This is a genomic window from Streptomyces sp. NBC_00490 (genome assembly GCF_036013645.1).
GTDB classification, from domain to species: Bacteria; Actinomycetota; Actinomycetes; order Streptomycetales; family Streptomycetaceae; genus Streptomyces; species Streptomyces canus_F.
Window position 1 is genome coordinate 4,721,717 of sequence record NZ_CP107869.1, and the last position, 55,633, is coordinate 4,777,349.

The 55,633-nt window shown below is 70.5% G+C and carries 53 protein-coding genes and 1 tRNA gene (2 of these 54 cut by a window edge); 27 read left to right on the plus strand and 27 right to left on the minus strand.

All coding sequences use genetic code 11. From position 1 onward, the window contains the following. The 4 genes from OG381_RS21220 to OG381_RS21235 all read right to left on the minus strand — a co-directional run. Positions 1–370: the beginning of a PTS fructose transporter subunit IIABC gene (locus OG381_RS21220; protein ID WP_327717643.1), read on the minus strand. The gene continues 1,733 nt to the left of window position 1, outside the view; only the first 370 of its 2,103 coding nucleotides appear in the window; it begins with the start codon at positions 368–370; the stop codon falls past the left edge of the window. Positions 371–671: 301 nt separating this feature from the next. Then, complete coding sequence (pfkB, locus tag OG381_RS21225) at positions 672–1,619, minus strand: 1-phosphofructokinase (RefSeq protein ID WP_327717644.1); 948 nt, start codon at positions 1,617–1,619, stop codon at positions 672–674. Further along, positions 1,616–2,377 carry a DeoR/GlpR family DNA-binding transcription regulator gene (locus OG381_RS21230; protein ID WP_046262157.1) on the minus strand — a complete coding sequence of 254 codons (762 nt, stop codon included), beginning with the start codon at positions 2,375–2,377 and terminating at the stop codon, positions 1,616–1,618. Before OG381_RS21230 ends, pfkB begins: the two co-directional genes overlap by 4 nt. Before the next feature lie 251 nt (positions 2,378–2,628). Then, the gene (locus tag OG381_RS21235) at positions 2,629–4,170 is read right to left on the minus strand and encodes an MFS transporter (RefSeq protein ID WP_327717646.1); all 1,542 of its coding nucleotides are present in this window, start codon (positions 4,168–4,170) and stop codon (positions 2,629–2,631) included. Positions 4,171–4,232: 62 nt separating this feature from the next. On the opposite strand from OG381_RS21235, the gene OG381_RS21240 reads away from it, so the two are divergent. Further along, positions 4,233–5,198, plus strand: coding sequence for a helix-turn-helix transcriptional regulator (locus OG381_RS21240; RefSeq protein ID WP_307029482.1), 966 nt, complete (start codon positions 4,233–4,235; stop codon positions 5,196–5,198). 432 nt (positions 5,199–5,630) lie between these two features. On the opposite strand, the gene OG381_RS21245 is transcribed toward OG381_RS21240, so the two are convergent. After that, on the minus strand, positions 5,631–6,626 hold the full coding sequence (locus tag OG381_RS21245) for a sigma-70 family RNA polymerase sigma factor (protein ID WP_327717648.1): 996 nt from the start codon (positions 6,624–6,626) through the stop codon (positions 5,631–5,633). A gap of 185 nt (positions 6,627–6,811) precedes the next feature. Here OG381_RS21245 and OG381_RS21250 point away from each other — a divergent pair, with 185 nt between their 5' ends. Beyond that, entirely contained in the window at positions 6,812–7,327 is a 516-nt protein-coding gene (locus OG381_RS21250) for a GNAT family N-acetyltransferase (RefSeq protein WP_327717650.1), read from the plus strand. A gap of 7 nt (positions 7,328–7,334) precedes the next feature. On the opposite strand, the gene OG381_RS21255 is transcribed toward OG381_RS21250, so the two are convergent. Further along, the gene (locus OG381_RS21255) at positions 7,335–8,120 is read right to left on the minus strand and encodes a dioxygenase family protein (protein ID WP_327717651.1); all 786 of its coding nucleotides are present in this window, start codon (positions 8,118–8,120) and stop codon (positions 7,335–7,337) included. Between the two features lie 99 nt (positions 8,121–8,219). Here OG381_RS21255 and OG381_RS21260 point away from each other — a divergent pair, with 99 nt between their 5' ends. Next, the gene (locus OG381_RS21260; protein ID WP_443061919.1) at positions 8,220–8,744 is read left to right on the plus strand and encodes a MarR family winged helix-turn-helix transcriptional regulator; all 525 of its coding nucleotides are present in this window, start codon (positions 8,220–8,222) and stop codon (positions 8,742–8,744) included. Between the two features lie 115 nt (positions 8,745–8,859). On the opposite strand, the gene OG381_RS21265 is transcribed toward OG381_RS21260, so the two are convergent. Both OG381_RS21265 and OG381_RS21270 read right to left on the minus strand, forming a co-directional pair. Continuing rightward, a complete protein-coding gene (locus OG381_RS21265; protein WP_327717653.1) occupies positions 8,860–10,401 on the minus strand; it encodes an MFS transporter in 1,542 nt (513 codons plus the stop codon). A gap of 120 nt (positions 10,402–10,521) precedes the next feature. Further along, positions 10,522–11,163 carry a TetR/AcrR family transcriptional regulator gene (locus OG381_RS21270; protein ID WP_327717654.1) on the minus strand — a complete coding sequence of 214 codons (642 nt, stop codon included), beginning with the start codon at positions 11,161–11,163 and terminating at the stop codon, positions 10,522–10,524. A gap of 257 nt (positions 11,164–11,420) precedes the next feature. Between OG381_RS21270 and OG381_RS21275 the strand changes: the two genes are divergently transcribed. The 3 genes from OG381_RS21275 (at position 11,421) to OG381_RS21285 (ending at position 14,708) form a co-directional block, all read left to right on the plus strand. Continuing rightward, a complete protein-coding gene (locus OG381_RS21275) occupies positions 11,421–12,701 on the plus strand; it encodes a M6 family metalloprotease domain-containing protein (protein WP_327717655.1) in 1,281 nt (426 codons plus the stop codon). A gap of 55 nt (positions 12,702–12,756) precedes the next feature. After that, a complete protein-coding gene (locus OG381_RS21280; protein WP_327717656.1) occupies positions 12,757–14,523 on the plus strand; it encodes an IclR family transcriptional regulator domain-containing protein in 1,767 nt (588 codons plus the stop codon). A gap of 109 nt (positions 14,524–14,632) precedes the next feature. Next, positions 14,633–14,708 (plus strand) — tRNA-Arg (locus OG381_RS21285). A 56-nt stretch (positions 14,709–14,764) separates the two neighbouring features. Here the strand turns inward: OG381_RS21285 and chvE are convergent. Continuing rightward, positions 14,765–15,862, minus strand: coding sequence for a multiple monosaccharide ABC transporter substrate-binding protein (chvE, locus tag OG381_RS21290; protein ID WP_327717657.1), 1,098 nt, complete (start codon positions 15,860–15,862; stop codon positions 14,765–14,767). 305 nt (positions 15,863–16,167) lie between these two features. Here chvE and OG381_RS21295 point away from each other — a divergent pair, with 305 nt between their 5' ends. The 5 genes from OG381_RS21295 to OG381_RS21315 all read left to right on the plus strand — a co-directional run bounded on the left by OG381_RS21295 (position 16,168) and on the right by OG381_RS21315 (position 19,083). Beyond that, positions 16,168–16,389: a hypothetical protein gene (locus tag OG381_RS21295; protein WP_266891077.1), complete on the plus strand. Its 222-nt coding sequence runs from the start codon at positions 16,168–16,170 to the stop codon at positions 16,387–16,389. 72 nt (positions 16,390–16,461) lie between these two features. Then, a complete protein-coding gene (locus OG381_RS21300) occupies positions 16,462–16,605 on the plus strand; it encodes a hypothetical protein (protein ID WP_327717658.1) in 144 nt (47 codons plus the stop codon). 239 nt (positions 16,606–16,844) lie between these two features. Beyond that, positions 16,845–17,525 (plus strand): glycoside hydrolase family 11 protein, encoded by a 681-nt coding sequence (locus OG381_RS21305; RefSeq protein ID WP_327717659.1) that lies wholly within the window; start codon positions 16,845–16,847, stop codon positions 17,523–17,525. Beyond that, positions 17,525–18,199 carry a polysaccharide deacetylase family protein gene (locus OG381_RS21310; protein ID WP_327717660.1) on the plus strand — a complete coding sequence of 225 codons (675 nt, stop codon included), beginning with the start codon at positions 17,525–17,527 and terminating at the stop codon, positions 18,197–18,199. The genes OG381_RS21305 and OG381_RS21310 overlap by 1 nt, the downstream gene beginning before the upstream one ends. A gap of 119 nt (positions 18,200–18,318) precedes the next feature. Further along, positions 18,319–19,083: a hypothetical protein gene (locus OG381_RS21315; RefSeq protein WP_327717661.1), complete on the plus strand. Its 765-nt coding sequence runs from the start codon at positions 18,319–18,321 to the stop codon at positions 19,081–19,083. Positions 19,084–19,165: 82 nt separating this feature from the next. Here the strand turns inward: OG381_RS21315 and OG381_RS21320 are convergent, their stop codons facing one another. From OG381_RS21320 to OG381_RS21340, 5 genes are all read right to left on the minus strand, one after another. Further along, entirely contained in the window at positions 19,166–19,549 is a 384-nt protein-coding gene (locus OG381_RS21320; RefSeq protein WP_327717662.1) for a peptidase inhibitor family I36 protein, read from the minus strand. 50 nt (positions 19,550–19,599) lie between these two features. Then, entirely contained in the window at positions 19,600–20,055 is a 456-nt protein-coding gene (locus OG381_RS21325; RefSeq protein ID WP_327717663.1) for a hypothetical protein, read from the minus strand. Positions 20,056–20,057: 2 nt separating this feature from the next. Continuing rightward, a complete protein-coding gene (locus OG381_RS21330) occupies positions 20,058–20,423 on the minus strand; it encodes a hypothetical protein (protein ID WP_327717664.1) in 366 nt (121 codons plus the stop codon). 164 nt (positions 20,424–20,587) lie between these two features. Then, the gene (locus tag OG381_RS21335; protein ID WP_327717665.1) at positions 20,588–21,826 is read right to left on the minus strand and encodes a DegT/DnrJ/EryC1/StrS family aminotransferase; all 1,239 of its coding nucleotides are present in this window, start codon (positions 21,824–21,826) and stop codon (positions 20,588–20,590) included. A 112-nt stretch (positions 21,827–21,938) separates the two neighbouring features. Further along, positions 21,939–23,051 carry a GNAT family N-acetyltransferase gene (locus OG381_RS21340; RefSeq protein ID WP_327717666.1) on the minus strand — a complete coding sequence of 371 codons (1,113 nt, stop codon included), beginning with the start codon at positions 23,049–23,051 and terminating at the stop codon, positions 21,939–21,941. A 185-nt stretch (positions 23,052–23,236) separates the two neighbouring features. Here OG381_RS21340 and OG381_RS21345 point away from each other — a divergent pair, with 185 nt between their 5' ends. The 5 genes from OG381_RS21345 (at position 23,237) to OG381_RS21365 (ending at position 26,041) form a co-directional block, all read left to right on the plus strand. Further along, on the plus strand, positions 23,237–24,232 hold the full coding sequence (locus OG381_RS21345) for a toll/interleukin-1 receptor domain-containing protein (protein ID WP_327717667.1): 996 nt from the start codon (positions 23,237–23,239) through the stop codon (positions 24,230–24,232). A 1-nt stretch (position 24,233) separates the two neighbouring features. Next, the gene (locus tag OG381_RS21350) at positions 24,234–24,662 is read left to right on the plus strand and encodes a hypothetical protein (protein ID WP_327717668.1); all 429 of its coding nucleotides are present in this window, start codon (positions 24,234–24,236) and stop codon (positions 24,660–24,662) included. Positions 24,663–24,771: 109 nt separating this feature from the next. Next, on the plus strand, positions 24,772–25,605 hold the full coding sequence (locus OG381_RS21355; protein ID WP_327717669.1) for a helix-turn-helix domain-containing protein: 834 nt from the start codon (positions 24,772–24,774) through the stop codon (positions 25,603–25,605). Beyond that, complete coding sequence (locus OG381_RS21360; protein ID WP_327717670.1) at positions 25,602–25,778, plus strand: DUF397 domain-containing protein; 177 nt, start codon at positions 25,602–25,604, stop codon at positions 25,776–25,778. The genes OG381_RS21355 and OG381_RS21360 overlap by 4 nt, the downstream gene beginning before the upstream one ends. A gap of 20 nt (positions 25,779–25,798) precedes the next feature. Next, a complete protein-coding gene (locus OG381_RS21365) occupies positions 25,799–26,041 on the plus strand; it encodes a DUF397 domain-containing protein (protein WP_327717671.1) in 243 nt (80 codons plus the stop codon). On the opposite strand, the gene OG381_RS21370 is transcribed toward OG381_RS21365, so the two are convergent. Next, positions 25,934–27,172 (minus strand): MFS transporter, encoded by a 1,239-nt coding sequence (locus tag OG381_RS21370; protein WP_327717672.1) that lies wholly within the window; start codon positions 27,170–27,172, stop codon positions 25,934–25,936. The genes OG381_RS21365 and OG381_RS21370 overlap by 108 nt on opposite strands. 71 nt (positions 27,173–27,243) lie before the next feature. Here OG381_RS21370 and OG381_RS21375 point away from each other — a divergent pair, with 71 nt between their 5' ends. Genes OG381_RS21375 through OG381_RS21385 form a run of 3 tightly spaced genes read left to right on the plus strand, consistent with a single transcriptional unit; the run spans position 27,244 to position 29,666 of the window. Then, the gene (locus OG381_RS21375; protein WP_327717673.1) at positions 27,244–28,227 is read left to right on the plus strand and encodes a helix-turn-helix domain-containing protein; all 984 of its coding nucleotides are present in this window, start codon (positions 27,244–27,246) and stop codon (positions 28,225–28,227) included. Positions 28,228–28,236: 9 nt separating this feature from the next. Next, the gene (locus tag OG381_RS21380) at positions 28,237–28,743 is read left to right on the plus strand and encodes a glutathione peroxidase (protein ID WP_327717674.1); all 507 of its coding nucleotides are present in this window, start codon (positions 28,237–28,239) and stop codon (positions 28,741–28,743) included. A gap of 56 nt (positions 28,744–28,799) precedes the next feature. After that, positions 28,800–29,666 (plus strand): MerR family transcriptional regulator, encoded by an 867-nt coding sequence (locus OG381_RS21385; protein ID WP_327717675.1) that lies wholly within the window; start codon positions 28,800–28,802, stop codon positions 29,664–29,666. A gap of 7 nt (positions 29,667–29,673) precedes the next feature. Here OG381_RS21385 and OG381_RS21390 read toward each other — a convergent pair whose 3' ends face one another. Together OG381_RS21390 and OG381_RS21395 are read right to left on the minus strand one after the other, a co-directional pair. Beyond that, a complete protein-coding gene (locus OG381_RS21390; protein ID WP_327717676.1) occupies positions 29,674–31,545 on the minus strand; it encodes an MFS transporter in 1,872 nt (623 codons plus the stop codon). A gap of 205 nt (positions 31,546–31,750) precedes the next feature. Further along, positions 31,751–34,213, minus strand: a complete 2,463-nt coding sequence (locus tag OG381_RS21395) for a D-alanyl-D-alanine carboxypeptidase (RefSeq protein ID WP_443062035.1) — start codon at positions 34,211–34,213, stop codon at positions 31,751–31,753. Between the two features lie 1,060 nt (positions 34,214–35,273). Between OG381_RS21395 and OG381_RS21400 the strand changes: the two genes are divergently transcribed. The 3 genes from OG381_RS21400 (at position 35,274) to OG381_RS21410 (ending at position 37,657) form a co-directional block, all read left to right on the plus strand. Continuing rightward, positions 35,274–36,029, plus strand: coding sequence for a GOLPH3/VPS74 family protein (locus OG381_RS21400; protein WP_307029423.1), 756 nt, complete (start codon positions 35,274–35,276; stop codon positions 36,027–36,029). Between the two features lie 347 nt (positions 36,030–36,376). Further along, entirely contained in the window at positions 36,377–37,234 is an 858-nt protein-coding gene (locus OG381_RS21405; protein WP_307029421.1) for a helix-turn-helix domain-containing protein, read from the plus strand. A gap of 231 nt (positions 37,235–37,465) precedes the next feature. Next, a complete protein-coding gene (locus OG381_RS21410) occupies positions 37,466–37,657 on the plus strand; it encodes a DUF397 domain-containing protein (protein ID WP_327717679.1) in 192 nt (63 codons plus the stop codon). 108 nt (positions 37,658–37,765) lie between these two features. Here the strand turns inward: OG381_RS21410 and OG381_RS21415 are convergent, their stop codons facing one another. After that, on the minus strand, positions 37,766–38,605 hold the full coding sequence (locus OG381_RS21415) for a hypothetical protein (protein WP_327717680.1): 840 nt from the start codon (positions 38,603–38,605) through the stop codon (positions 37,766–37,768). Between the two features lie 77 nt (positions 38,606–38,682). On the opposite strand from OG381_RS21415, the gene OG381_RS21420 reads away from it, so the two are divergent. Continuing rightward, entirely contained in the window at positions 38,683–39,468 is a 786-nt protein-coding gene (locus tag OG381_RS21420; RefSeq protein WP_327717681.1) for an SDR family oxidoreductase, read from the plus strand. Positions 39,469–39,595: 127 nt separating this feature from the next. Beyond that, positions 39,596–41,164 carry a sodium:solute symporter family protein gene (locus OG381_RS21425; RefSeq protein WP_307029415.1) on the plus strand — a complete coding sequence of 523 codons (1,569 nt, stop codon included), beginning with the start codon at positions 39,596–39,598 and terminating at the stop codon, positions 41,162–41,164. 16 nt (positions 41,165–41,180) lie between these two features. Here OG381_RS21425 and OG381_RS21430 read toward each other — a convergent pair whose 3' ends face one another. Continuing rightward, positions 41,181–42,296 (minus strand): ADP-ribosylglycohydrolase family protein, encoded by a 1,116-nt coding sequence (locus tag OG381_RS21430; protein WP_327717682.1) that lies wholly within the window; start codon positions 42,294–42,296, stop codon positions 41,181–41,183. Positions 42,297–42,533: 237 nt separating this feature from the next. On the opposite strand from OG381_RS21430, the gene OG381_RS21435 reads away from it, so the two are divergent. Next, a complete protein-coding gene (locus tag OG381_RS21435; RefSeq protein ID WP_327717683.1) occupies positions 42,534–43,028 on the plus strand; it encodes a DUF2165 domain-containing protein in 495 nt (164 codons plus the stop codon). Here the strand turns inward: OG381_RS21435 and OG381_RS21440 are convergent. The 3 genes from OG381_RS21440 to OG381_RS21450 form a co-directional block, all read right to left on the minus strand. Continuing rightward, positions 43,025–43,582 carry a hypothetical protein gene (locus tag OG381_RS21440; protein WP_327717685.1) on the minus strand — a complete coding sequence of 186 codons (558 nt, stop codon included), beginning with the start codon at positions 43,580–43,582 and terminating at the stop codon, positions 43,025–43,027. The two genes, OG381_RS21435 and OG381_RS21440, sit on opposite strands and share 4 nt — an antisense overlap. Before the next feature lie 108 nt (positions 43,583–43,690). Beyond that, positions 43,691–46,276, minus strand: a complete 2,586-nt coding sequence (locus tag OG381_RS21445; protein ID WP_327717686.1) for a bifunctional FO biosynthesis protein CofGH — start codon at positions 46,274–46,276, stop codon at positions 43,691–43,693. A gap of 163 nt (positions 46,277–46,439) precedes the next feature. Continuing rightward, complete coding sequence (locus OG381_RS21450) at positions 46,440–47,285, minus strand: LLM class F420-dependent oxidoreductase (RefSeq protein ID WP_327717687.1); 846 nt, start codon at positions 47,283–47,285, stop codon at positions 46,440–46,442. 128 nt (positions 47,286–47,413) lie between these two features. On the opposite strand from OG381_RS21450, the gene OG381_RS21455 reads away from it, so the two are divergent. Then, positions 47,414–48,931 (plus strand): CehA/McbA family metallohydrolase, encoded by a 1,518-nt coding sequence (locus OG381_RS21455; RefSeq protein WP_327717688.1) that lies wholly within the window; start codon positions 47,414–47,416, stop codon positions 48,929–48,931. 11 nt (positions 48,932–48,942) lie between these two features. On the opposite strand, the gene OG381_RS21460 is transcribed toward OG381_RS21455, so the two are convergent. After that, entirely contained in the window at positions 48,943–49,776 is an 834-nt protein-coding gene (locus tag OG381_RS21460) for an endonuclease/exonuclease/phosphatase family protein (RefSeq protein ID WP_327717689.1), read from the minus strand. A gap of 36 nt (positions 49,777–49,812) precedes the next feature. On the opposite strand from OG381_RS21460, the gene OG381_RS21465 reads away from it, so the two are divergent. Further along, complete coding sequence (locus tag OG381_RS21465; protein ID WP_327717690.1) at positions 49,813–50,208, plus strand: nitroreductase/quinone reductase family protein; 396 nt, start codon at positions 49,813–49,815, stop codon at positions 50,206–50,208. Positions 50,209–50,465: 257 nt separating this feature from the next. Here OG381_RS21465 and OG381_RS21470 read toward each other — a convergent pair whose 3' ends face one another. From OG381_RS21470 to OG381_RS21485, 4 genes are all read right to left on the minus strand, one after another. After that, positions 50,466–51,917, minus strand: a complete 1,452-nt coding sequence (locus OG381_RS21470) for an aldehyde dehydrogenase family protein (RefSeq protein WP_327717691.1) — start codon at positions 51,915–51,917, stop codon at positions 50,466–50,468. Beyond that, complete coding sequence (locus OG381_RS21475) at positions 51,914–53,644, minus strand: N-acyl-D-amino-acid deacylase family protein (RefSeq protein WP_327717692.1); 1,731 nt, start codon at positions 53,642–53,644, stop codon at positions 51,914–51,916. Before OG381_RS21475 ends, OG381_RS21470 begins: the two co-directional genes overlap by 4 nt. A gap of 97 nt (positions 53,645–53,741) precedes the next feature. Continuing rightward, entirely contained in the window at positions 53,742–54,860 is a 1,119-nt protein-coding gene (locus OG381_RS21480) for an LLM class flavin-dependent oxidoreductase (protein WP_327717693.1), read from the minus strand. A 100-nt stretch (positions 54,861–54,960) separates the two neighbouring features. Next, positions 54,961–55,633, minus strand: the 3' portion of a protein-coding gene (locus OG381_RS21485) for an SDR family NAD(P)-dependent oxidoreductase (protein WP_327717694.1). Its footprint extends 98 nt past the window's final position; 673 of the gene's 771 nt are visible here — the last part of the coding sequence; its start codon lies off the right edge, out of view; its stop codon occupies positions 54,961–54,963.

Here is a 55,633-nt window from a genome sequence, read left to right on the forward strand (position 1 = left end):
AGTTCATCAACTGCCGCGCCAGCGAGGACAGGATCGTCAGATGGGCGTCGTCGGCACCGGCGGGCGCCGCGATCAGGAAGATCAGGTCGGCGGGACCGTCCGGCGCGCCGAAGTCGATCCCGGCCGCACTGCGCCCGAAGGCGAGCGTCGGCTCGGTGACGTGCTCGCTGCGGCAGTGCGGGATGCCGATGCCGCCGTCGAGACCGGTCGGCATCTGTGCCTCGCGGGCGGCCACGTCGGCGAGGAAGCCCTCCAGGTCGGTCACCCGGCCCAGGGTCACCATGCGCTGGGCGAGGGCGCGTGCCGCCGCTTCCTTGGTGTCGGCGGACAGGTCGAGATCGACCAGGTCCGCGGTGATCATGTCGCTCATCGCGGGCTCCTTCGCACGCGTGTCGCCCGGGGGGAGAGGTGGGCGAGGGCGGGGGTGGGGACGGGGGTACGGGTGGGGAAACAGGGGGTGGTGGGGGCGGAACCGGGGAAGCCCCGCCCCCACCGGGCGGCAGGGCGGCTCAGGTGGCCCCGCCTCCCACAGGCCGCGGCGAGTAACGGGGAGCCTCGCCGCTTCATGGCCGGTCCATCGGGGAGCGCGCCGCGCGCCATGGGCGCCGGCACCGTCGTACCTGTGCCGCGCGCCACCGGCGCCGACACCGTCGTGGAAGCCGTCAGGTCGTTCATGACACCGGCTCCTTCAGCACACGGTCCACGGGCACCTCGGATGTCACCGAGACCGCGGCCGGGTCCAGGTCGTCCGGCGTCGGCATCACGCTGCCCGGCAGCTGTACCGCCGCCGCGCCGTGCGCGACCGCCGAGGCCAGGGCCTTCGGGCCGCTGCCGCCGGCGATCAGGAAGCCGGCCAGGGAGGAGTCGCCGGCGCCCACGTTGCTGCGGACGACGTCCACCCGCGCGCTCGCGAACCAGGTGCCCGCGCCGTCCACGAGCAGCTGTCCGTCCGCGCCCAGGCTCGCGAGCACGGCACGTGCGCCCATCTCGCGCAGCTCCTCGGCCGCCTTCACCGCGTCGCCCACGGTCGACAGGGGGCGCCCGACGGCTTCCGCGAGCTCCTCCGCGTTCGGCTTCACCACGTCGGGCCGCTCACGCAGCGCCTCCAGCAGCGCCCGCCCCGAGGTGTCCAGCGCGATCCGCGCGCCCCCGGCGTGCGCCCGCGCGACCACCTCGGCATACCACGACGGCCCGAGCCCCCGCGGCAGGCTCCCGCAGCACGCGATCCAGTCCGCGTCGCGCGACTGCGTCCGCACCGTCTCCAGGAGCAGCTCCTGCTCCTGCGCCGACAGCTCGGGACCCGGCGCGTTGATCTTCGTGAGCACCCCGTCCGCCTCCGCGAGCGCGATGTTCGAGCGGGTGGCGCCCGCGACCGGGACCGGCGCGACCTCGATGCCCTGGGCGTCGAGCAGATCCGCCACGAGCGCCCCCGGCGCACCGCCCAGGGGCAGTACGGCGACCGTGCGCTGCCCGGCGGCCGCCACGGCGCGCGAGACGTTCACGCCCTTGCCGCCGGGGTCCATGCGCTCGCCGGTCGCGCGGATGACCTCGCCGCGCTCCAGTGACGGAACCTCGTACGTGCGGTCCAGGGACGGGTTCGGGGTGACGGTGAGGATCATGCGCGCACTACTTCCGTGCCGCCGCGTTCGATCGCGAGGGCGTCTTCGGGGCTCAGCCCGCTGTCGGTGATCAGCAGGTCCACGTCGCTCAGGTCGCCGAAGCGGGCGAAGTGCTCCTGGCCGTGCTTGGCGGAGTCGGCGAGCAGCACCACGCGGCGGGCGGCGGCCACGGCCGCCCGCTTCACCGCGGCCTCGGCGAGGTCGGGGGTGGTCAGACCGTGGTCGGCGGAGAAGCCGTTGGCCGCCACGAAGAGGACATCGGCCCGGATCTCGCCGTACGCGCGGAGCGCCCAGGCGTCAACGGCCGCGCGCGTACGGTGCCGCACGCGCCCCCCGACGAGGTGGAGCTGGATGCCGGGGTGGTCCGCGAGGCGGGCCGCGATCGGCAGGCTGTGGGTGACGACGGTGAGGGAGGCCTCCAGCGGGATGGCGGCGGCGAGGCGCGCCACCGTCGTGCCGGCGTCGAGGATCAGGGTGCCCTCGGTCGGCAGTTCCGCGAGGGCGGCCTTGGCGATGTGGTCCTTCTCGTCGGCCGCCGTCGTCTCGCGCTCGGCGAGGTCCGGCTCGAAGTCGAGGCGCCCGGCGGGGATGGCACCGCCGTGCACCCGGCGGAGCAGGCCCGCGCGGTCGAGGGCCTTGAGGTCCCGGCGGATCGTCTCCGCGGTGACCTGGAACTCCTCGGCCAGCGACACCACGTCCACCCGCCCGCCGTCACGCGCGAGCCGGAGGATCTCCTGCTGCCGTTCCGGTGCGTACATGTCCGTTCGCCTCCGCCTCACCGTCCGGTCGCTCCCGACCGATGCCCGAACTTGTGGTTCAGCACGGGAGGCTACGCCCGGATTTCCGGAAAGTAAACAGGTTCGGGCATCATCCGGACATGAACGGGCGCGAAGGTCGGGCATGAACGGACGTCCGGCCCGCCCCCGGACCATCCGTCGGGCCTGCTCACGGCAGACGGAAGGCCCGGCGCCCCGGGTGGAACCCAGGTGCCGGGCCTTTTCCCCCGCCTTCAGACGAGCTCCGGCTCCTTCTCCCCCACGGGACCCGCGGGACCCGCGGAGGTGCCCGCCGCCTCGGCCCCCTCCAGGTGCTGCACCGCCCGCTTCGGCAGCGCGAACATCAGCAGGAAGATCACGCCCATCACCGCGGCCACCCACCACAGCGCGTGCTGGAAGGCGTTCACGAAGGCCGGGCCCACGTCGACGGGCCGCAGATCGTCGTCGATCGTGCCGAAGAAGACCACCGAGACCAGGCCGAGTCCGAGCGCGTTGCCCATCTGCTGCACGGTGTTGATCAGCCCCGACGCCGAGCCGGCGTGCTCACGCGGGACGCCCGAGAGCACCATGTCGGTCAGCGGGGCGAAGATCAGGCCCATACCGACGCCCATCACGACCAGGGGCAGGGCCATCTGCCAGGGGGCGATGGACATGCCGTAGCGGTCGGCCTCCCAGAGGTAGAGCAGCACACCCGCCGCCAGGGTGAGCGCGCCCGCCTGGAGCACCTTGCGGCCGAAGCGCGGAACCAGCTTCTGCACGGACAGGCCGGCCGCCACGGAGACCGCGATCGAGAAGGGGACGCCGGTCAGACCCGCCTTCAGCGGACGCCAGCCCAGACCGGTCTGCATGTAGAGCGTCCACACCAGGAAGAAGATGCCGAGCGCGATCCCGAACACGGTCTGCACCGCGATGCCCGCCGCGAAGCTCTTCACCTTGAACAGCGACAGTTCGACCAGCGGGGAGCCGTCCCGCGCGCTCTTGCGCCGCTCGTACGCCACCAGCGCACCGAAGACGAGGACCGCACCGCCCATCGACAGATGTCCCCACAGCGGCCAGTCCAGCTCGCGGCCGCGGGTCAGCGGGTAGAGCAGCATGAGCAGGCCCAGCGTCACCAGGGCGACGCCCACCAGGTCCAGCTTCAGCGCGCGCGGCGCCCTGGACTCGGTGATGTAGCGGCTGCCGAGGATCAGACCCGCGATGCCGACCGGCAGGTTGATGAGGAAGATCGGGCGCCACTCCAGGCCGAACAGGTTCCACTCCGTCAGCAGCGCCCCGAGCAGCGGTCCGGACACCGCGCCCAGGCCCACGATCGCGCCGAAGAGCCCGAACACCTTGCCGCGCTCGTGGGCCGGGAACGTCGCGTGCACGATCGACAGCACCTGCGGCACCATCAGCGCCGCCATGCCGCCCTGCAGGATCCGCGCGGCGACCAGCATCTCCGGGTTCGCGGCGAAACCGCACAGCGCGGAGGCGACGGTGAAGCCGCCGATGCCGACGAGGAACAGCCGCTTGCGGCCGTGGATGTCGCCGAGCCGTCCGCCGGTGATGAGACCGGCGGCGAAGGCGAGCGCGTAGCCGGCGGTGATCCACTGGATCTGGCTGACGGACGCGCCCGCCTCGGCCTGGATGGACGGAATCGCGATGTTGACGATCGTGACGTCGACGAGGTCCATGAAGGCCGCGGTCATCACGATCGCGAGGGCGAACCAGCGACGGCGGTCGGGCTGCGACGGCTGGCTTGTCGGGCTGTCCACAAGGGGTTCGGTGGAGGTCATGGCTCGAAGCTACGACCGCATTAGGTCAGGTCGTGTCCTAGTTCTACGGCATCCTCGAACTCATGACGACGGACACCCCGGCACGGCTGCTCCAGCTCCTCTCCCTCCTCCAGACCCCGCGGGAATGGCCGGGAGGCGAGCTCTCCGATCGCCTCGGCGTCTCCCGCCGTACCGTGCGGCGCGACATCGACCGGCTGCGCGAGCTGGGCTATCCCGTGCAGGCGACGAAGGGGGCCGACGGCGGCTACCGGCTGGTCGCGGGGAAGGCGATGCCGCCCCTGGTCCTCGACGACGAGGAGGCGGTGGCGATCGCGGTGGGGCTGCGGGCCGGGGCCGGGCACGCGCTGGAGGGCGTCGACGAGGCGTCGGTGCGGGCGCTGGCGAAGCTGGAGCAGGTGCTGCCGTCCCGGCTGCGTCACCGGGTGTCGACCCTGCAGGCCGCGACCACACCGCTGACCAGCGGGGACGGGGCGAGCATCGCGCCGGAGACGCTGACCGTGATGGCCTCCACCGTGGCCGGTCACGAGCGGCTGCGGTTCGCCTACCGGGCGAAGGACGGGGCCGACTCGCGGCGCGTGGTCGAGCCGTACCGGCTGGTGTCGACGGGGCGGCGGTGGTACCTCGTCGCCTACGACCTCGATCGCGCCGACTGGCGGACCTTCCGGGTCGACCGGGTGAGCGAGCCGTTCGCGACCGGGGCGCGGTTCGCTCCGCGGGAGCTGCCGACGGGAAGCGCGGCGGAGTATCTGCGGCAGTCGATGTACCGGTGGCAGGAGACGTACGCGATCGACGTGACCTTCGAGGCGCCGGCCTCCCACATCGCGGCGCGGCTGCCGAAGTGGTTCGGGGAGCCGGAGGAGCTGGGGGAAGGGCGGTGCCGGCTGCGGGCGACCGTGGGCGATGCCGTGGAGTGGCTGGCGGTCCGGCTGGCGATGGTGGACTGCGAGTTCACGGTGCGGGAGCCCGAGGAGCTCGTGCGGTGCGTACGGGACCTGGGCGGGCGGCTGAGCCGGGCGGCGGGTGGGTGACCCGGCCGGGCCGAACCGCACCCGGGGCGGACGGCGCCGCGGCATGCTGGACGGCGGGCTTCCCCGTACCTGAACTCCGGGGATGCCCGCCGGATGGCAGATTGTGTCACATGGGCATAGCTTGCCGGTGTGAGCGGGCCCACGCGGCCGCCCGCTCCCGGGGAGGCCGCCGTCCCGAAAAGGGCAGAGCCGGACTCCGGCACCCGGGGGGAGAGCGCCGAAGTCCGGCTCGCGGAGAGTCCCGGCGCCGGGGGGAGTGCGGCGGGACTTGGTCTAGGGCCCGGACTGTCGCCCGGGACCCGAACTCATGGGCCCTGAAGTCTTTTTCCCAGGGTCCTGCCTGTTGAAGCGGCCTGACACCGCCGTGTTTGCGCCTTTCACGACCCGGCGCACGCGGGCACACGGCTCTTGAGGCGAGCCGTGTCCCAGCCCTTACGCCGCCGCGTCGAACCCGGTGTCCCGGGCGAGCTTCTTCAGCTCCAGCAGCGCGTGCTTCTCGATCTGCCGGATGCGCTCGCGCGTCAGCCCGTGCTCCTTGCCGACCTCGGTCAGCGTGCGCTCCCGGCCGTCCTCGATGCCGTAGCGCATCTTGATGATGGAGGCCGTGCGCTGGTCGAGGCGGCCGATCAGGTCGTCCAGCTCCTCGCTGCGCAGCAGCGTCAGCACCGACTGCTCCGGGGAGACCGCGGAGGTGTCCTCGAGCAGGTCGCCGAACTGGGTGTCGCCGTCGTCGTCCACCGCCATGTTCAGCGAGACCGGGTCACGGGCCCAGTCCAGCACGTCGACCACGCGGTCGGCGTTGGAGCCGAGCTCGGCGGCGATCTCCGCCGGCTCCGGGTCGCGGCCGTGCTCGCGGTTGAACTCGCGCTGCACGCGGCGGATCCGGCCCAGCTCCTCGACCAGGTGGACGGGGAGGCGGATGGTGCGGGACTGGTCCGCTATCGAGCGGGTGATGGCCTGCCGGATCCACCAGGTCGCGTACGTCGAGAACTTGAAGCCCTTGCGGTAGTCGAACTTCTCGACCGCGCGCACCAGACCGGCATTGCCCTCCTGGATCAGGTCGAGCAGGGGCAGACCGGCACGGGGGTAGCGGCGCGCGACAGCGACGACCAGACGGAGGTTCGAGCGGATGAAGACGTCCTTGGCCCGCTCGGACTCGTCGACCAGCGCCTCGAGCTCCTCACGGGTGGCGTCCGCCTTGGACTCCTCGAATCCGTCGAGGAGCTGCTGGGCGAACACACCCGCCTCGATGATCTGTGACAGCTCGACCTCCTTGGCGGCGTCGAGCAGCGGCGTACGCGCGATCTCGTCGAGGTACATGCCGACCAGGTCGCGATCGGCGATCTCGCCGCCATGGGCGCGAACACTGCTTGCCGCGTCGGTCCCGCCATTGGCGGACTTACGACGGGCGACGGCACGGGTTGCCATGCGTGCTCCCTTGCGATGGTGGGCTGGCGGGTGGTCCTGTCGGGGCCTGGCACCGTCCTGGCACTGTCCTCGGGTGCCCTGCTTCCGATGGAAACAACGACTGGAATCAGGACAGAATTCCCCACCCGCTCGCCTATTTTTCTGATCATGCAGTACCCTGTCCGGCCACACGGGGAGGCCAGTTGATGACAGAGCGTGCAGAGGTGCAGGTCAGGCCGGGAGTCGAGGGTGACCTCACGGCCCTCACCGACATCTACAACCACTACGTACGTGAGACGCCGATCACCTTCGACACCTCCGTCTTCACTCCGGAGGAGCGCCGCCCCTGGCTGCTCTCCCACCCTGAAGACGGTCCGCATCCCCTAAAAGTTGCCGCGGACGCGGACTCACAGGAAATTCTGGGCTACGCCACATCCAGCCCGTTCCGCGCGAAGCCCGCCTACGCGACCTCGGTCGAGGTGACGGTCTACCTCGCCCCGCACGCGGGCGGCCGCGGTATCGGCACGCTCCTCTACAAGGCCCTGTTCGAGTCGCTGGCCGCCGAGGACGTCCATCGGGCCTACGCCGGGATCGCCCAGCCCAACGAGGCCTCGCGGCGGCTGCACGAGCGCTTCGGCTTCCGGCACGTCGGGACGTACCGCGAGGTCGGGAGGAAGTTCGGCCGCTACTGGGACGTGGCCTGGTACGAGAAGGAGCTGTGAGCGGGTCTCAGCCGAACTGCACGGACCGCTTCGCCAGGCCCAGCCAGAACCCGTCGATCACCGACTTCTGGTCCCCCAGCTCACCGGTCGCTTCGGCGGCCCCCATCGTCACGAACAGGGGTGCGAAGTGCTCGGTGCGCGGGTGGGCGAGGTGGCCGGCCGGGGACTTGTGGAGGAAGTCGAGCAGGGAGTCCACGTCGCCCTTGTCCAGCGCGTGGTGGCCCCAGTCGTCGAACTCCGCCGACCACGCGGGGATGCCGCCCTGGCGCAGCGCGGCCAGGTTGTGGGTGAAGAACCCGGAGCCCACGATCAGCACGCCCTCGTCGCGCAGCGGGGCGAGCTTGCGCCCGATCTCCATGAGCCTGACGGGGTCGAGGGTGGGCATGGAGATCTGCAGGACCGGGATGTCGGCCTCGGGGAACATCTCGACGAGCGGGACGTAGGCGCCGTGGTCGAGGCCGCGGTCCGGGATGTCCTGGACGGGGATGCCCGGGGCGCGCAGCAGCTTGCGGACGGACTCGGCGAGTTGCGGGGCGCCGGGAGCCGCGTACTTCACCTGGTAGTAGTGCTCGGGGAAGCCCCAGAAGTCGTAGACGAGCGGGACCGTCTCCACCGCGCCCAGCGCGAGGGGGGCCTCTTCCCAGTGCGCGGAGACCATGAGGATCGCCTTGGGGCGCGGGAGGTCCGCGGACCAGGCGGCGAGCTGGCCGGGCCAGACCGGGTCGTCGGCGAGGGGTGGGGCGCCGTGGCTGAGGTAGAGCGCGGGCATGCGTTCCTGGATGGCGGCGGACATGGCGCGGTTCCCTCCGGACGATGTTGCTTGAAGTCTAAAACGTCTGATGAAAAAAGTGTACGTCGAACTTGTTTAACATTCAAGGAGAGCTCTCGTACGATGGGACATATGAACACGGCATCTCCATCCCCGACCGCTGAAGAGCCACGCTGGCTGACCGCCGAGGAGCAGCTCGTCTGGCGCTCCTACGTCCATGCGACCACTCTTCTCGAAGACCATATGGACCGCCAGCTCCAGCGTGACGCGGGCATGCCGCACATCTACTACGGCCTTCTCGTCAAGCTCGCCGAGTCCCCGGAGGAGCGGCTGCGCATGACCGAGCTGGCCATGCACGCCAAGATCACCCGTTCCCGGCTCTCGCACGCCGTCGCCCGCCTGGAGAAGAACGGCTGGGTCCGGCGCGAGGACTGCCCCTCCGACAAGCGCGGCCAGTTCGCGGTGCTGACGGAGCAGGGCCGGGAGCAGCTCGCGCAGGCCGCGCCGGGCCATGTGGCCGTCGTACGCAACGCCGTGTTCGACCGGCTCACCCCGGAACAGCAGAAGTCCCTCGGCGAGATCATGCAGATCGTCGCCGAGGGACTCCAGCCCAACGAAGCGGGTGCGGACCTGCCCTGGCTCCGCTGAGCCGCTCACTCAGCACAACCAGGGCAGATCCTGGGGTCCGTACGTGCGAAGCGTCCCCGTCCCCGCACGTACGAACGGCCCGAAGGGGTACGACCTCACGGTCGTCGCCGGTGACTCAGTGAGCCACGACCGGTACCGGCAGCTCGTTCTCCGCGCCTTCGCCGGAGCCGGTCACGGCCGACATGTCCGGCTTGCCGGCGTTGACCAGGACCACCACGATGGCCGCGGCGAGAGCCAGCATGCCGACGGCGAACCAGATCGCGTTGGTGTAGCCGTGCACCTGGCCCTGGAGCTGGACCAGCTGCTGCTGCGAGCGGGTGCTCGCGGAGCCGATGTGGTCGCTGATGTAGGAGGTCGTGGCCGACGCGGCGATCGTGTTCAGCAGAGCCGTACCGATCGCGCCGCCCACCTGCTGCGAGGTGTTGACCATCGCGGAGGCGACACCGGCGTCACGGGGCTCGACGCCCAGGGTGGCCAGGGACATGGCGGGCATGAACGCCGTACCCATGCCGAGACCGAGCAGCAGCATCGCGGGCAGGATGATCGAGGCGTACGACGAGCCGATCTCCAGCTGCGTCATGAAGAGCATGCCGATCGCGGCGACCAGGAAGCCGGGGCCCATCAGCGCGCGGGCCGGCAGCCGGGTCATCAGGCGGGTGCCGATCTGGGTGGAGCCGACCATCATGCCGACGATCATCGGCATGAAGGCGAAGCCGGTCTTGATCGGCGTGTAGCCCTTCACGATCTGCAGGTAGTAGGTCAGGAAGAGGAAGGTGCCGAACATCGCGATGATCGCGATACCGAGCGAGAGGTAGACACCGCCGCGGTTGCGGTCGGTGACGACGCGCAGGGGCAGCAGCGGGGCCTTGACCTTGGCCTCGGTGATGACGAAGGCGATCAGCAGCACCGCGGAGGCGACGAACATGCCCACGGTCGTGGAGTCGCCCCAGCCGTTGGACTCGGCGCGGGTGAAGCCGTAGACCAGCGCGACCAGGCCCAGGGTGGAGAGCAGGACGCCGGGTATGTCGAGCGGGTTGCGGTTGCGGCCGCCCTCGGGCTCGCGGATGACGAAGTACGCGCCGAGCGCGGCGACGATCGCGAACGGGATGTTGACGAAGAACGTCCAGCGCCAGTTCATGTACTCGGTCAGCACACCGCCGAGGATGAAGCCCACGGCGCCACCGCCACCGGCGATCGCACCGTAGATGCCGAACGCCTTGGCACGCTCCTTGGCGTCCGTGAACATCACGGCGAGCAGGGAGAGCGCGGCGGGCGCGAGCAGGGCACCGAAGACACCCTGGAGGGCGCGGGCGCCGAACATCATCGCCTCGTTGGTGGCGGCACCGCCGAGCGCGGAGGCCGCGGCGAAACCGATCAGACCGACGACGAAGGCGTTCTTGCGGCCCCACAGGTCGGCGATCCGGCCGCCGAACAGGAGCAGACCGCCGAAGGCGAGCGCGTAGGCCGTGACGACCCACTGCCGGTTGCCGTCGGAGATGCCCAGGTCGGTCTGGGCGGAGGGCAGGGCGATGTTCACGATGGTCGCGTCGAGGACGACCATCAGCTGGGCGAGCGCGATGAAGATGAGCGCTTTCCAGCGGTTGGGGTCGCCGGTGACGGCGGCCGAGCCGGGAGCCTTGGAGGTTGTTTCAGACATGGGGTTACCCACTTCGGGACTTCGTGACGGAAAAAAGGAGTGGCAAGGGGACGGTCCGTCGTCGATGACGGCCGGTGAACGTCGGTCTTCTTGACTGCTGTGAAGCTCTGAACTAATCGGTCAGGCCTGGCGCAGGTCCTCCATGGTCATGGCCGTGCCCGGCAGGACGGAGCGGGCCGGGGCCCGCAGTCCGTCGAGGAACAGCTGCAGATGGCGGTGGACGAAGCGGTCGGTGTTGAGGCAGGCGGCACCGAACGGGGGCCGGCTGAGCTGGGCCACGACGATCATGAGGTCGCCGGACTCCACGTCGGTGCGGAGCTGTCCGGCCGCCTTGGCGCGGTCCATGAGCTCCACGATCAGCTCCTCGCACCGCAGCCGCGCTGCCTCCAGGTCCGGGTGGTTCTGGTCGAAGGTGCTCTGGATCATCGGGCACAGTGCGCTGACCCGCTCGTCGGCGGAGGTGTGCACGAAGCGTTCCAGAGCCTCGAAGGCGTCCCCGGTCTCGGCGAGCGCGAGCTCGGCCGCCTCCGTCGTCCGGTCCATGACGGAGCAGACGACCTCGCGGACGAGTGCGTCGCGGTCGGGGAAGTTGCGGTACACCGTGGCGTTTCCGACGCCGGCGCGGCGGGCGATCTCGTCGAGCGGCACATCCGGGCCGAACTCGGTGAACATCTCCTGGGCGGCGGTGACGATGCGCTCCCGGTTGCGCAGGGCGTCGGCGCGGGGCCGGGTCACCTTCTTCTGCACAGTGGTCGCGGTCACGGTGTGCTCCTCGGGCAGGTGGTTGGCGATCCGGGGAGGCTTTCCCCGTTTCGCGCGGACACAGGTCTAAACGGGGAGACGCTCCCCGGTTATTTCAGGTTGAGGGAGAGTTTTCATGTGACCTGAGTCACAAGACCCGATCCGAGAAACCCACGTTCGGTCTCCTCCAGCGCGCGCCCCCGCATCCCTTCGACACAGGGTGATCGAAAGGGTGCAGCCCGTGGAACCGCGGCTGCCGTGGACGGAGAGGGCCGTGCATGCAGCAGACCAGCCGTCGGATACGTCCGCGCCGCCTGGCCGCCCTCGTGTCGGTGACCGCGCTGACGCTCGGGGTGTGCACCTCGGCCGGCACCGGACACCTCAGGGCGCTGCCCACGCCGGCCGGAGCCGGACCGATCGCGCTGGCCCGCAGCTCGGCCCACGGCCCCTGCATGATCCGCGGCACCGCCGCCGTCCAGATGTCGGAGGGCCTCCCGACCCCCGGCGGCTACTCCCGCTCCACCGGCACCGTCCGCGCCCTCACCCTGATGATCGACTTCTCGGACGCGCCCGGCCGCGGCAGGGCCCTTGACCGCTTCGACGAGTTCTTCCCGCAGACCCAGGACTGGTTCCGCACCAGCTCCTACGGCCGCCTCGACTACCGCGCCGAGACACCGATCCCCGGGTGGCTGCGCATGCCGAAGTCCTTCGCGTCCTACGGCATAGAGCGCGGCGCCCCCTTCGACCCCGGCTACCGGGACCTGGTCCAGGACATCGTGGCCGCCGCCGACCCGAAGGTGGACTTCCGGTCGTACGACTTCCTGAACGTGCTCGTCACCCCGAACGCCGGCCCCTCCGCGCTGGACACGGTCCTGTCGGTGACCTTCGCCGGCAACCCGGACGCCCCGGTCGCCGACGGCGTCCCGGTCGCCAACGCGTCCTTCGTCTACTCCCGCCAGGACGACGGCTCCGGCTCCTACGCGCGGACCGGCTACCGCGTCCTGCCCCACGAGAACGGCCATGTCTTCGGCCTGCCCGACCTCTACACGGCCAACGGCGGGGGCGCGGTCGGCCACTGGGACATCATGAGCGAGGACTGGGGCGCCAACAACGACCTCCTCGGCTGGCACAAGTGGAAGCTGGGCTGGCTGGACGCCTCCCAGGTCAGCTGTGTGACGACGCCGGGCACGACCGAGTACACGCTGACCCCGCTGGCCCGCGAGGGCGGCGCCAAGCTGCTCTTCGTCCCGGTCAGCGGGCGCACCGGATACGCCGTCGAGCTGCGTACCCGCGAGGGCAACGACGAGGCCGTGTGCCGGCCCGGCCTGCTGATCTACAAGGTCGATGCGGACGTGGACACCGGCATGGGACCGGTGACGGTCCACGACTCCGAGCGCGACTCCGGCGGCTGCACGCGCAGCCCGAACGTCCACGCGGAGCTCTCCGACGCCCCCTTCGCGCCCGGCGAGGGCTTCGAGGACCGCCGCAAGGGCATCCGGATCACGGTGGCGGGGGCGGATCTGGCCGGGGACTACCGGGTGCGGGTGACGCGGCGGTGAGGACGGGCAGGTCGGGATTACGGTAGGCCTCCTGCGACCGCCGTACGGAGAGCCGATGCCCGCGAAGACGACCATGGACGCCCTGACAGGCTCCGCCGCCGTACCCGCGGAGGCGGTCACGCCGCTGATCCGCGGTGTCGCCGTGCTGCGGGAGCTCACCGAGGCGGGCGGCACCCTGAGCCCGAGCGCGCTGGAACGGGCCACGGGCCTCGCCCGCTCCACGGTCGACCGCATCAACTCGACGCTGGCCCGCATGGGATACGTCCGCCTGGACGGCCGTGACGTGCTGCTCGCCCCCCGTCTGATGGAACTCGGCAACGCCTATCTGGCCGCCCTGCGCCTGCCGGCGCTGCTGTCGGGGCGGGCGGACGCGCTCGCCGACGAGCTGGACGAGTCCGTGTCGCTGGCGGTCGCCGACCGCGACGGCATCCGCTTCATCCACCAGGCCACCCGCCGCCGCGCGATGTCCCTGAGCTTCCGCATCGGCGACCTGCTCCCGGCCGAACGCACCGCGCCCGGCGCCCTGTTCGCGGCGGAGTGGGACGAGCCGGAGTGGCGGGCCTGGCGCGCCCGCCGGGCGGCGGACCCCCGGGACCAGGGCTTCCCGGCCGTACCCCCGCGGGCTGCGTCCTTCCGGGGGGCGACCCCCGGGGCCCCGGCAGAAGAGCAGGTCCGCGGGGATGAGCGGCACGGGCCGCTCAGCGCGGACCTCGGTGAACACGCCGCTCCGGACGAGGAGTTCGATCAGCGGGTCCGGGACGCCGCCTCGGCGGGCTGGGCCCTGGACGACCAGTTGATCGAACCGGGTCTGGTGGCGGTCGCGGTCCCCGTACGGGATCCTCGTACCGGACGGATCGCGTGCGCGGCGAGCGTGGTGAGCCACACCAGCCGGCACACCGCGGCGGGCCTGCGCGACACCCTGCTGCCGCGGCTGCGGGCGGCGGTGGCGGACATGGAGCGGGAGCTGCGGGAGACGGAGCCCGCCGTGACCGGGACCCCGTCGGGGCTGGCGATCTGGACCGGCGCGTCCAAGCAGGAACTCGGCAGGGAGTTCATCGAGTCCCTGGCCCGGGGTCTGACGGTCCTGACCGCCTTCGGCGAGGGCCGGGCCTCCCTGACCCTGACGGAGGTGGCGAAGGCGACGGGCCTGGCGCGGGCGACGGCACGCAGGGCCCTGATCACCTACGAGCACCTGGGCCTGGTGACGGCGACCCCGCACCGCACGTTCACGCTGACGCCCCGGGTGCTGTCGCTCGGCTTCCCGCCCCTGTCCCGCACGTCCTTGCCGCAGATCGCGACACCGCATCTGATGGCGCTGACGTCCCGGATCCACGAGTCGGCGTCGCTGGCGGTGCTGACCCCTTCCGGCGAGGAGATCCAGTACACGGCGAGGGTGGCGACGAACCGCGTGATGAGCGTGAACCTCACGGTCGGCACCCGGCTCCCGGCCTACGCGACCTCCATGGGCCGTGTGCTCCTCTCCGACGTCCCCGCGGCACGGCGCACACTCGGCGAGCTGCGCCCGCTGACGTCCCGCACCCTGACGGACCCCAGGGCGCTCGCGCGGGTCCTCACCGACGTACGGACCCAGGGCCACGCCCTCGTCGACGAGGAACTGGAGGAGGGCCTGCGCTCGATCGCGGTTCCCGTGCGGGACCGTACGGGCCGGGTGGTGGCGGCCCTGAACACGGCGATGCACACGACCAGGCGTACGCCCGCGGAGTGCGTGACGGACCTGCTGCCCGAACTGCGGGCGACGGCGACGGCCATCGAGCGGGACTTCCACACGGCGGGCAGGTTCACGCGGGTGCCGACGGCGTGAGGTCCTGGACGGCCGAGTCGTGCTCTGCGGCCCGCCCCCAACCCGCTGATCGCCGACCCGTCACCCGCTACACTGGCCGCGGTGCCACGGGCCTACCGGCCCGCACCATGCCTTCGTAGCTCAGGGGATAGAGCACGGCTCTCCTAAAGCCGGTGTCGCAGGTTCGAATCCTGCCGAGGGCACCACCCGAAAGGCCCCGGACCGATCATGGTCCGGGGCCTTTCGCGTCGGGCTCGCGCCGCTACTTGAGTTCGTCGGCGGTGAAGTACTCGTCCGAGATCAGCACGTCGTAGTTGGACTTGTCGACGCTCGTGGGCTGCAGGAGGACGGCGGGTACGGGCTTGACGCCGTTCTTGTAGGTCACGGAGTCGTCGATCGAGACCACGCGGTCGTTGAGTATCTCGTCGACCATGTTCGCGGCGGCGTCGGCGAGTCGGCGGACGTCCTTGTAGACGGTCTGCGACTGCCCGCCCGCGATGATCGACTTCACCGAGGCCAGTTCGGCGTCCTGGCCGGTGACGACGGGGAGGGGCTTGGCGCCGGTGCCGTAGCCGTCCAGGGTCAGCGCGGCCAGGACGCCCCTGGAGATGCCGTCGTAGGGCGACAGGACCGCGTCGACCTTCTTGGTGCCGTAGGACCCGTTGAGGATGTCGGTCATGCGCTTCTGCGCGGTGGGCCCGTCCCAGCGCAGGGTGGTGATCTTCTCGAGCTCGGTCTGGCCGGACGGGACGATCAGCTGCTTGCTGTCCAGGAACGGCTGGAGGAGCGCCATCGACCCGTCGAAGAAGTACTTGGTGTTGTTGTCGTCGGGGGAACCGGCGAACAGCTCGATGTTGAACGGGCCCTCGCCGTCCTCCAGGCCGAGCTTCTCGATGATGAAGTGGGCCTGCATCCGGCCGACCATCTCGTTGTCGAAGGAGACGTAGTAGTCGACGTCCTTGGTGCCGAGGATGAGCCGGTCGTAGGCGATCACCGGAATCTCCGCGGCGGCCGCCTTCTTCAGCACCCCGTTCAGCGACGTGTTGTCGATGGCCGCGATGACCAGCGCGTCGACGCCCTGCTGGATCAGTTTCTCGATCTGGGAGACCTGGGCCTTCGGGTCGTCGTCGCCGTAGACCAGCTTGGTCTTGTACTCCATGCCCTTCAGGCCCTGGACGAGGGTCTTGCCGTCGGTGAGCCAGCGCTCGGAGGCGCGGGTCGGCATGGCGATGCCGACGGTGCCGCCCACGGAGCCGGCCCCGGAGGTGCCCGCCGAGCTGCCCTCGCTCTCCTTGCCGCAGGCGGACAACGGGAAGGCGAGTAAAGCGGCTCCGGCGAGGACGGCTCTTCGATTGAGCATCGTGATCGTTCCTTGTTCTTCTCGTCGTTGAGACAGTCAAGGGCGAGTGATCAGCCGGCGGACTTCACTCAAGCCGTTCGAAATGTCGTCGCATGATCGGAATATTGGCGAGGACAGTAAGGGGAGGTGCACGTGGTGTCAACGGTGTGAACAGGAACGGTCACAGAAAGGTGCGATCAGAGGGGATGATGAGGAGATCAGGAGCCCTGGTGGCGGCCCGGCCATGCCCAGGAGTCATCAAAGCGTCGTCACTCCGATATGGACGACTGCCCCGCGCGGGGTCGCGCGGGCGCATACTAGGCACAATGACAAAGCCATCTGCACCGAAGCGTCACTTGCCCACCAGCCCCTTCAAGGCCCCGGTGGCACCACCGCCCAAGGAGTTCGCGGTGGGCGACCAGGTCACCCACGACATGTACGGCCTCGGCCGCGTGATCGGCATCGAGGACGGAATCGCGGCGTTCGTCGATTTCGGCTCCGTCCGACAGCGGATCCTGAGCCCGTACACCAAGATGAGCAAGCTGTAGGACCGCGGTGCCCGGTCAGGGCACCGTGGCTCTCTTCATGGCTCCACACCGAACGGAACATCTCTCATCGACGTGAACTCGCTGTTCTCCGCCCCGGAAGGGTCGCCCAGCTCCGCCACCGCGGCCTCGCCGCCCCCGGCGAACAACCCCTTCCAGGCCCCCGACTTCGGGGACGACGAAACCTTCCCGATCGAGGACGCACAGCCCTCCTCTTGATCGGAAAATCTCCGAAACATTCGTAAAGTCGAAGCCCTGCCTTGATCTTGCCCAGGCAGGCATGGTCGACCAGTATCGGCGCAATCCCTCACACAGGGGCGCTGAGCAGGCAAGACAGTGACGCCAGCCTTCCTCTCCTCGCTCGAACGTTTCGAAACAATTACCGAAACTATTGACAGTTGTCAGGGTCACTCCAAAGCTGTCGATGACCGAGCTACTCGACGAGAGGAAGCAGGCACATGAACGACGCACCCGCACCCATGAGCCGCAGGACGTTCGTCAGCGGTGCCGGTACCACCGCGCTGGCGCTCGCGGCCGGAGTGGCCCTGCCGGGAACCGCTCACGCGGACACGGTGATCACGTCGAACCAGACCGGAACGGACAACGGGTACTACTACTCGTTCTGGACCGACGCACCGGGAACCGTCTCCATGACCCTGAGCTCCGGCGGGAACTACCGCACCTCATGGCGCAACACCGGAAACTTCGTCGCGGGAAAGGGATGGAGCAACGGCAGTCGCAGGACCGTCAGCTACTCGGGGTCCTTCAACCCGTCCGGCAACGCCTACCTGTGCCTCTACGGCTGGACGTCGAACCCGCTCGTCGAGTACTACATCGTCGACAGCTGGGGGACCTACCGGCCGACCGGGACGTACAAGGGCAACGTCACCAGCGACGGCGGTACGTACGACATCTACCAGACCACCCGGTACAACGCCCCGTCCGTCGAAGGCACCCGCACCTTCAACCAGTACTGGAGCGTCCGGCAGTCCAGGCGGACCGGTGGTTCCATCACCACCGGGAACCACTTCGACGCGTGGGCGCGCGCCGGAATGACCCTCGGCAGCTTCCGCTACTACATGATCATGGCGACCGAGGGCTACCAGAGCAGCGGCAACTCCAGCATCACGGTGGCCTGATGAGGACGCGGGCGCACCTACCGTTACTGGCCGCCGCCGCCCTGGCCGGCGCCGCCACCCTCACCGTCCCCACCACTGCCTCCGCGCAGAGCGCCGCCTGCGCCGGATACGTCGGACTCACCTTCGACGACGGCCCGGGCAGTGGCACCACCGCCCTGCTCAACTCCCTGACGCAGAACGGCCTCAGGGCCACCATGTTCAACCAGGGCCAGAACGCCGCCGCCAACCCGGCCCTGGTCAGGGCGCAGGTCAACGCGGGGATGTGGGTCGGCAACCACAGCTACACGCACCCGCATCTGACCCAGCAGAGCCAGGCCACGGTCGACTCGGAGATCTCCCGCACCCAGCAGGCGATCGCGAACGCGGGCGGTGGCACACCGAAGCTGTTCCGGCCGCCGTACGGCGAGACCAACGCGACGGTGAGGGCCGTGGAGTCCAGATACGGGCTGACCGAGATCATCTGGAACGTCGACTCGCAGGACTGGAACAACGCCAGTACCGACGCGATCGTCGCGGCGGCCGGCCGGCTCACCAACGGGCAGGTCATCCTCATGCACGACTGGCCCGCCAACACCCGCGCGGCGATCCCGCGCATCGCCCAGACGCTGGCCGCCAAGGGGTTGTGCTCCGGGATGATCTCCCCCACGACCGGCCGCGCCGTGGCCCCGGGCTAGCGGCCGAGCGGGCGCAGCCGACCGCCGTACGCGGGAATGTCGTATCCTCACCGCACCTGCCGTGCCCGTGACCTGGGGGGTTCCAGGGTCGGCGGCCGGCTCGAAGCAAATGGGGATCCATGCGTGCAGCAGTCATGGGCGCCGCTCTCGGCGGCGCCCTCCTCCTTGCCGGTTCCGTGCTCACCGCCCCGGCCGCGTCCGCGGCCGAGACGGGAGTGGTGATCGAGAAGGTGTCGGTGAACGGTGGCAAGTCCATCGTCTTCGGTACGTCCCGCACGGAGTCGTTCACGATCGCGGTGACCGTCTCCGACGACTCCGGCATCAGCAAGGACCTCGCGTTCCTGGCGATCGAACGCGAGAAGGGGGACGACTACTGGTCGTTCCACGGAAAGCCCACGTGCACCGCCACCAGCTCCACGACCTCGAACTGCAAGCTCGGCGTCAAGCTGGAGAAGGACATCGACCTGCCCCGCAACACCCTCGCGGGACCCTGGGACGTGTACGTCCAGTTCCAGGCCAAGGACGGTGACTACTACGGGGGCGTCTACCAGACCCACCCCGTGAAGCGGCGTTCCACGCTCGGTGTCGACGCCTCGCCCGAGCCCGTCACCAAGGGCAAGACGATCACGGTCACGGGCAGACTGGCCCGCGCCAACTGGGACAAGTACGTGTACGCCGGCTACACCTCGCAGCCGGTCAAGCTGCAGTTCCGGCCGAAGAACAGTGCCACGTACACCACGGTCAAGACCGTGACGAGCGACAGCACCGGCAAGCTGAGGACGACCGTCAAGGCCGCCCAGGACGGCTACTGGCGCTGGAGCTTCGGCGGCACCGCCACGACCGCCGCGGTCAAGGCCACCGGCGACTTCGTCGACGTGCGCTGACCGTATCCCGTACGGCATCCCGTACGGCCGAGGGCCGGTGCGCAGATCGAGGTCTGCGCACCGGCCCTCCGTCGTGTCCGGGTCAGCAGCCCATCGACCACACATGCGCGTCACCGCGGTCGTTGGCCGTGGCGTTGTAGCCCACCTCGTCGCCGGGGCGCAGACAGATCGTCATGGCGCCGCCGGTGGAGGGGAACTGGATGGCGGACTCGTAGACCTTGACGTGGTCCTTGACGCCGGGTCCGGAGATGCCGTGGTTGGCCCAGGAGGAGTCGGTGTCGGCGATCCAGCTCTCCCACCACTCGTCGTCGCCCGAGGCGTTCATGCGCTGGCCGCCGAAGTTGGCGTCGGTCCAGACGCAGAAGTTGCCGCTGGGGCAGTTTGCCGCCGAGGCCGGGGTGGCGGTGGTCAGGCTCGCCGCGGCGGCGAGCAGGGCGGCCGCCACGAGGGCTGCGGACTGCTTCATGAAGGGTGCCTTTCCATGCGTTCTTGGGGTTGGTGCCGACTGGTGGCTGGTCACTGGTGGTGTGCGGCGCTGAGCAGCGCTCTCGCCTCGGTCAGCGCGTGCGTCCGCAACTGCCGGTAGGCCGCCCGATCCCGTTGTGGAGCACGGGACTTGAGGTTGTTGACAAGCGTCACCGCCCGAAACCAGCGCCGCTGGTCGCCGTAGAGCCGGCGTTCGGCCCGGGCGAGGCAGCCGTCGGTGTGGTGGGCGACGACGAGACCGCTGGGCAGCTTCACCGAGAGCTCGGGCCGGCCCGTGCCGAACAGCGCGCTGTCCACGCGGCTGCTCGGGGCCGGGCCGCCGGGCCGGGGCGGGGTGAGGCCGCGATCGGTCAAGCAGCGGTCGGTGAGCAGGAGTTGGGCGGCCTTGATGGTGTCGTCCGGGGTGAGCGACACGGCCGGTTCGCGTGCGGTGCCGCAGGCCGTCGTCAGCGCGGCCAGCAGACAGGCCACGGCGGCGATCCTCACCCTCACCCCGGTTGGCAGTCGGCGTGCGGGGTGGTGTCGACCGCGTCGAGCTTGTCCCACCACTCCCAGTTCTCGGAGTAGTCGCCGCCGCGGATCACGCGCTGCAGACAGGGGCCGTGGGCCGGGAGGTAGAGGGCGTACACGGTCTTGTCGACCTGGGAGCCGAACGACCTGGCATGCCGGAGCACACGGTCGGCGGGTACGGCGAAGCCGCCGCGCCCGGGGTCGTAGCACCAGCCGCCGCCCGCGCCGGTCTCCCCCGGCTCGGGCCAGAAGCAGACATAACCGGGCAGGGCCGAGGCGGGGGTGGGGGCGAGGGTGGGCACAAGCGCCGCGCACAGCAGAGCGAGGGCAGCCGAACGTCTCAAGGGGACCTCTGGGGACAGGGGTTGGAAGGTGCACGCGCTGCCTTCCCGCGCCCCATCCCCACTACACACCGTGAACGTCGGCACCACTCGTTACGGTGAGTAGTCGTATCGCGGTAATCCGATGCCCCCGGCTTCCACCCCCTCACCCCTTCCGGCAGGTCGAATCACTGGCCCAGTGGTGCCGGTGGGGTGGTGTCCGGGATGGGGTTTGTGGGGGTCGGGGTCGGTGGGTGGGCTGTTTTTGTGCGTTCCTTGGTCAGGGCTTTTGTCATTCTGCGGGCCAGCAGGGGGTCTGCCGGGAGGACGTGGGAGGCGAACCAGCGGGCCGCGGTGGGGTCGGGGGACGGGTCGGTGAACTCCGGTCCGGCGTAGTCGTCCAGGGGCGGGTCGTAGATGTAGCCGGAGACGATTCCGTGGCTGACCAGGCGTTCCACGAGGGCGTCGCGGTCCTCGACCAGCAGGGGGACCCGGAACAGGGGCAGGGGGCCGTGGTGGGCCGCCCGGCCGTTCAGGGCCGGGGAGGCCCAGGGGGTGCCCGACAGCAGGGTGACGCCCTCCCTGCGGCGGGAGAGGTTCTCGTCCAGCATGTTCATGCGCAGGTTCAGGCCCGCCCGCACCAGCCGCCCGTGGCGGGCGCGGTAGTCGTGCAGGTCCACGCGGATCCAGGGGTCGTACGGCAGCAGGCTCGGGGCCTCGTGGGCACAGAGCGACAGCCTCGGTGCGTGCAGGGACATGCGGAAGGCGTCGCGTTCCAGCAGGCCCAGGCGTTGCATGGTGCGCCAGGTGGGGCGTACGAGATGCAGCGCGCGGACCGTGGAACGGGCCAGGGGGCGCAGGGCCGTCGACAGGTCCGCGGTCAGCCTCGCCGGTGTCAGCAGGTCGTCCCGCAGCAGCTCCAGCTCCCTGCGCGCCCGCGCGTCCTCGACCGCCAGGAAGCCGCCCGCCATCCCCGCCACGTGCTTGGAGAGACTGAAGGCCGCCGCCTTGCCGAACGTACCGATCGGCTGCCCGTCCACGTGCGTGCCGATCGCATGCGCCGCGTCCTCGATCAGCGGTATCCCCAATTGCTCGCAGCGGTCCCGCAGTTCGACGATCCGGTCGGGCATCCCGTACAGGCTCGTGGTCAGCACCGCGTCCACACCGCGCCAGGTGGACTCCGGTACGGCCGCCGGGTCGATGTTGCCGTCCCACGGCGACACCGGGGCCTGGACCGGGCGCAGACCGGCCGCGAGGACGACGAAGAGGATCACGTCGTCGTTCACCGGGGACATCAGGACCCGGCCGCCTGGGCGGCACCAGCGCCGCAGGGCCAGGTAGAGGGCCAGTCGCGCCGAGGGCGTGTAGACGCATTCCCGTCCGAGCCGCCGTGTCATCGTCGCGGCGAGCCGCGATCCGTACGGCATCGTCACCTCTTCCAGCAAGGAGTCATGAAGGGGTCGGAGCCTCGCGAGAGGGATCTCCGAAGGGGCACCCGGGAGCGCTGCACGCTCTCGGACGCAAGGCCGGACGACCGGCTCAGCGCGTCTTCGCGCGCAGACCGCCGATCGTCTTCAGCAGACGGTCCGCCGGCTCCCGCAGCCGCGGATGCGCCAGCACCGTGTTCCGCAGGCCCCTGACCGGTCTGCGCCACAGCCGGTGGGTCGCGGCGACCGGGTGGGGCCGGTACGCGAAACCCTCACCGACGCGCAGTTCCCGGGTCTTGAGCCAGTCCTTGTACTCCTTGTCGCCGCGCCCCAGGTCCATCACCCGTACGCCCTGCCGGCCCGCCGCCTCCGCCATCCGCAGATGCATGATCAACCCCGGTGAGTAGTACCGGAGTTCTGGGTCGTACGCCGTGAACCAGGCCGCGAACACGGTGCGCGAGGTGGGGCCGAAGTGGGCCGCGACCGGACGGTCACCGGCGTAGACGACCGACAGGACGCCGGTGAAGTGCTCCTCGCGCACCTGGAAGAAGTGGTCGGTGAGAGCGACGATCCAGGGGCGGGCGAAGCGGTCCATTCGGCCCGTGCGGCGGTACTGGGCCGACTTCCACCGCATCAGCTGCCGCAGCATCGCCGGGTCCCGCTCGTCGAAGACGAACCGCAGCTCGCCGAGGTCGCGGGCCAGCCGCCGTTCCTTCTTCAGAACCGTCTTGGCGAGTCCCGGATAGGAGCCGCGCAGCCACTCCGGATACGTCGTCCCCTCGGCGGTCTTCAGATCGACGACCGGGGACGCGAACGTCCCGGTGACGTATCGGCCGAGAGGCTTCTGCTCGTCGACCAGGTGGTCGAACTCGAAGACCGAGAGACCGCAGGCCCGCAGCAACTCACCCGTGTCCCAGGTGACTCCGGGACGGTGGACCAGCGCCTGGCAGTCCGAGAGGCCGAGCCCGATGGCCCGGCCGACACCGAAGGCGTTGCGTTCGTACGGGAAGAAGCCGACGGGCTCCCCGTGATCGTGCAGCACCGCCACCCGGGCGCCGCCGCGGTACTTTCCGACCCCGGACGCGAACTCCGGTGCCAGGAACGGGTTTCCGAAGTCGGGCGACTCGTCCGCCACCCGGTGCCAGGCCGCACGGAGCTCTCCGCCCAGCTCCTCGGGTCTGTGGATCGTGATCCGGTTTCTCATGGAGTTGCTCGTGGATCGCATGGGCGACCGCTCCCCCCAGTTCCCCCCACGACGCGTCTACCGCGCCCTGCCACGCGCACAGAGTGCGGTGAGGCTCAAACGTCGCGAAACAGTACGCAGACTGTCAAGAGTGCCTGTCGTAACGGAACCGTACGGAGTGGGAGGTTCCGTTCCCTCCGCGTTTGCGCGACCCCTACATTGATCTCATGGCCGCGCCCGTACCCGATGCCACCGATGTCCTTGTCCGTGTGCTCATCTCGTACTCGCACGACGGCGATGGACACCGCAAGGCGGTCCTCAACCTCGCGAACCGGCTCCGCCATGCGGGCATCGACGCCTGGATCGACCAGTTCGAGGAGCACGAGCCGCCCGAGTCATGGCCGGACTGGATGCGACGGGAGCTGACCAAGGCCGATTTCGTACTGGTCGTGGTCACCGAGACCTACCTGGAGCGGTTCAACCGGGACTCACCGCAGGGCGTCGGGTCCGGGGTCAGGTGGGAGGGCGGGCTGATCACCGCCGGGCTGTACCACGGGCGGCAGGACAAGGCGCGGTACCTGCCGGTCGTGCTGCGGGAGGAGGACCGGCGGCTGATCCCCGTGCCCCTGAACCTGACGACGTCGTACGTCATCGGCGAGACCGGTGACGGGGACCTCGCTCCGCTCCTCCGGGTCCTGCGAGGAAGCCCCGGGGCCGTTCCCGTGAAGCTCGGCTCCCTGCCGGAGGACGCGGCCCGGGACTGGCAGATCGACCTGTACCTGGGAAACGGGCGGGAGGTCTGGAGACGGCTCGACCCCGACCTCCGTCTCGCCCTCGCCCAGGACTGGATCACCGCCAACTCCGCCCACCCCGAGGTCCGGGACCACGACCGGGACCAACTGGCGAACGCCCTGGCGGAGGAGCGGCCCCGGCACGCGCTGTCCGAACTGCTGCTGGAGGGCAGGGTGGAGGTGCTGCGCGACCACTTCGCCGCCGTGAACCCGTCCTCCTGGGGTCCCGTGGGGACTCCGCGCCAGGTCGGCCCCGACCACACGATCGTGGAGATGGGCTCGTCGGACGGGGACTCGCCGGAGCGGTCGTTGCTGATGAGGCGAGTGGGCCGTGAGTGGCTCGTGGCCAACTTCCGGGCGGCGTACGTGATTCCGGGCTGGCCGCCGCGGCAGGAGGAGATACCCGGAGCTTTGCGGAACGGGGGTACGTGAAATGGCGGAGGCCGAGTTCGTGCAGGGGATGACGCCGTTCCTGCGGGAGTCGTTGGGGGCGTACGGCGATGGGGTGCTGACGGGTGAGGCCGCGGCCGGCGCCTCGGGTACGGCGGCGGCGGAGGTCGGACGGGGGTTGCTGCGGGCGACGTACCGGCGGGTCGACGAGCGGGGGCGCGAAGGGCTGGAGGAGGCGGTCCAGGAGGCCGCCGCGGAGCCCGGGAACGAGGACGCGGTGGGGGCGCTTCGGCAGGAGATCCGGCGGGCGTTGCGGAAACATCCCGAGCTGGAGGGGGAGTTGGCCGCGTTGCTGCCGAGTGGAGGCGGGGTGACGACGACGGTCATCGCGTCGGGGACGCGGTCGGTCGCGGCGGGCGGGAACATCGGGATCGCCATCACCGGTGACGGTCACGGTCCGTCGAAGCGATGAGCGCTCCGGCCCTGGAGACCGCCCTCACCCAGGCCCGTTGAGCCCGTACAAAATTCTTGTACGGGTGACATCGGGTGAACGTACGTCCCCTGATGGGCAGTTCCTCCGCATGAGCAACAAGAGCCGCAGCTCGCGGATGAGGAAGAACGCGTCCGCCGTGAAGATGGTCGGGAGTCTCGTCGGTACGTTTCGCCGGGCGGCCGGGCTGACGCAGGTGGAGCTCGCCGAGCGGGTGGGTGTGGACGAGGAGACCATCGCGTCGATCGAGCAGGGCAGACGGACGCTGAAGGAGGATCTGGCCGCGCTGCTGGACGAACTCCTGGACACCAAGGGGGCGTTGGCCGTCGCGCTGGCGCACATGCCCGAGGTCGACCTGTTCCCGCGGTGGGCGGAGGAGTACATCGACCTGGAGCGGGAGGCGTTGGCCCTGTCGTCGTTCGAGAACCAGGCCGTGCCGGGCCTCCTGCAGACCCCGGCGTACGCCCGTGCGGTCTTCCTGAACGAGGTGCCGGCCTTGACGGAGGGCGAGATCGAGCAGCGCGTCACGGCGCGCGTCGAGCGTCAGGAGGTCCTGACCCGAAAGGTGCCGCCGACCGCCACCTTCATCCTGTCCGAGATGACCCTCATGGACCGGCTGGGCGGGGACGAGGTGCGCCACGGACAGCTGCGGCGCCTGTGTGAGTGGGCCGTCCTGCCCGGGATCACGATCCAGGTCATGCCGGTGGGCCGGGACTTTCACGCCGGGCTCTCCGGCCCCTTCGTTCTCATCGAGACCCTCGACCACCAGCACCTCGCCTACGTCGAGGGCCAGCGCAAAGGCTGGATGATCGCTGACCCCGACGAGGTGTCCGTCCTGGAACTCAAATATGCGATGCTGCGGTCACAGGCTCTCAACCCCCAGGAGTCCAGAGACCTGTTGGACCGTCTGCTAGGAGAGCGATGAGCACCGCACTTGAGTGGTTCAAGTCCAGCTACAGCACCGAGCAGGGCGGCAACTGCCTCGAAGTCGCCACCTCACCCCGCACCATCCACATCCGCGACTCCAAGCACACCACCGGCCCCGCCCTCACCGTCGGCCGCGACACCTGGACCGCGTTCCTCGCACTCGCCCGTTGAACCGACCGCCAGGAGCAGCGATGAGCGCCGCACTTCAGTGGTACAAGTCCAGCTTCAGCAGCGACCAGGGCGGTCAGTGCCTCGAAGTCGCCGTCACTTGGTTCAAGTCCAGCTACAGCAGCGAGCAGGGCGGCGCGTGCCTCGAAGTCGCCGCCTCACCCCACACCATCCACATCCGCGACTCCAAGCACACCGACGGCCCCGCCCTCACCGTCACGCCCGACAGCTGGGCGTCGTTCCTCGCGCTTGCCGGCCGCCGCTAGAGCCAGCGTCACCGCGATCGAGCCCGTCGCCATCACCGTCATCCCCGTCGCCGGGGACGTCAGTTGGGCCACCGTGCCCGCCAGTGCCGCGGCCACGCCCTGCATGGTGAGCATCCCGGCCGACCGCAACCCGAGCGCGTGGCCCGCCATGTCGTCCGGGGTGAGGGACATCAGGCGTTCCTGCTGGACCAGGCTCGCGGCGAAGCCGATGTTGGAGAGGCATACCGCCACGGCCGCGACAGCGACCGGCGGGTGGAACGCGAAGAGCAGGTACGGCGTCGCCAGCAGCAGGAGCAGCGGGGTGGCCAGCCGGGGGCGCAGCGCGGGGCGTACGAAGCGGCCCACCCACACGTCACCGGCGAACATGCCCAGCGCCCCGCTCGCGAACAGCGCGCCGGCCGTCTCCGGGGCGTAGGAGACGTAGAGGGAATCGCAGCCCACGGCCAGGCCGTTGGGGATCCACAGGCCCAGGTAGGTGAGGCGGCGGGGGCGGGAGGACCACAGGACGGCGTTGTTGCGCCAGGTCGCCGTGACCGAGAGGCGACCCGAGGTGCGGGGCGGGCGGGCCGTGAGGCCCAGGCGGTGGCCCAGGGCCTCCGTCAGGTACAGGGCCGCAGCCAGGAGCAGGCACGTGCGCGGGGACAGCAGTGCCAGCAGCGCGCCGCCCATCGCGAAACCCAGGACCTGCATCAGGCCCGAGGCCATGTTGAACATCGAACGCCCCAGCAGGAAGCCGGACTTGGGGAGGATCTCGTTCAGCAGCCCGCCGGTCACTCCCCCGCCCAGTGACGCGATCAGGCCCTGTACCAGCACCACCGCGAAGACCGCCCAGACCGGCAGCCCGGGCACGGCCAGCACCGCCGTGAGGGCCGCGAAGGCGAGTCCCATGCCGGCCAGCGTCGCCCGCGGGGGCAGCCGGTCGGCGCCCGAGAGCAGGAAGGTCGCGCCCAGCACCTGCGCCAGCTGCGGGCCGAACATGCTCAGCGCCGCCAGCAGCGGCGAGTCCGTGGCCCGGTAGACCAGCGTCGCGAGCGACAGACCGCCGATCGTCAGGGCCGCGTTGAAGGCGGCGTAGGAGAGGAAGAACGGGGTGAACTCCGGGGTGCGGAACAGGTCGCGGTAGCTGCGCATGGACGGGAGTCTCGAATCGATCACCGGCCGGTCGTTAATGTTTCGCGCAGACACGAAAGGTCGTACGACGCATGGGTCTGTGGCTGATCGACGCCGACACCCTCGCCCGCAGCCGCTTCCTGGTCTCCCCGTTCCCGGAGACCTTCGCGAGCCTGAAGCTGCTGCACGCGGGGGTCGGCGCCCACTCGGGCGAGGAGGCCTGGCTGCGCGCGCACCTGCCCGGCTACCGCGCCCTCCTCGCGGCCGACCCGGTAACGGGACCGCTCGTCGACGCCGGGCTCAGGTCGTGGATCGCCGACTTCCTCTGTCCCACACCGTGCGCCGGGGAGACCTTCGAGGAGACGGTGGTCCGGGTGCGGGCGGCCGACCCCGAAGCGGCCCGCGCCAACCTCCGGGTGTCCCTCGCCGGACCGCTCCCCGCCGTCCTGGAGCGGGACGACCTGCCCGAGCGGGCGGCCGCGCTCCTCACGTACGTCTGGGAGGAGACCGTACGGCCGTACTGGGACCGTCGGCGGCGCGTCCTGGAGGCCGACGTGGTCGCGCGGACCGCGCAGGTGAGCCAAGGGGGCTGGGCCGCCGTACTGGACTCGCTGCGGCCCTGGACCCGCTGGCTCGGCGGGAGCCGGTTCCAGGTGAACCTGCACGAGTATCCGCCGCGGGAGATCGCCTCCGGGGCGGAGCTGGCCTTCGTCCCGGTGACGACGGGAGGCGGCTGGGTGTCGTGGGAGGGGCGGGAGCGGTACGCCGTGGTCTACCCGTGCTCCGGAGTGCTCGCCGAGGACCACGACCGGCGGCCCGTGCCGGCCGGGCTCGGGGCGCTCATCGGCACCGCGCGGGCCGGGACGCTGATGCTGCTCGGCTCTCCCATGAGCACGACCCAGCTGGTCGCCGTCACTCGGCAGAGCCTCGGCTCGGTCGGCCGGCATCTGCGGGTCCTGCTGGACGCGGGGCTCGTGGAGCGGCGGCGGGCGGGGCGGTCGGTGCTGTACGAGCGGACGGCGGCGGGGAGCGTGCTCGTGGAGGCCTCACGTCGGCCCGACACTTACCGGAGTTAGCATCCGCTTATGACGCTTTCTGACAGCACCTCCCCCCTCGCCGTCGACATCGACACCCTCCAGGGCGGCTCCGCCGACCTCTCCCAGTACGCGGGCCAGGCCGTTCTCGTCGTGAACGTGGCCTCCAAGTGCGGGCTGACCCCGCAGTACAACGGGCTCGAGAAGCTCCAGGAGCGGTACGCCGAGCGCGGCTTCACCGTCCTCGGCGTGCCCTGCAACCAGTTCCTCGGGCAGGAGCCGGGCAGCGCCGAGGAGATCGCGGAGTTCTGCTCGGCGACGTACGGCGTGACCTTCCCGCTGACCGAGAAGGTCGAGGTGAACGGCGAGGGCCGGCACCCGCTCTACGAGCGTCTGGTCGGTTTCGCGGACGCCGAGGGGCACACCGGGGACATCCGCTGGAACTTCGAGAAGTTCCTCATCGGCCGCGACGGCACGGTCGTCGCCCGCTTCTCGCCGCAGACCGAGCCGGAGTCGGACGAACTGGTCGCCGCGGTGGAGGCGCAGCTCGCCGGTTGACCTTGCCCTTGGGGCAGAGCCGAACCTCCTGATCACCGGGCGGAGGAAGCCGTCCGGTGACGGAGGATGAACCGGTGACCGACGAACTGCTCACCATCGGCGCGTTCGCCGCGCGGGCCCGCCTCTCGGCCAAGGCTCTGCGGCTGTACGACCGGCTCGGCCTGCTGGCCCCGGCCCAGGTGGACGAGGCCAGCGGCTACCGCTACTACCGCGCCGGCCAGGTCGAGCGCGCCCGGCTCGTCGCGCTGCTGCGGCAGCTCGACATGCCGCTCGCCCGGATCGCCGAGGTGGTCGAGGCGGGCGGGGCCGCGGGCGCGGACGTGCTGGCCGCGTACTGGGCGGACGTCGAGGCGCGGGTGGCGGGGCAGCGGACGCTCGCCGAGTTCCTCCGTGGACGACTGTCGGGGAGGAGCTCCGAGATGTACGGGAAGTTCGTGGTGGAGACGGTCCGGCTGCCGGAGCAGGTGGTGATCGCCGAGAAGCGGCACACGCTGGCGGACGAGCTGCCGGCGTGGATCGGGGCGTCGCTGGGGCGCCTGGAGCGGGCCTCGCGGGAGTGCGGGGGCGTGACGGCGGCGCCGTTCGTCGTCTACTACTCCGAGGTCTCCATGGAGAGCGACGGCCCCGCCGAGTCCTGTGTGCCGGTCGCCGACGAGGCCGCGGCCCGGGCGTGGGCGGCGGAGCACGGGCGGGCCTGGGAGACCCAGGTCCGCGTCGAGCCGGCCCAGCGGTTCGCGTACACGCGTGTCACCAAGGCCCAGGTGGCCCATCCGCAGATCCTGGCCGCGTTCGAGGCGGTGGAGGAGTGGATCACCGCGCAGGGCCTGGAACAGGCCGGGCCCTGCCGGGAGATCTACTTCGCGGACTGGGACGCGGCCGGACCGGACGACGCGGTGTGCGACGTGGCGTTCCCGGTCAAGTGAGCCGCGCTCACTTCAGCTCGTCGGGGCACGGCGTCCCGCGCGGCAGCTGATAGGGCGCCGCCAACCGGTACGTCCCCGCCTTCGGCGCCAGCAGTTCGGTCCACTTGTCGCCGTGGACGTCCTCCTCCGTCTCCATCAGGCAGCCGTTGACGTTGTCGAACGACTTCGGCTCGCCGTCGGGCCGGTCCTTGGACGCCTCCGTCTCCCGGGGGCCCTCCAGGCTCTTGCCCTCGGCGTCGACGATGCTCAGCCACGGCGAGTAGGGGATGCGGATGAGGATCCGGCCCGGCTTGGTCACCTGAAGGGTCCACTCGCCCTGCTCGGCGCGCTCTACGACCGCGTCGGGCTCGGCGAGCGGGGCCGGGTCGGTGACCTTGAACAGCTGCCAGTTGGCGTCGCCCCAGACCTGCTTGAGGTACGGCATCCCGCGCTGCACGAGCTCCCGCTCGCGCTCCCCGCCGTCCCCGTCGGGCGCGTCCTTCGGCAGCACCACGAAGTGCACGGCCCAGCGGCCGAGCCACTCGTGGTAGTTCGCCGAGTTCAGGGTGTCGTCGTAGAAGAGCGGGTTGCGCTCCATGTCGGCCTGGCGGTTCCAGCCGCGGGCCAGGTTGACGTACGGGGCGAGCGCGGAGGCCTCGCGGTGGGAGCGCGCGGGCACGACTTCGACGCGGCCCTTCTCCGCGCCGACCCCCTGGAGTTCGTTGACGAGCGGGGCCAGTTCGCGGGCCCAGGAGGCGGCCGGGGTGGTGTGGACGACGTCGTCGATTGACTTGAACCCGATCCAGCCGGTGAACACGGCGATCGACAGGACGATCGCGTACCACTTGCGGGAGCGCGGCACCGCGAAGGGCAGCGCCGCCACCAGTACGACCCCGGCGAAGAGCATCGGCAGCCGCGAGATGTTGGTCCCGATCTGCGAGCTGATCAGCCAGACCAGGACGACACCGAGCGCGTACACCCCGGCCGTCAGCCGGACCGTCTTCCACTGCTTGGGGACGAGCACGCAGACGAGGACGCCGTACGAGAACGGCAGGATCACCGAGCCGAACCCCATCGGCTGGGTGCCCGAGAACGGGAAGAGCCAGGCCGACACCGCGACCACCGCGGTCGGCGCGAGCCCCAGCGCCCACGCGCCCGGCCGCCGCTTCTGCAGGAACAGCGCCGCGGCCACCAGTCCCACGAACAGTCCCGCCACCGGTGAGGCCATCGTCGCGAGCGCGGCCAGCGGGGCCGCGCACAGCGCCTTCGCCCACCGCTTGTAGCGCCAGCGGTGCGGCCAGCAGAACACGACGGCGACCGCGCCGAGCGCGAACGCCGTGCCCAGACCGAAGGTGACCCGCCCGGAGGCGGCGTTGCAGAGGAAGGCGACGAGCCCGGCGAGCGCCGCCCACAGCGGGTTCTGCACCGACCGGCTGCGGATGAGGATCATCGTGAGCAGCCCGGCGGAGATCGTCCCCGCGATCATCATCGTCGTACGAACACCGAGAACCGACATCAGATACGGCGACACCACGCTGTACGAAACCGGGTGCATCCCGCCGTACCAGGCCAGGTTGTACGCCGAGTCCGGGTGGCGGCCGACGAACTCGGCCCAGGCGTCCTGTGCGGCCAGGTCACCGCCGCTGTTGGCGAAGGTGAAGAACCAGACGATGTGGAGCACACCGGACAGGGCGGTGAGGGAGAGGACCGGGTGTCTCAGCAGCCGCTCACGCAGAGCGAGGAAGGCGGTGGACGCAGCCGACGGCTGCTCCTCCGCGGGATCCTCCGCGGGACTGCTCGTGCGTCCCCCGCCGTCACGCGGCGCGGGCACACGTATTCGCGGGCCGGTACCCGGGCCCGGATCGGCGTCGTCGGCGCGTGTCGGCTCGGCTGTGGCCACCTTCAGGCACTCCCCGTGTCCCGTCTTCTGTTCTCGGCCCCGTCCCGTTCCGGCCATGTTCACGGCTGCGTCTCCGGGAGCGGCGACCTGCCCCGATTCGTGACGCTAGCACGCAGCCCGCCGCCGGGCGCCCTGACGGGTACCCGGTCGACGGGGTGCATACAGGATCTTCGCTCCCCTTTTGCCGTACGAGCCGCCTTACGGGTCAGGTGATGCGCGTCAGCTTGTCCGTGAAGCCCGGTTCGACGAGGTCCTTCTGCAGCGCGACCGGCACCTTCACCGCACCGGCCGAGGCGTCACCCACGGTGAGCGTGCCGACCTTGGTGCCGGCCTTCGCGGTGTGCGGTACGTCGTCGGCGGCGAAGGTCAGCTTGACGGTGAGCCCGGACCAGCCGACGGCCGTGACGTCCTTGGTCGCGACGACCGGGGTCTTGCCGCCGACGCCGTCGTCGACGTAGCCGACGACATCGCCCTTCTTGAGGATCGTCGCGGACTCCAGCGCGCCCTGCGCCGCCCGGATCAGCTGGTCACCCGAGGTGAGGGCGGCGCTGAGGATGGTGTTCTCCACACCGCCGGCGGGCTGGCGGACGACGGCGCCGACGATGGTGCGGGTCTCCCCGTTGACCTCTTTCTTCGCCGCGAAGAGGAGGTTGCCGAGGGCAGAGGTGGTGGTGCCGGTCTTGATGCCGACGACGTTGTTCTTGCCGACGATCTGGTTCCAGTTGGAGTGGTTGACGCCCTTGTAGTCGTCGTACGACATCATCGCCGCGACCTCGCGGAACGCGGGCTCCTCCATCGCCTTCTTGCCCAGCTTCACCTGGTCCACGGCGGTGGAGACGGTGGTGTTGTTCAGACCCGAGGGGTCGGTGTACGTCGTGTTCGTCATCCCGAGGTCCTCGGCGGCGGCGTTCATCTTCTCGACGAACGCCTTCTCCGAGCCGGCGTCCCAGCGGGCGAGGAGCCTCGCCACGTTGTTCGCGGATGCGATCAGGATGCTCTCGAGGGCCTCGCGCTGGGAGATGGAGTCCCCGGCGGTCACGTTCACGGTCGATTCCTGACCGGCCTTGGACTGGGCCTCGGCGGTCTGGTCGATCTTGATCTTCGGGCCTGCGGCGCCGCTCTTGAGCGGGTGGTCGCGGAGGATGACGTACGCCGTCATGACCTTGGCGACACTGGCGATCGGGACGGGCTTCTGGTCACCGGAGGAGCCGAAGCTGCCGATGCCCTGGACGTCGAGGGCGGCCTGGCCCTCCGCGGGCCACGGGATGTCGACCTTGCCGCCGCCGAAGGAGTAGCTGTCCTCGGCGGTGAGTTCCAGGGTGGGGGTGGGCAGGGGGCGCATTGACTGTGCGACCGCGAAGACCACCGCGAGGAGCAGGACGAGGGGGGTCCAGATCTTGACCCGCCGGAACGTGGTCCGCAGCGGTGTCTGCGGGGGCGGCGGGGTGTTCGTCAGCTCGGCCAGCAGGTCCAGCGGAGGCTTGGGCGGGAGCGGCTGCTGGGTGGTGCGCTCGGGGCCGACCTGGGGGATGGCGGTGGTGACGTCGGGCTTGAGCGCGACGAACTTGCTGGGCAGCTTGAGCATCGTCGTGGGCTGATCCACACGAGCCCCAGCCTCCGGCGCGGCCTCGTCAGCCTTCTCCTCGGGCTCACGGGTCCCCTGCGCGGCCTCCTCACGGGCGTCCACAGCGTCGCTGGGGCCCGCGGTGCCGCGGGTTCCCTGCGCGGCCCCCTCACGGGCGCCCACGGCGTCGCTGGGGCCCGCGGTGGCACGGGCCGCCTGCGCGGCCCCCCCACGGGCGCCCACGGCGTCGCTGGGGTCCGTGGTGGCACGGGCCGCCTGCGCGGCCCCCTCACGGGCGCCCACGGCGTCGCTCGGGGACTTGGTGGCGCGGGGGTCGGCCTTCGCGGCGCTCGCCGGTGGCTCACCGTCCTTGGCACCCGAGTCCGCCGTCCCCGGAGAATCCCCGGACCGCACCCAGGCGGCCACAGCAGCACGCAACCTGGCGTCACCGCCGGGCTCACCCACGTCCTCGGCAGACGACGCCGATGACTCCGCGTCCCGCGAACCTTCGGCACGGTCGGCCGGCTCGGCATCCTGAACGCCCTTGCCCCCGGCAGGCGACGCGTCCTCGGGTGCGGCCGAAGCCTCCCCGTCCCGCGAGCCCTCGGCAGGCACGGCGTCCTGGACGTCCTCGGCCGCCGCTGCGTCCCGGGCGCCCTTCGAGACCCCGGCACCGGCCTTCGAAGACCCTGTGGCGCTCTCGTCGTCCCCGGCAGGCGACGTCTCCTCGGGTGCCGCCGAAGCCCCCGCGTCCCGCGAACGCTCGGCACCATCGCCAGGCACGGCGTCCTGAACGTCCTCGGCCACCGGCGCGTCCTCCGCGCTCTCGGCGTCCTTCGCAGAATCTGCGGCGCCCCCGGCGCCGTCGGTCGGCACGGCGTCCTGGACGTCGTCGGCCACCGCTGCGTCCCCAGCACCCTTGGCGCCCTTCACGGGCCCGTCGTCGGCCACCGCGCCCTCCGAGGCCCCGGCACGGGCGCCCTCAGCCCCGGCAGACGCCGACTCTCCAGTCGCCGCCGACGCCCCCGCGTCCCGCGAACCCCCGGCACCGCCGGTCGGCACCGCGTCCTGGACATCCTCGGCGCCCGTGCCCTTCACGGACACGCTGTCGGTCGCCGCGACGCCCTCCACACCCTCGCCGGCCTTCGAGCCCCCGGCACGGGGGTCCACAGCCCCGGCGGACGCCGACTCACGGGTCGCCGCCGAAGCCTCCACGTCCCTCGGAACCCCAGCACTGTCGCTCGGCACGGCGTCCCGGGCATCCCGGGCCGCCGTTGCATCCTCCGCGCCCTCGGCGCCCTGAGCCCCGGCAGACGCCGACTCACCGGCCGCCGCCGCATCCGCGGCGCCCTTGGCACCCTTCACGGGCCCGTCGTCGGCCACCGCGCCCTCCGAGACCCCGGCACGGGCGCCCACAGCCCCTGTGGGGCCCTGAGCCCCGGCAGACGCCGACTCACCGGTCGCCCCCGAAGCCTCCGCGTCCCGCGAACCCGCGGCACCGCCGGTCGGCACCGCGTCCTGGACATCCTCGGCGTCCTTCGCGGGCCCGCCCTCGGTCGGTACGGCGTCCTGGACGTCCTCGGTCGCCGGTGCTTTCTTCGCGCCCTCGGCAGCCTCCGGGGCCCCGGCACCGGCGGCGCCCTCGGCACCGTCCGTCGGCTCGGCGTCCTGGGGGTCCTCCGTCGCCGTGTCCTCGTCGGGCGTGCCCGGAGGGGTCGGCTTCGGGTCCTTGGCCGCGGCTCGGGCCTGGGCCACGTCGCGGGCCGAGAAGACCCGGGTCGCCGTGTCCACGCCACCGTGGGCCGCGGGCGGCTCCGTGTCGCGGGCGACCGCGAGGCGCGGGTCGCGCACCTCACCCCGGGCTTCGGGAACCGGACTCGCGCTCCCCGACGTCGGTTCTGCCGACGACTCGCGCTGCTTCGACCTGTCGGGGAACTCGCCCGCCACCGATGCCTCCTAAACCGTGAACGCGTATGGACCGCCTCGCCCCGACACCGCTCCCCCACGGTGTCCGAACCATGTACCAGTGTCCTGTGTGAGGGCTTGGCTCCTGCGGTAGACGAGAACGACATACCTACCGGTTCCACTACAAACAGGTCACGCACCCTCGACAGACCAATGTGAGAGGGGTCACCCTGTCTTTCATCCACGCGGGGAGGCATGGATGGGCATGAGCCGCAGAACACTTCCGGAGGAGCTTCTGCTGCTGGCGCTGGACCCGGCCACGGGTACCACCGCACAGCCGCAGTCGCTCGACCTCGGTCTGGCCGGAGCACAGCTAGTGGAGCTGGCGCTGGCCGGACGGATAGCCCCAGACGGGGATCGTATCGCCGTGGTGTCCCCACGGCCGACTGGAGATCCGACACTGGACTGCGCGTTGGAGTTGCTGCGAAGGCGTGGCGCTCCGGTACGCGCTATCCACTGGATTGGCGGGCCGCGTCTCGGGCTCCGCCAGACCTACCTCTCGCATCTGGAGCGGTGCGGCATGGTGCATGCCGTGGCGGGCCAGATGTGCGGAGTGCTGCCGACGACTCGCTACCAGGCGAGTCAGACCGAGATCAGCCGGGAGATCAGATCCCGACTGGACTCCGCGATCCGCACCGGCGTACCGCCGGACCCGCGGACCGCGGCGCTCGCCGCCCTGGCGCACGCGGTCGGACTGGGCAAGCACCTGTATCCGGGCAACGAGGGTCGCTCCTCTCGCTCCCGGCTGCGGGACCTGATCAGGCACGACCCCATGGGCGGTCTCGTGGCGCACGCCGTGATGGACGTCCAGAACGGTGTGGCCGCGCAGCCACGCCGCAGCCCGGCCCCGACCGGCCGTCCGGCCGGACCAGGTGCCAGGCAGGCACCGGAACCCGCCCGCGGCGTTCCGGTGCAACCGCGCCGCGGTGCCATGGCGCGTGTCGTGGCTCACTGAGCCGCAGTTCCACGGCACGACCGACGTAGCACCGCACCACGCACCACACGCACCTCCGGCGTACCCCAGACCCGGTATCGGGAGCCGCTGGTCCGCGCGGGGCGGCGGGATCGTGTGTCCGAGAGGACACCGCGGTCCTGCCGTCCCGCGCGGCCTTTTTGTGCCCGGATCTTGGCCGAGTTGCGCCCTGGAGAAGCCAACTGCCTTGTGATCATGGCGAACTGGCGCGTACGCAGCGCATATCCACTGTTTCCCAGCGGTAGAAACCACCTTGGTGGCAGTCTGCTCAACAGCAGATACGCAAAGTGGCCATTTTCGAAGGCACGCAGCCGGAGGTGCACGTTCCCGTGGCGTCCAATGTCAATCCCACCGTCAGGCGACGCCGGCTCGGCCAGGAGTTGCGCCGGCTCCGTGAACTCAAGGGCATGACGGCCGAGGAAGTCGCCGAACGGCTTCTGGTGTCGCAGTCGAAGATCAGCCGGCTGGAGAACGGCCGGCGCAGCATCAGCCAGCGCGACGTCCGCGATCTGTGCGGGGTGTACGAGGTGGAGGACGTCCGGATCGTCGACTCCCTGATGCAGATGGCCAAGGACAGCCGCCAGCAGGGCTGGTGGCACTCCTTCGGCGACATCCCCTACAGCGTCTACATCGGCCTGGAGACGGACGCGGCGAGTCTGCGCGTCTACGATCCCCAGGTCGTCCCCGGGCTCCTGCAGACCCGCACCTACGCCGAGTCCCTCATCTCCGGCGCGCTGCCCGAGGCGACGCCCACCGACATCGACAAGCGTGTCCAGGTGCGGCTGCGCCGACAGGAACGTATCTCTGCCGCCGAGAACCCGCTCCGGCTGTGGGCGGTGCTGGACGAGGCGGCGCTGCGCCGCGAGGTCGGCAACCGGCAGGTGATGATCGAGCAGTTGGAGCATCTGATCGAGATGTCACAACTGCCGCACGTGACGGTGCAGATGATCCCGTTCACGATGGGCGCGCACCCCGGGGTGAGTGGGCAGTACGCGATCCTCGAGTTCCCCGATGCCGCCGATTCCAGCGTGGTCTACATCGAGGGCGTGACGAGCGATCTGTACCTGGAGAAGGCGCAGGACGTTCAGAAGTACAGCGTCATGTACGAACATCTGCGAGCACAGGCCCTGAATGTGGACCAAAGCCGGGAATTCATCTCAAGTATCGCCAAGGACTACGCACGCTGACCCACTCTGTAAGGCAAGGCGCCGCAAGGTACACCTTCGCCCGGTCGCAGCGGAAGACCCCAATGGAATATGCCACCCGCCCGGGTGAATACTTCCTCCGCTCCCCGATGTTGGCGAGTAGCGTCGATCACGCCATCGGATAACAACGTTGGCGCAAACCCGTGCCGTGCAGATGGAGACATCCGCACGCCGCGGCGACAGCAACTCAGCAACTGGCTAATCGGAGCGAAAATGGCAATCAAGCAGGGCGCCGCGGACCAGTGGGTCAAGTCCTCCTACTCCCAGGGCAATGGCGCGTGCGTCGAGATCAAGTCCCCTGTCGTGTCGGCGATGGCCGTCCGGGACTCGAAGATCCAGAACGGCCCCACGCTGGCCTTCCCCGCGGACGCGTGGAACGCCTTCGTCGGCTCGGTCAAGGCATAAATGGCCGAGTGACCGAGCACTACACAACTGCACAAGCATCACCGAAGAGCCCTCTCGACCAGATCGCCGTCCTTGCCGAGGGGGCTCGGCTTGTGTCCCGGCGCGGGCCTACCGGAGACGGTCGACGTACGTGTCCGTCCCCGGCACGGTCGGGATGAACGGCGCCACCAACTCCACCCTCCCCAGGCCCGTTTCGACCACCGGCTCCTCCAGGCCCGTGAAGTACTCCTCCCAGCACTCCCGCGGATCCGCCTCCAGGAACCACAGCAGCGTCAGCCGGGTGTCCACGCCCTCGACCTGCTTCACATACGTCATCCGGTCGCCCGGCAGCGGTGTCGGCCTGAAGATCGTCACCATCGCCGCCGGTGACCCCGCGATCCGCTTCGGCAGCTGCCGGGACCGCAGCCACTCCAGCAACTCCTCTCGCTGTGCGGCCGATTCGGCGTCGATCACCTCGACGACCAGGCCCTTGTACGGGTGGTCGAGGGCGTGGAAGTCGCGGGGCCCGGCCGCCCCGTCCCGGTAGACCGTCGCCTCGTGGTCCTGGAACGCGGTGAAGACGTGCGTGCGGTCCTGGTAGACCCGGGCGTCCCGGTTGAGGCGCTTGTTGATGCCGACGGTCCACTTCATGTGGTCGTCGTAGCGGCCGTCGGTGATCCAGTACGTCGAGATGTAGCAGCCAGCGGTGACCGGCTGGGCGATGGCCGACTTCTCGGGGTAGCGCAGGAGCTGGAGGTCCCGGGTGGCGACCCAGCGGCGCCCGGCGTACATCCAGGGCATCGCCATCGCGCCGGCGTAGTAGTGGTCGTCCTCGTACCAGCGGTTGTACGCGTACTCGTGGCCCGGATGCGGCTCGACCATGGTGATGAGCGCATGGCCGGGGCGGACTCCGTACGGGCCCACGGCGGCCAGTTCGGCGTACGTCTGACTGCGGGTCTCTTCGCTCATTCCCTTCCCCTTCCTGGGTGACTCGCCCATACTCTGACGCCCCGTCAGATATACCGCCAGGGTCAGGGAGGGGTCTTATGCCACTGCTCACAGGCAAGACGGTGGTCGTGTCGGGCGTCGGTGCCGGACTGGGCCACCAGGTCGCCGCCGCCGTCGTACGCGACGGCGGGAACGCCGTGCTCGGGGCGCGCACCGAGGCCAACCTCGCCAAGAGCGCCGCCGAGATCGATCCGGACGGGACGCACACGGCGTACCGGCCGACGGACATCACCGACGAGCGACAGTGCGTGGCGCTGGCGGAGTTGGCGGGCGAGCGGTTCGGGCGGATCGACGCGGTGGTCCATGTGGCCGCCTGGGACAGCTACTTCGGCGGCATTGAGGACGCGGACTTCACCACCTGGCAGTCGGTGATCGACGTGAACCTGCTGGGGTCGCTGCGGATGACGCGGGCGTGTCTGCCGGCGCTGAAGAGGTGCGGCGGGTCGGTCGTCTTCATCGGGACGCAGTCGTCCGTGGCCGCCCCCTCGCAGGTGCGGCAGGCGGCGTACGCGGCCTCCAAGGGGGCGCTGACGAGTGCCATGTACTCCCTCGCACGGGAGCTGGGGCCGCACCGGATCCGGGTCAACACCGTGCTGCCGGGCTGGATGTGGGGGCCGCCGGTGCAGGCGTACGTCCAGTTCACCGCGCACACGGAAGGGATCGAGGAGTCCGAGGTGAAGGTGAGGCTCACCGAGCGCATGGCCCTGCCCGACCTCGCCACGGACGGGGATGTGGCCGACGCGGCGGTGTTCCTGGCGTCGGATCGGGCGCGGGCGATCACCGGACAATCACTGCTGGTCAACGCCGGGGAGCTGATGCGGTGAGTTCATGTAGGTGAACTGAGGCCATCATGTCGAATACTTTTACCTCCCTTTGACCTTACGCTCACTTGTCGTGTTCACGCGACAGCGCCCACGATGAGCGCCGGGTCGAACCCCTGGGAGGGCGCACATGAACGGTCTCGACTGGGCCGTGCTCATCGGCTATTTCGGCGTGATGGTCGCGATCGGCGTGTGGTCGCACAAGCGCGTGGACAACGTCAGTGACTTCTTCACCGCCGGCGGCAAGATGCCCTGGTGGCTCTCCGGCATCTCGCACCACATGTCGGGCTACAGCGCGGTGATGTTCACCGGGTACGCGGGCATCGCCTACACCTACGGCGTCACCTCCTTCGTGACGTGGTCGTTCCCCATCGCCCTCGGCATCGCGATCGGTTCGAAGCTGTTCGCGCCGCGCATCAACCGGCTGCGCTCACGTCTCCACGTGGCCTCCCCGCTGGAGTACCTGAAGAACCGCTACGACCTCAAGACGCAGCAGGCGCTGGCCTGGTCCGGCATGCTGCTGAAGATCGTGGACGTGGGTGCCAAGTGGGCGGCGATCGCCACCCTGTTGTCGGTCTTCACCGGCATCTCGCTGAACCAGGGCATCCTCATCACCGGCACGATCACCGCCGTCTACTGCACGATCGGCGGTCTGTGGGCGGACGCGCTGACCGAGCTCGGCCAGTTCGTCATCCAGCTCCTCGCCGGTGTCGCGATGTTCATCGCGGTCGTCGCGGAACTGGGCGACAAGGGCATCGGCTTCTTCGAGGCCTGGGACCGTCCGGAGCTCCAGGGCCACGGCGAGCCGCTGGTCGGCCCGTACGGCACGGTCTTCCTGCTCGCGTTCCTCTTCATCAAGCTCTTCGAGTACAACGGCGGCATGCTCAACCAGGCCCAGCGCTACATGGCCACGGCCAACGCGTACGAGGCCGAGCGCTCGGCCCGGCTGTCCGCGATCCTCTGGCTGGTCTGGCCGGTCGTCCTCTTCTTCCCCATGTGGATGTCGCCGCTGCTGGTCGAGTCCCAGAAGCCCGACGGCTCCGACTCCTACGGCCTGATGACCGAACAACTGCTCCCGCACGGCCTGTTGGGCCTGGTCATCGTCGGCTTCTTCTCCCACACCATGGCGATGTGCTCCTCCGACGCCAACGCCATCGCCGCGGTGTTCACCCGGGACTGCGCGCCGGTGGTCTGGCGCAGGGCGCGGACGTGGAACGAGGGCCAGGGCCTGAAGGTCGCCCGCATCGCGACCGTCGTCTTCCTGGGCCTGTCGATGGCGGCGGCGACGCAGGTCAACTCCCCCGCGTTCAAGGACATCATCACGGTCGTCATCAAGTGGGTGGCCGGTCTGATGGGCCCGATGGCGATCCCCATGATGCTCGGTCTGCTCCGCCCCTTCCGCCGCTCCGGCCCGACGGCCGCGCTCACCAGCTGGTCGATGGGTCTGCTCGCCTTCTGGCTGGTCAACTACCCGATCAACTGGAACGTCGACGGCGGCGTCCCGCTCCAGTACCAGGTCTCGATCCCGCTCGCGGTGTCGCTGGTCCTCTACATCCTCATCGGTTTCGTGAAGCCGGAGGACACCCCGGAGCGGCTCGCGATCATCGAGAAGATCAACACCGACGGGGACGGGGCGGCGGCCGCCGCGGTGCCGGTGCCGGCGGGTCCGGTGGACGAGGTGGTACGGACGAAGGACTAGGCCGGCTCCCGGGGGGTCAGCCCCTCGGGTACCGGGCCAGCCACCCGGGGGACGACCCCGCCGGACCGTGGAGCGCGGGCCCCTGGGTCATCTCCATGGCGAAGTCGTCCGCGAGTTCCAGCAACGTGGGACGGCCCTCCAGCTCGGCCAGCCAGGCCGGCGGGAGGGCCGTTTCGCCGTGCAGGGCGCCGAGGAGGCCACCGGTGAGGGCGCCGGCCGCGGCGGAGGGCCCGTCGTGGTTGACGGCGAGGCAGAGCCCCTGACGGACGTCCTCGCCGACGAGGGCGCAGTACACGGCGACGGCGAGCAGCCCCTCGGCCGTCCCCTCCCCCATGAGCTCCCCGACGCGCTCCGGGGTCGGCATGCCCTGCCGTACGGCGCCCAGCGCGTGCTGCAACGCATCCGAGACGGCCTGGTGACCCGGCCGGGCGGCCAGCAGCGCCAGCGCCCGCTGGACGGCCCCGTCGAGGCTCTCGCCGCGGGCCAGCGCGTGCACGATGACGGCGTACGCCCCGGCGCAGAGGTACGCGACCGGGTGCCCGTGCGTCTGCGCGGCGCACTCCACCGCGAGCTGTGCGACGAGCTGCGGCTCCCATCCGACGAGCAGCCCGAAGGGCGCGGACCGCGCGGCCGCCTCGGGCCCCGCCTCGCCGGGGTTCTTGGGCGCATCGAGGGTCCCCATGTTCTCGTCGCCGAACCCGACGAGCAGGGAGCGGGCGGGGTCACGCCGGGCGTACAGCCACTCCTCCCTGGCGAGCCACCCGTCTTCCTTCCGCCGCTCGTCGGGCCCCCAGTCCCGCTGGGTGGCGGCCCATCTCAGGTACGCCCGGTGCAGATCGGTGGGCGGATGCCAGGCCCCTATGTCGCGGCGTACCTGGGCCCGTATGAGTCCGTCGACGGAGAAGAGGGTGAGCTGGGTGAGATGAGTGACGGCCCCGCGTCTGCCGTAGGCGGCCCCGAGATCGAGGACGCCCTCGGCGCCGTACGCCTCCCGTATCCCGTCGAGATCGAGCTGGTCGACGGGAGCCCCGAGCGCGTCCCCGACGGCGGCCCCGAGCAACGTCCCCCGCACCCGGCTCCGAAAGTCCTGCTGCTCGACACGGCCCCATATGGCCCCGGCTGTCGCACCCACCAAGACCTCCCCAGCGGCACCGCCCGCGTACACGACGATTCAGCACTGTAATCGACCAGGAACGGTCGGTTCAGAGGCGTAGGGGTATGGGGGGTGTGCCCCAAGTGGTCAGAAATGGACCTGGGTGGTCGGGTATCACCCGTACCAAGTCACACTGCAACCGGTCGGCCCGGCGTCGGCCACTCTGGCTCAATGCGTACGGCGTACGGCGGGCGTCGGAGGGGAAAGCTGATCGCCATGGCCACGACATCCCCACGCAGCGCACTCCATCTCGCCGCCACCCTGCTCACGGCGACCGTCGCCCTCTACATGGCGCTCGTCGCGTTCGGGAACATCACGGACTTCGGGACGAACCAGGCGTTCGTCCAGCATGTCCTGGCGATGGACACCACCTTCAAGGACGACGACCTGATGTGGCGGGCCATCACCAGCAAGGGACTTCAGGACACGGCGTACGTCGCGATCATCGTGTGGGAGGTGCTCTCGGCCCTGGTGCTGGTCTACGGCACCTGGCTGTGGACCCGGCGCGACGACCCGCGCGCCCGGCGCTTCTCCACGTACGGGCTGCTCATGGTGATGCTGCTCTTCGGTGCCGGGTTCATCGCGATCGGCGGCGAGTGGTTCTCGATGTGGCAGTCGGAGAACTGGAACGGGCTGGACGCGGCGCTGCGGGTGTTCCTGCTGAGCGGGGTCACGCTCGTGGTGGTGCAGTTGCCGTCCGCCGAACGCTAGGCGACCACCACCACCGACGTCCCCGTCTCCCCGAACGTCCACAGCGCCGAGCCGTCCGGCTTCGCCATGCGGATGCCGCTCGTCTGCGCGCCGGAGGCGACCGCGGGGGGCGATGAGCCGTCCACCGCGTTGGAGAAGGCGATGGAGAGGCCCGACTTGCTGGCGAAGTAGACGATGTGCTCGATCTGGACGCCGTCGGAGCCGGTCGTGGCGTCGTGGCGGACGTCGACCTTGTAGGTGCCGGGGTCGGGGCTCACCGTGCCCGGCCAGACCGGGAAGGTGCGCTGGGCCGCGTCGCTCGCGTCGACCAGCCAGACCCGCTTCTCGGCGAGGGAGTAGACGATCCGCCGACCGGTGCCGGAGTCGTCCGGCACCGCGGCGGGCGTCGGCTTCGTCGGGGACGCGGAGGGATGCGCCGAGGCGGAGGCGCTCGGGCGAGGGGCGGCCGTGGGCTTGGTGCCCTCGTCCGCCTTGACGGCGAGGACCGCGACGGCGGCTATCGCCCCCACCGTCAGACCGGTCACCCAGACCTTCGGGGCAGGCACGGCACGCATCTCCTCAGCTACGGCCCCCTCCGGACAAACAGGGGTCCGATCATCGTACTGCGACCCACACCAAGCTCCCGCCCCAAGCCCGACCCCCCTGTCCGGCCCGGCCCGACCTCAGTCCAGCACCGGCAGCAGCTCCGGCAGGTGGCCGTCGGACGCCGCCGCCGCCCGCCGGCGTTCCTCCGGGACCTCGCCGTAGAGCGTGGTGCGTGGCCTCGCGGGGCGGCCCGCCAACTCCGCGACCGCCACCAGGTCACGTACCGACTTGTAGGAGCCGTACGACGAGCCCGCCATCCGCGAGATGGTCTCCTCCATCAGCGTGCCGCCGAGGTCGTTGGCGCCCGAGCGCAGCATCTCCGCCGCTCCCTCCGAGCCCAGCTTCACCCAGCTGGTCTGGATGTTGGGGATGTGGGGGTGCAGGAGAAGACGGGCCATCGCCGTCACCGCCCGGTTGTCCCGCATCGTCGGACCGGGGCGCGCGATGCCCGCCAAGTACACCGGCGCGTTGGTGTGGATGAAGGGGAGCGTCACGAACTCCGTGAAGCCGCCCGTGCGTTGCTGGATGCCGGCGAGGGTGCGCAGGTGGCCCAGCCAGTGCCGTGGCTGGTCCACGTGGCCGTACATCATCGTCGACGAGGAGCGGATGCCCACCTCGTGCGCCGTCGTGATGACCTCGATCCACGTCGCCGTCGGCAGCTTGCCCTTGGTCAGGACCCAGCGGACCTCGTCGTCCAGGATCTCCGCCGCCGTGCCGGGGACGGAGTCCAGCCCCGCCTCCTTCGCCGTCGTCAGCCACTCCCGGATCGACATCCCGGTACGGGTCGCGCCGTTCACCACCTCCATCGGGGAGAACGCGTGGACGTGCATCCCCGGGACCCGTTCCTTCACCGCCTTCGCGATGTCGAAGTACGCCGTCCCCGGCAGGTCCGGATGGATGCCGCCCTGCATGCAGACCTCCACCGCGCCCACCTCCCACGCCTGTTGGGCGCGGTCGGCCACCTGGTCCAGGGACAGGGTGTAGGCGTCCGCGTCCGTGCGGCGCTGCGCGAACGCGCAGAAGCGGCAGCCGGTGTAGCAGACGTTGGTGAAGTTGATGTTCCGCGTGACGATGTACGTGACGTCGTCGCCGACCGCAGACTTGCGGACGTCGTCCGCGACACCGCAGAGCGCGTCCAGGGCCGGCCCGTCCGCGTGCAGCAGCGCCAGCGCCTCCGCGTCCGTCAGACGGGTCGGGTCGTCGGCCGCCACCCGCAGGGCCTGGCGTACGTCCGTGTCGATCCGCTCCGGGACCATCCCCGGTGCCGCCGCCTCCCGCAGCGCGCCCCAGTCGCCGTACACCTCGTCGAAGTCGTCGCGGCGGTCCGACGTACGGCCCTCGGTGTCGATGGTGGTGTGGAGGTCCGTACGGCCCGACGACACGAACGCCTCCTCCGGCTCCTGCCAGGGGTGGCCCTCCACGACGGCGTCGGGACGTGCCAGTCCCGTCTCCGGGTCCGCCAGCGCCCGTACGTGCGGCAGCAGCCGCGGGTCCAGCCACGGCTCGCCGCGCCCCACGAACTCCGGGTACACACAGAGGCGTTCCCGCAGGGAGAAGCCGACGGCGGCCGAACGCTCGGCCAGCTCCTCGATCTGGGGCCAGGGGCGCTCGGGGTTCACATGGTCGATCGTCAGCGGCGAGACCCCGCCCCAGTCGTCGATGCCGGCGCCGATGAGACGTTCGTACTCGGAGTCGACCAGGTTCGGCGGAGCCTGAAGACAGGCCGACGGGCCCATGATGTGCCGGGCCACCGCCACGGTCGCCACCAGCTCGTCCAGCTCCGCGTCCGGCATGCCGCGCATCGCGGTGTCCGGCTTGGCGCGGAAGTTCTGGATGATCAGTTCCTGGATGCCGTGGTACGAGCGGGCCACGCGGCGCAGCGCGAAGAGGGACTCCGCCCGCTCCTCGTACGTCTCGCCGATGCCGATGAGGATGCCGCTGGTGAAGGGGACCGACGAACGGCCCGCGTCCTCCAGCACCCGCAGACGCACGGCCGGCTCCTTGTCGGGGGAGCCGTGGTGCGGGCCACCCGGCTCCGACCAGAGGCGGGTGGCCGTCGTCTCCAGCATCATGCCCATCGACGGCGCGACCGGCTTCAGCCGCTGGAAGTCCGTCCACGACATCACGCCGGGGTTCAGGTGGGGCAGCAGGCCCGTCTCCTCCAGGATGCGGATGGAGATGGCGCGGACGTAGGCGATGGTGTCGTCGTAGCCGTGCGCGTCGAGCCATTCTCGAGCCTCCGGCCAGCGGTCCTCCGGCTTGTCGCCCAGAGTGATCAACGCTTCCTTGCAACCCAGCGCGGCCCCGCGCCTGGCTATGTCGAGCACCTCGTCCGGGGACATGAACATTCCGTGCCCGGCGCGACGCAGCTTGCCGGGGACGGTCACGAACGTGCAGTAGTGGCATTTGTCCCGGCACAGCCGGGTCAGGGGGATGAAGACGCTCTTCGAGTACGTGATGACACCGGGCCGGCCCGCCGCCTGAAGGCCCACGTCACGGACGCGGGCGGCGGAGGCGGTGAGATCGTCGAGGGCCGCGCCGCGGGCCTGGAGGAGGACCGCGGCCTCGTCGACGTCGAGGGCCACGCCGTCACGGGCGCGTTTGAGGGCGCGACGCATGGAGTTCTCGGTCGGGCCGGTTCCGGGGGTCGCGGAAGTCGTCATCCTTCGAGCATACGGAGGGGCTCCGCCGGTTCAGCAGGGTCGGGGTTGTCTGGGGGTGCGGTGCGTTGCCGGGTGCGGGTTCGATGTGGCTGGTCGCGCCCACGCGGCGGTAGCCGCACATCGGCACAGCCTCGCGCCCCTAGGTGGGCTCCATCGCCCCCGGTCAGACGTACGCGGCGTATTCGTCCAGCACCCGCAGGACCTCCGACTCGCCTTCCGGCGGGAGCTGGACGACGACCTCCTCGATGCCGAGTTCCGCATAGTGCGCGAGCTTGCCCGGGGTCGGGAAGACCGCGTACGGGACGATCTGGAGGGCCTCCGGGTCGCGGCCCGCGTCCGCCCAGGCGGCGCGCAGCACCGGCAGCGACTCCGTCAGGCCGCGCCCGCCGATCGGCAGCCACCCGTCGGCGTACTCGCAGATGTGGGAGAAGAGTTTCGGGCCCGCCGCACCGCCGACCAGGGTCCGCGGCCCCACCACCGGGCCGCGCGGCTTCTGGACCGGCTTGGGGTACGCGTGCGAGGCCCGTACGCTCCCGAACTCGCTCTCGTACGCGGCCGGTTCCTCCGACCACAGCGCGCGCATCAGGGCCATCCGGTCCCGTACGAGCTCGCGCCGGGTGCGCCATGCGACGCCGTGATCGGCGGCTTCCTCCACGTTCCAGCCGAAGCCGAGGCCCAGGGTGAACCGGCCGCCGGACAGGTGATCCAGCGTGGCGATCTGCTTGGCGAGGTCGATCGGATCGTGCTGGGCGACCAGGGTGATGCCGGTGCCGAGGCCTAGCCGCTCGGTCACCGCCGCCGCCTGACCGAGCGTGACGAAGGGGTCCAGGGTGCGGCCGTACTCAGGGGGCAGCTCGCCGCCCGCCGGGTACGGCGTCACACGCTCCACCGGGATGTGGGTGTGCTCGGGCAGATACAGGCCGGCGAACCCCCGCTGCTCCAGCTCAGGGGCGAGCCGGGTCGGGGTGATCGTCTCGTCGGTGAGGAAGATCGTCGCGGAGATACGCATGCCCTATCTGTACCCGGAGGGGCCTCATCTGTCCATACCGACTGGTCGGCATCTTCGCTGGATTTCTCTGTCGCCCCAATTCCCCTGTCTTTCCACGGCAGTTCACGGACGTCCGGGAGAGTTGAGGCATGTGTGACGACAACGAGCTCCATCACAGCATCGGAAGACGCACACTCCTCGTGACGGGAACCGCCGCCGCGCTTACGTTGGGAAGCGTGACCTTCGCCGCGGCCGCCGACGGTGACCAGGAGACCAGGACGATCCGGGGCACCCTGCCCACCGGATCCCCCGACTTCGTGTACGTGCCGGTCGAAGTCCCTTCCGGCGTGCGGGAGATCAAGGTCTCCTACACCTACGACCGCCCCTCCGTCCCGGCGGGCACGGCCGGCAACGCCCTCGACATCGGCATCTTCGACGAGCGGGGGACGGAGCTGGGCGGGCCGGGCTTCCGGGGCTGGTCGGGAGGGGCGCGCAGCGAGTTCTTCCTCCGGGCCGACGACGCGACGCCGGGGTACCTCCCGGGGCGGGTGCGCGCGGGCACCTGGCACATCGCGCTCGGCCCGTACACGGTGGCGCCGCAGGGGCTGTCGTACGAGATCACCGTCACGCTCACCTACGGCGAAGAGGGTCCCGTCGTCGAGCCGGTCTACCCGCCCGGGCGGGCGAAGGGGCGGGGCCGTGCCTGGTACCGGGGCGACTGCCATCTGCACTCCTGGTACTCCGACGGCCGCCGCACCCCGGCCGAGATCGCGGCCCTCGCCCGGGCGGCGGGCCTGGACTTCATCAACACCTCGGAGCACAACACCCATGCCGCGCACGCCCATTGGGCCGACGAGGCGGGCGACGACCTGCTGATCATGCTGGGCGAGGAGGTCACCACGAGGAACGGCCATGTGGTGGCGCTCGGCACCGACCCGGGCACCTTCGTCGACTGGCGCTACCGGGCCCGCGACCACCGCTTCGGCCGTTTCGCCCGCCGGATCCGCAAGGCCGGGGGGCTGGTCGTCCCCGCCCATCCGCACGCCACCTGCATCGGCTGCAACTGGAAGTTCGGCTTCGGCGAGGCGGACGCGGTCGAGGTGTGGAACGGCCCCTACACGCCCGACGACGAGGTGGCGCTGGCCGACTGGGACGGCATGCTCGTGGCGTCCGTACGCGAGGGTCGGGACTGGATTCCGGCCATGGGCAACAGCGACGCCCACCGGGACCCGGACGTCGTCGGCCTGCCCCAGACCGTCGTCCTCGCCGACGACCTGTCCCGCGAGGCGATCCAGGAGGGGATCCGGGCGGGGCGGTCGTATGTCGCCGAGTCGAAGAACGTGTCGCTGAGCTTCACGGCGACCGGCGGCAAGGGCGAACACGCCGATATCGGCGGGCGGTTGGCGGCGGCCCCGGACACGCCGGTGACGGTACGCCTGGAGGTGGCGGGCGCGCCCCGCTGCACCGTCCGGTTCGTGACCGACCAGGGGGTGCTGTTCACCGGCGGGCCGCTGCCGGTGGCGGGGTCGGGGGTGTTCGAGTGGCGGACCACGCCTGCCTACGCGGCGTACGTGCGGGCGGAGTTGCGGCACGAGACGGCGACCGGACCACTGCCGGGCGCGCTCGCGGCGTTCACCAACCCGGTCTTCCTGGGCCGGGTCCATTAGGCCCGGGCGGATCACGGATGCCGGGACGCGAGGTCGGCGACCACCGCCGCGTGATCGGACGGCCACACCCCGTCCACCGGTCCGTTCCCGGCCCGCCGCACCCCCAACACCGTGCCCTCCCCTGCCGGACCGGCCGGGCCGCCGACGTGGATGTAGTCGATACGGCCGCCCGGTCCCAGGCCCGGGTGGACGTACGGGTTCGCCGGGCCCCAGGTGGTGGCGGGGGCGGCCGGGTCGGCGTACTCCCAGGCGTCGAAGAAGACCTGGCCGGGAACGACGGGAGCGGTCCGCAGGCCGCCGAAGAGGCGGATCTCGTCGGAGTCGGGCCAGGCGTTGAAATCGCCGGTCACGACGGGCGGGAAGACGGTGCCGTCCCGGTGTGCGGCGACGAACTCGGCGAGGGCGGTGACCTGTTCACGGCGTACGGCCGAGGCGTGCAGGGGTGAGGCGAGGTGGGTCGTGAAGAAGGGGACGGGGTGGTCGGGGGCGGCCAGCCGCGCGTGGAGGGCGAGGCGGCCGTCGTCCAGGTCGGCCGGGGCGGGCAGGCGCAGGACGTCCTGTTCCAGCACCGGCCAGCGGCTCAGCACCGCGTTGCCGATGTCGAGCGCCGGGTCCCCGATCCGCCGCCGCCAGCGCTCGGGCGCGTGCGAGGCGGCCCAGGTCCAGTGCAGTCCGAGCTCCCCGGCGAGCCAGGCGGCGAGGTTGTCCCCGCTGCGGCGATCGGCCCACACCTCCTGCAGGCCCACGACGTCGGGCCGCAGCTCCCGCAGGACGGCGACGATCGCCTTCTGCCGCTCGACCCACGGGCCGAACCGCCACCACAGGTTCCACGTCACCACGCGCATGGCCCATCACCGCAATCTCCTGGAGACTCGGTAACCATGCCCCGCCACAACGAACGCAAGTACCGTGCCGTGTCCGCCCTCCAGCGCCGGATCGGCAACCCGATCCTGCGCCGCCTCCCCTTCCAGACCCTGCTGGAGACGACCGGCCGCACCTCCGGCCTCCCCCGCCCGACCCCGGTCGGCGGCCGCCGGGTCGGGGACTCCTTCTGGCTGGTCTCCGAGTTCGGCGAACGCTCCCAGTACGTCCGCAACATCCAGGCCGACCCGCGCGTCCGGGTCCGCCTGCGCGGCCGCTGGCACACCGGAACGGCCCATCTCCTGCCCGACGACGACCCGATCGCCCGGCTGCGGGGTCTGCCGCGCATGAACAGCACGGCCGTGCGGGCGATGGGGTCGGGACTGCTGACGGTACGGGTGGACCTGGACGGCTAGGACCTGGCGCACATCTCCAGCACCAGGTCGCGCACCACTTCGGGCGCCCGCAGCGTCGGCGGGATGCAGCAGCACCACCGGGACCCGGTCCCCACCCGTGTCCTCGGCTCAGACCTCGCCGTCCTCGACCCGCACCATAATCTCGATGGGACGACTGTGCCCGAAGCGGGCGCCGGGACACAGCACCGTCCTGGCCAACGGGACACCGGTGTGGCCCGATGTGCGGCCGACCCCGAGCAGATCGCCCCGTGCCCCCCTCACCCCGGCCAGACGATCGCCTGGACCTCGCTGTACGCGTGCAGCGCGTACGATCCGACGTCCCGCCCGACCCCGCTCTTCCTGAACCCCCCGAACGGTGCCTCCATGTTCCGCCCGACGGTGTTCACCCCCACCCCGCCGGCCCGCAGTCGCCGCGCCACGCGGAAGGCACGGGCCACGTCCCCGGACCAGACGTAGTCGATGAGGCCGTACTCGGAGTCGCCGGCGAGGGCGATGCCCTCCTCCTCGTCGTCGAAGGGCACCACGGACACGACCGGTCCGAAGATCTCCTCCCGGACGACCCGCATCCCGCTCGTGCAGTCGGCGAGGAGGGTGGGAGCGACGTAGAAGCCATGGTCGTACGAGGGCCTCTCGCCGCCCGCGACCACCACCGCGCCCTCCTTGCGCCCGATGTCGACGTAGGACTCCACCCGCTCCCGGTGCTCGGCGGAGATCACCGGCCCGACGACGGTGTCCGCCGCCCGTGGGTCCCCCACCTTCAGATGCCCGGCATAGGCGGCGAGGCCGTCCACGAGCCGCTGGTACACCCCGCGTTGCGCCAGCACCCGGGTGGGCGCGGTGCAGATCTGCCCGCTGTAGAAGGAGAAGGTGGTCCCGATCCCGGCCACGGCGGAGGCGATGTCCGCGTCGTCGAAGACGAGTGCCGCCCCCTTCCCGCCCAGCTCCATGAGCTGCCGTTTCATGCCGCGCCCGCACACCTCGCCGATGCGCTGCCCGACCGCGGTGGAGCCGGTGAAGGAGACCATGTCGACGTCGGGCGAGTCCACGGCGGCCTCACCGACCTCGACGGACCGGCCGGAGACCACGTTGACCACGCCCCTCGGTACCCCGGCGGCCTCCAGCGCCTCGGCCATCCGGTACACCGACAGCGGGTCCTGCGGGGCGGGCTTCACGACGACCGTGTTGCCCATGGCGAGGGCGGGGGCGATCTTGCCGGCCGGGTTGGCCCAGGGGTTGTTGTACGAGGTGATGCAGGTGACGACCCCGACGGGCTGGCGGACGGCCAGCGCGCCCATGATCCCCGCCCTGCCCATCGGTCCGGCCTCGTTGATCTGCGGCGGGATCGCCCACTCGGCGGGCTCCACGCGCGCGTACCGCTGGAAACGGGCGGCCGCGACCCCGACCTGCATCGCCCGCGCGGTCCCGGTCGTGGCACCGGTCTCGGCCTGGGCGAGCTCGGCGTACTCCGCGAACCGGGACCGGATGACATCGGCGGCCCGCGCGAGGATCGCCGCCCGCTCCTCGGGCGCCGTGCGCGACCACGGCCCGAAGGCCTCGCGGGCCGCGGCACAGGCCGCGTGCACCTGATCCCGCGAGGCCTCCGGTGCCCACCCGACGGTCCGCTCGGTCGCCGGATCGACGACCTCGTAGTGCCCGCCCTCCGGCTCGGCCCACGCCCCGCCGACGAACAGCCGCTGCTTCGAGGTCACTTGGTCGCCACCGTCCGGGTGTCCCGGCCCGACCGCAGCACCCTGCCCGGCACGGCCCCGCTCACCACGTCGTCCCGGATCGCCTCGACCCCGTTGACCCACACGGCCCGTATCCCGAGGGCCTTGGAGTCCAGCCGCGGACTGTCACCCGGCAGGTCGTGCACCAGGGTGGCCGTGCCCGCGGCGATCCGCTCCGGGTCGAAGAGCACGAGGTCCGCATGGAAGCCCTCCTGGATCCGCCCGCGTTCCCTGAGTCCGAAGAGCTGGGCCGGGTCGTCGGTGAGCATCTTCACCGCCTGCTCCAGGGTGGCGAGCTTCCGCCCGCGCAGACAGTCCCCGATGAACCGGGTCGTGTACGGCGCCCCGCACATCCGGTCCAGGTGCGCCCCCGCGTCGGAACCGCCGAGCATGACGTCCTCGTGCTGCCAGGTCTCGGCGCGCAGCGCCCAGGAGGCGGGGTCGTTGTCGGTGGGCATGGGCCACAGGACGGTCCGCAGATCGTCGGCGGCACAGATCTCGACGAGGCACTGGAAGGCGTCCTGCCCCCGCTCCTCGGCGATGTCCCGCACGACCCGCCCGCTGAGCCCGCGGTTCGCCTCGCTGTACGTGTCGCCGATGACGTACCGCCCGAAGTGCGCGAGCCGCCGGAAGACGCCCGCCTCCTTGGAGTCGGCGCGCCGGAGCATCTCCACCCGTACGTCCGGGTCCCGGAGCCTGGCGATCCGCTCGGGCACGGGCAGCCCTAGGATCGGCCCCCACCCGGGGATGAGGTTGAGCGCGCAGAAGGTGCCCAGCGACATGTTCATCGGCGTGAGGATCGGCATGGTCAGCGCGACGATCCGCCCGCCGGCCTTCCGTGCCTGCTCACTGGCGAACAGCTGCCGGGGCACGCGTTCGGGGACGGAGGCGTCGATGGTGAGGACGTTCCAGTTGAGGGGCCGTCCCGCCGCCGCGGTCATCTCCACGAACAGATCGATCTCGGCGTCACTGAACTGGTCGAGGCACCCGGCGACGATCGCCTCGATCTGCGTCCCCTCGTGCTCCCCGACCGCCTTGGCCAGAGCGACGAGTTCGGCGGGCTCGGCATGCCGGGAGGCGACGGGCCGCCCGTCACCGTCGGAGTGCGTGGACGACTGGGTGGTGGACAGCCCCCAGGCCCCGGCGTCCATGGCCGCGTGGAACAGCCTCAGCATCTCGTCGAGTTGCTCCTCAGTGGGCTGCCCCCCGACCGCCTCCGCCCCCATGACATACCGCCGCAGGGCGCAATGCCCCACCATAAACCCGGCGTTGACCGCGATCCGCCCCTCAAGAGCGTCCAGATACTCCCCGAAGGAGCTCCAGCTCCAGGGCGCCCCTTCCTCCAGGGCGACCAGCGACATCCCCTCGACCCGGGACATCATCCGACGCGTGTAGTCGGCGTCCTCGGGCCGGTCGGGATGGAGAGGCGCGAGCGTGAACCCGCAGTTCCCGGCGGCGACGGTCGTGACACCGTGATTGAGGGAGGGGGTCGCGTAGGGGTCCCAGAACAGCTGGGCGTCGTAGTGCGTGTGGGGGTCCACGAACCCGGGCGCGAGGACGAGGCCTGCGGCGTCCTCGGTGGTGCGGGCTTCTTCGGTGACGGTACCGATGACGGCGATACGACCGTCACGGATGCCGAGGTCGGCGGTGTAGGCGGGCGCGCCGGTGCCGTCGACGACGGAAGCGCCTTTGATGACGTGATCGAGCATGAGCCTTGCCTCCTTGGACTCCGGGTCGGTGGATATGCCTAAGGGGCGCGGGGAACTGCGCGACCAGCCCCCACGCACCCGCACCCCGCAACGGCGACTAGGAGGCAGCCCGGAACCGGGACGTCCGATGCACCGGATCCGTATCGATCTTCGGAATCACATGCTCACCGATGAGCCGAATCGTCTGCAGCGTCTCCTCCTTCGGCACCCCCACCGGCAACCCGAAGCTCAACTGATCCGCCCCCGCCTGCTCCCACCGCTTGCACTGCGTGAGCACCTCGTCCGGATCCCCGCAGATCAGCAGCTCCTCCTCGATGAGCAGCTCCACGAACTCCGCGGTGTACTCCGGCAACGTCTCCGGCCACACCGGGAACCCCTCGGGACGAGGGAACGTGTCGTGGTACCGGAACACCAGCGAGGGCAGATAGTGCAGTCCCCCGTTGACCGCGACCTCGATCGCCTCCGCGTGCGTGGGCGCGCAGATCGCGGTCGTCGTCACCATCACGTTGTCGTTGACGAAGTCCCCGATCGGCTCCGCGTTCACGATCGCCGTCTTGTACTTCTCCAGCACCCACTCCATGTCGGACACCTTCTGGATGCTGAAACCGAGCACCCCGAGGCCCTTGCGCGCCGCCATCCCGTACGACGGCGGTGACCCGGCGGCGTACCACATCGCGGGGTGCGACTTCCCGTACGGCTTCGGCAGCACCTTGCGCGGCGGCAGCTGCCAGTGCTTGCCCTGGAAGCCGACGTACTCGTCCTGGAGCCACATCTTGGGGAACTCGGCGATGGTCTCTTCCCAGATCTCCTTGGTGTAGTTCATGTCGGTGATGCCGGGAAGGAAGCCGAGGATCTCGTGCGACCCGGCTCCCCGTCCGCTCCCGAACTCGAAGCGGTTCTCGGTGAGATGGTCGAGCATGGCGACCTTCTCGGCGACCTTCACCGGGTGGTTGACCTGGGCGAGGGGGTTGAAGATCCCTGATCCGAGGTGGATCCGTTCCGTCGCGTGTGCCAGGTATCCCAGGAAGACGTCGTTCGCGGAGAGGTGCGAGTACTCCTCCAGGAAGTGGTGTTCGGAGGCCCAGGCGTACTTGAACCCGGACTTGTCCGCCTGGATGACGTACTCGGTCTCCTCCATCAGCGCCTTGTGCTCGGCCAGCGGGTCGGTCTCGGCGCGTTTGCCCACGTATCCCTGTACAAAGAGCCCGAATTCCAAGGAGGTTCACCGTCCCCACGAGTCGTTACCTGACGCATCGTCAGATTCACTGCCCAGACTGTTCCACCGGCCGCATGGAGCGTCAATAGCTGATGGCCCGTCAGGTGAGACTGACTCCCGCCATCCACCCGCCGTCGATCACGAAGGGCTGCCCGGTGATGTACGAGGAGTCGTCCGAGGTCAGGAAGAGCGCGAGCCGTGCCACCTCCTCCGGCTTCCCGATCCGCCCCAGCGGCACGAGCTTGCGGTAGAGCTTCCCGACCGCGCGCGAGATCTCCTCGGCGTCGCCCCCGGGTTCGAGGAGGGCGGGGTTGGCCATGGCGGTGTCGATGGCCCCGGGGCAGACGGCGTTCACGCGGATCCCCCGCCGCGCCAGCTCCAGCGCGGCGACCCGCGTGAGACCGAGGACGGCGTGCTTGGTGGCGGCGTACGACCCGACGGCCGCCATCCCCGTGAGACCCGTGTAGGAGGCGGTGTTGACGATGGTCCCCCCGTCGGTCATCTCGGGGGCGACGGTCTTGATGCCGAGGAAACAGCCGACCTGGTTCACCTGGACGACCTGCATGAACTCGTCGAGCGGGGTGTCGAGGAGGGAGTTGAAGCGCAGAATGCCGGCGTTGTTGACGAGCCCGTCGATGTGGCCGTACGCCTCCTTCGCGGCCGTGACGGCCGACCGCCACTGCTCCTCCTCGCCCACGTCGAGGTGGACGTAGGACGCCCCGATCTCCTTCGCGAGGGCCTCCCCCTGGTCGTCGAGCACATCGGCGACCACG

What these genes read in the sequence shown, in the direction of transcription:
- OG381_RS21440 (WP_327717685.1), bottom strand. Translation starts at nt 43,582, where the DNA reads ATGCGTGCCGTGCCTGCCCCGAAGGTCTGGGTGACCGGTCTGACGGTG.
- OG381_RS21425 (WP_307029415.1), top strand. Translation starts at nt 39,596, where the DNA reads ATGAACGGTCTCGACTGGGCCGTGCTCATCGGCTATTTCGGCGTGATG.
- OG381_RS21250 (WP_327717650.1), top strand. Translation starts at nt 6,812, where the DNA reads ATGACAGAGCGTGCAGAGGTGCAGGTCAGGCCGGGAGTCGAGGGTGAC.
- OG381_RS21345 (WP_327717667.1), top strand. Translation starts at nt 23,237, where the DNA reads ATGGCCGCGCCCGTACCCGATGCCACCGATGTCCTTGTCCGTGTGCTC.
- OG381_RS21445 (WP_327717686.1), bottom strand. Translation starts at nt 46,276, where the DNA reads ATGACGACTTCCGCGACCCCCGGAACCGGCCCGACCGAGAACTCCATG.
- OG381_RS21370 (WP_327717672.1), bottom strand. Translation starts at nt 27,172, where the DNA reads ATGCGCAGCTACCGCGACCTGTTCCGCACCCCGGAGTTCACCCCGTTC.
- OG381_RS21280 (WP_327717656.1), top strand. Translation starts at nt 12,757, where the DNA reads ATGCCCGCGAAGACGACCATGGACGCCCTGACAGGCTCCGCCGCCGTA.
- OG381_RS21355 (WP_327717669.1), top strand. Translation starts at nt 24,772, where the DNA reads ATGAGCAACAAGAGCCGCAGCTCGCGGATGAGGAAGAACGCGTCCGCC.
- OG381_RS21310 (WP_327717660.1), top strand. Translation starts at nt 17,525, where the DNA reads ATGAGGACGCGGGCGCACCTACCGTTACTGGCCGCCGCCGCCCTGGCC.
- OG381_RS21230 (WP_046262157.1), bottom strand. Translation starts at nt 2,377, where the DNA reads ATGTACGCACCGGAACGGCAGCAGGAGATCCTCCGGCTCGCGCGTGAC.
- OG381_RS21465 (WP_327717690.1), top strand. Translation starts at nt 49,813, where the DNA reads ATGCCCCGCCACAACGAACGCAAGTACCGTGCCGTGTCCGCCCTCCAG.
- OG381_RS21235 (WP_327717646.1), bottom strand. Translation starts at nt 4,170, where the DNA reads ATGACCTCCACCGAACCCCTTGTGGACAGCCCGACAAGCCAGCCGTCG.
- OG381_RS21360 (WP_327717670.1), top strand. Translation starts at nt 25,602, where the DNA reads ATGAGCACCGCACTTGAGTGGTTCAAGTCCAGCTACAGCACCGAGCAG.
- OG381_RS21305 (WP_327717659.1), top strand. Translation starts at nt 16,845, where the DNA reads ATGAACGACGCACCCGCACCCATGAGCCGCAGGACGTTCGTCAGCGGT.
- OG381_RS21415 (WP_327717680.1), bottom strand. Translation starts at nt 38,605, where the DNA reads ATGAGCGAAGAGACCCGCAGTCAGACGTACGCCGAACTGGCCGCCGTG.
- OG381_RS21275 (WP_327717655.1), top strand. Translation starts at nt 11,421, where the DNA reads ATGCAGCAGACCAGCCGTCGGATACGTCCGCGCCGCCTGGCCGCCCTC.
- OG381_RS21240 (WP_307029482.1), top strand. Translation starts at nt 4,233, where the DNA reads ATGACGACGGACACCCCGGCACGGCTGCTCCAGCTCCTCTCCCTCCTC.
- OG381_RS21365 (WP_327717671.1), top strand. Translation starts at nt 25,799, where the DNA reads ATGAGCGCCGCACTTCAGTGGTACAAGTCCAGCTTCAGCAGCGACCAG.
- OG381_RS21410 (WP_327717679.1), top strand. Translation starts at nt 37,466, where the DNA reads ATGGCAATCAAGCAGGGCGCCGCGGACCAGTGGGTCAAGTCCTCCTAC.
- OG381_RS21455 (WP_327717688.1), top strand. Translation starts at nt 47,414, where the DNA reads ATGTGTGACGACAACGAGCTCCATCACAGCATCGGAAGACGCACACTC.
- OG381_RS21335 (WP_327717665.1), bottom strand. Translation starts at nt 21,826, where the DNA reads ATGCCGTACGGATCGCGGCTCGCCGCGACGATGACACGGCGGCTCGGA.
- OG381_RS21295 (WP_266891077.1), top strand. Translation starts at nt 16,168, where the DNA reads ATGACAAAGCCATCTGCACCGAAGCGTCACTTGCCCACCAGCCCCTTC.
- OG381_RS21450 (WP_327717687.1), bottom strand. Translation starts at nt 47,285, where the DNA reads ATGCGTATCTCCGCGACGATCTTCCTCACCGACGAGACGATCACCCCG.
- OG381_RS21320 (WP_327717662.1), bottom strand. Translation starts at nt 19,549, where the DNA reads ATGAAGCAGTCCGCAGCCCTCGTGGCGGCCGCCCTGCTCGCCGCCGCG.
- OG381_RS21260 (WP_443061919.1), top strand. Translation starts at nt 8,220, where the DNA reads ATGGGACATATGAACACGGCATCTCCATCCCCGACCGCTGAAGAGCCA.
- OG381_RS21245 (WP_327717648.1), bottom strand. Translation starts at nt 6,626, where the DNA reads ATGGCAACCCGTGCCGTCGCCCGTCGTAAGTCCGCCAATGGCGGGACC.
- OG381_RS21315 (WP_327717661.1), top strand. Translation starts at nt 18,319, where the DNA reads ATGCGTGCAGCAGTCATGGGCGCCGCTCTCGGCGGCGCCCTCCTCCTT.
- OG381_RS21350 (WP_327717668.1), top strand. Translation starts at nt 24,234, where the DNA reads ATGGCGGAGGCCGAGTTCGTGCAGGGGATGACGCCGTTCCTGCGGGAG.
- chvE (WP_327717657.1), bottom strand. Translation starts at nt 15,862, where the DNA reads ATGCTCAATCGAAGAGCCGTCCTCGCCGGAGCCGCTTTACTCGCCTTC.
- OG381_RS21340 (WP_327717666.1), bottom strand. Translation starts at nt 23,051, where the DNA reads ATGCGATCCACGAGCAACTCCATGAGAAACCGGATCACGATCCACAGA.
- OG381_RS21375 (WP_327717673.1), top strand. Translation starts at nt 27,244, where the DNA reads ATGGGTCTGTGGCTGATCGACGCCGACACCCTCGCCCGCAGCCGCTTC.
- OG381_RS21255 (WP_327717651.1), bottom strand. Translation starts at nt 8,120, where the DNA reads ATGTCCGCCGCCATCCAGGAACGCATGCCCGCGCTCTACCTCAGCCAC.
- OG381_RS21265 (WP_327717653.1), bottom strand. Translation starts at nt 10,401, where the DNA reads ATGTCTGAAACAACCTCCAAGGCTCCCGGCTCGGCCGCCGTCACCGGC.
- OG381_RS21460 (WP_327717689.1), bottom strand. Translation starts at nt 49,776, where the DNA reads ATGCGCGTGGTGACGTGGAACCTGTGGTGGCGGTTCGGCCCGTGGGTC.
- OG381_RS21475 (WP_327717692.1), bottom strand. Translation starts at nt 53,644, where the DNA reads ATGCTCGATCACGTCATCAAAGGCGCTTCCGTCGTCGACGGCACCGGC.
- OG381_RS21420 (WP_327717681.1), top strand. Translation starts at nt 38,683, where the DNA reads ATGCCACTGCTCACAGGCAAGACGGTGGTCGTGTCGGGCGTCGGTGCC.
- pfkB (WP_327717644.1), bottom strand. Translation starts at nt 1,619, where the DNA reads ATGATCCTCACCGTCACCCCGAACCCGTCCCTGGACCGCACGTACGAG.
- OG381_RS21380 (WP_327717674.1), top strand. Translation starts at nt 28,237, where the DNA reads ATGACGCTTTCTGACAGCACCTCCCCCCTCGCCGTCGACATCGACACC.
- OG381_RS21400 (WP_307029423.1), top strand. Translation starts at nt 35,274, where the DNA reads ATGGGCATGAGCCGCAGAACACTTCCGGAGGAGCTTCTGCTGCTGGCG.
- OG381_RS21435 (WP_327717683.1), top strand. Translation starts at nt 42,534, where the DNA reads ATGGCCACGACATCCCCACGCAGCGCACTCCATCTCGCCGCCACCCTG.